Here is a 57,671-nt window from a genome sequence, read left to right as displayed (position 1 = left end):
TAGCATCTAGTCGTTGTCTCCCGCTAACGTTTCCATCGATTCCTAAACCAATGGAGAAGATACTTGGCGGGTTCTCTTGATACTTGTTTTTCATCCAATGATGATAAGCAACTGTGTTGATCGCAGATGACTTTTCTTGCGAAGTAGGACTGCCATTCGTATTGTTATTAGAAGAACCATCACCAACCCAGTGAGTCGCTTTATTATCTCCTTCTTTTACCTCTCCATAACGATAGTGTACATTTACTTCATCTTCTGGACGGTTAAAGTCAGATGCGTAGGTAACTGGATGAGTAAACCCTGCATTAGAAGTATTCCCAGAAAAGTCCTCAAAATTTCTGAACAAAACGCCATTATCTTCAGCAATCTTATCTTCCATCACAGTCCAGTTGCTCCAAGCTCCATTAGTGCTCGTACGATAACTTGACTGAATCGGTGCATAACTGAAGGTCGGTGTCCCATCTCCCACAACGATCAGGATTTTTTCTGGATTTCTATTTTCTCCGCCATTGTCTTTATACAATGTTTCATAGCCATTTTTAAGCCCTAGTGTAAGCGGAGTCCCTCCAATTGGTGTACGATTTAATGCTGTATTCTCACTTCCCGTCAAACGATTGATATCATTTGTCAATGGAAAGATGTCCGAACTGATTTGCTCATGGTTATTGATAGCTGTACTATTATGGTAAAAATTTACCATACCGATTCGAATATCCAGACTCGGGTCAGAGAGCAGATCTTTACTCATTTCGTTTACTGCCTCAATCAACGCAGCATTTTTAGTTTGACTATTGGTCCCAGCGGTTAATTCACTCATACTCGCTGACTTATCTAGAACAAAAACGATATCGATTGGACTGATTTCCTTTTTCTCGCCCCCGATGACATCTAGATAGACATTGTAAAGGGTTGTTGCATCTTCAGGATGTAGATCAGATGCTGTGCTGCTTGGCAGAACAGGTTCTACCCATTTTTTGATGTACGCCCCGTTATAATCCAAGTAACTGTTTTCAAAATTCCGTTCATTTCCCCAAAGCTGAACGGTTTGAGCTGGAACGTTTCTACCTTCTTCGCCTGCAGTTGATCCATTATTAGTAGCATAGTCGTAATTTCGCCAGTTCGCTCCCCCATTTGTATAATCACTATCATCGATCAAGTTCTCTCCGTCATATGGCGAGCCTTTGTCTCCTTGATAGCGTTCATTGCTTTGTGTCCAATTTCCTAACACTTTTACTTTTGTATAGTCATTCGTTGTAAATTTCGGGTAGCGATGCTGTTCGTTTTCAACTTCTCCACTAGGATAGATATATTCATAGGGGTCTTGCGTAGCTGTTGGCCCAAGACGCTCCAAAATACCGTTGAATAACTGGCGTTGAATGCGCTGGAGTGCTTGACCGCTGGGTACGATTGGTTCGTCCAGCTTTTCCATCTCATTTTCTTCGCTACGTTGAATTTCAGCGGAATCTTCTGTATCAGTTTCATTTTCTTGTAATTCTTGGTTATCTATTCTTTCATCAACCACCACTTGAAGAGGTAGTTCCCCTTCGTTCACATCGGGGATCTTTTCTGTTTCAAAAATCAATGTGCCGGTTTCTGCTTCTTTTGAATAAACTTTTCCGACATACCATTCTTGACCATCGATCGTCTCGACTTTTAGGTCTTCTCCATCTTCATCATAGGAGGATAGACCTGTTCCACGAACGTTTTTTACGGTACCAATCCCGGCGGCTGCCGCATCGATTGCTAAACGTATTCTACCTTCATTGGCACTTTCCTTTTTTTCAAAAGCCAGATGCCATTCAAGGGTTTCTTCTTTTTCAATATACTTCCCTTCAATTTTTGCATAGTCCTCATCTAAGAATACCTCATCCTCCTTTGTTTCTGTTGACTCAGCAGCTACATCCAGTGTCGTCATATGATAGACTGACTGGAAATATGGTCCAAATAGCAAACTGACAGTTACTAACTGCAAAAGCTTCAATTTTAACCCTTTCACATCCTTATACTCCTTTCAAAAATATTTGTCTTCTTTCACAACAATCAACAAAACAATACCCATCTAATTATAATTTAATTTAATTTTAATTTTAAATCAAATAATATCCTTTTCAGTTAAAAAACACCAATTATACAACATTTATTATTAAAATTTAATTATAAAATTTTATAACATTCTCATTTAATGAAACTTAAGTTATTAAGACAGATGAATAAACAACTACGCTTTCCTCGAAACAAAAAAATAAAGCACAAATGCGCATTTACGCACTCATGCTTTATTCGTACAATTAATTCAGATAACGGCAGCGCATAGGATGCCAATAACACTTCCTAAAATAGCTCCTCCTAAAATGTCAGTAGGATAATGTAAAAGTAAAAAAATCCTCGAATAAGCGATCAAACAAGCAAATAAAAAGGCTAATATTCCTGCAACTGGACTTAATTCGAACAACGCAGCTACTGATAAAAAGGCTAGCGCTGTATGTCCTGAAGGAAAAGAAGAAGTCTTCGGTTTACTTGTGTAAAGGACAAGCCGACGATTTTTTTCATAAGGTCTTTTCCGTCTTGTCGTTTTTTTGATAAAAAGCAAACCAACAAAAAAATAGATCAAACTGCCGATAAGAATGGCTAGACCATATTCTCTAGTATCAGGTATCAAGACTAAAACAGCAGCAAGGAGCAACCAAATAAAACCACCATTAGAGATATTACTGATAAATTTCAAAAAATTGATTTTTCGACTATCCGTTTTCCGTTGCTTGGCGAACTTGTTGATAATACTATCATCGATTTTAGCAATCAAACGCAACATGTTATTCCTCCTTTTTAAGAACCTTTTCTTGCGTACGATGGATAAAAAGCAGGACTTGAAAATAAAACAAGAAACTGAAACCTAATAAAGCAAAATAGATTGGTCCTGCAAACCAGAATGCGACAAGAAGGATCAACGTGCCTGCCAAATAGAAAAGCGCGCTTTTGAAATCATTAAAAAACAAGAAAAATGCAGTAATCCAAGAAGCTTCTTTTTGTTCCAGTTGAAGCAAGATTTTGTAACTAAAGAGAAGCGCGCTTAATAGAAGCAAAAACAACGTAGTATACATCAATGTATAGCCAATTCCCCCACCCCAATAGCGGAAAATCTGATAATCGATCAATAGAAGAAGAAAATAAACACTTGCTAAACTATCTTGCTTTCCATAAAGAGAGAAGTTCTCACGAAACTTTTTCCAGAATAGTGAACCGAGCTTTTTCTCTTCATTTTTTTTGTAATGATAAATCATATACAGAACTGTTCGACTTGCAGTTCCTAATGTGAAAACAGGCAAGACGCACAGGAACCATAGTAGCTGTAAATGGATAAGACGTGGAATCCATTCAATGATTTCTAAGAAATAATCATTGGCTTTTTTACCAATCGATCGATTCATCATCCTTTTGAACCTCCTGTCAAATCCATCCCTTCAATGAAATAACGTTGTGCAAAAAAGAACAGCAAAATCGTCGGGATCAAGACAAGTGTTGCTCCTGCCATCAGATAATTCCATTGTGTCGTTGCTTGGTTCTGAAAAACTTGCAAGCCAATCTGTAACGTGTATTTTTCTTGATCTTGGATATATAACAGAGGACCTAAGAAATCATTCCAAGCTGCGTTGAAGGAATTGATCGCAATGGTAATCAAGGCAGGTTTCGTCAATGGAAGCATCAAATGACTCCAAATGTACAAATGATTCGCTCCGTCGATTTCAGCAGCTTCGATCAATTCATTATTGATCGATAAGTAAAATTGACGCATCAGAAATATATTGAACGCATTGCCGAAGAACGATGGAACGATCAGGGGCAAATAAGTACCTACCCAGCCGATCTTGGAGAATAATACATATTGAGGGATCATCGTTACAAACCCCGGGATCATCATCGTAGAAAGAACCAAAGCAAACATCAGCTTTTTCCCAGGAAAATCAAGCTTCGCAAATCCATAAGCAATAAAAGAATTTGAAAGGACATTACCGATCACTACTAGCACAGTGATGAATAATGTATTTCTTGCATAGCGCCAAAAAGGAAAGGCGGCAATCGTATCCAGATAGTTTTCCCATACGATTTTTTCTGGGAAAAAGGTCGGAGGATAACGAACGATTTCTTCCATTGGTTTCAATGAAGTAAACACCATCCAAAGCAATGGAATGATCAAAATGATTCCTATTACTGTCATGAGGACATAACTTAGTATTTTTTTGTTTGCCGATTCACACTGGTCTTTTTGAAATAATCCATCATTTGCCGTCACCTCCAGAATAATAGACCCACTTAGGTGCAAGCTTCAAATTGACAAACGTCAGAACCAACACGATCAGAAACAGGATCATTGACATAGCCATCGCATAACCCATATCAAAAGCTACGAACGCCTTGTTCCACATATGCAGATTATAAAAAAGCAAAGAATTTGCAGGTCCGCCTGTTCCATTTTTCGTCATGACATAAGCTTCTTGAAAAATTTGGAAAGAACCGATCGTAGAGGTGATCACATCGTAAAAAATAATAGGAGTGATTAATGGCAAAGTAATACTTTTGAACTTTCCCCAAACGCCTGCTCCATCGATTTCTGCTGATTCATATAAAGATCTAGGAACATTTTGTAATGTAGCTAAGTAAAGTAGCATTGCTCCTCCAGAACTCCATATTTTCATCAAAATCAACGCAGGTTTCGTCCATTGTGGATCAAACAGCCAAGCTGGTCCAGGGATATGGAACCAGCCCAGAAATGTGTTGATCAATCCTGCAGATGGAGAAAGCAGCTGCATCCATAAGATGTAGACTGCTACTCCTGATAAGACTGCCGGTAAATAGAAAGCTGTACGGAATACACTGATTCCTTTGATTTTTTGATTGAGTACTGTGGCTAAAAACACACTGAAAATCGTCGTCAGCGGTACATTGAAGATGACGAAATAAACGGTGTTGTATAACGATTTCCAAAATAAATCATCGTGAACGAACATTCTTTTGAAATTTGCTAGACCAATGAAATTCATCTTGGATGTCAAATTATAATCGGTGAAACTACCAATAACTGAAAAAAGCATAGGCCCTAGCATAAATACCAAGAACCCGATAATAAAAGGCGAGATAAATAAATAGGCCCATCTTGCTTCTTTTTTCTTTCGGATAGATAAACGCTTCAAATTTTCTTGCCTCCTCTGTACCTAGACAGTCAAAAATGGATTATTGATTTTGCTTGACTAAGTTTTCTACTGCTTTTTGTGCATCTGCCAATCCTTCTTTTGGTGATTTTGTTCCTAAAAGAATCTGGTCAATCTGTTCATTCACTAATGTCGTGTAATCCGGAGCATCTAAAGGAACTGGTGTGATCACCGTATTTTTAAAGTTTTCGTCCGCCATTTGATAGATCATTTTTCCTTTATCCGTTAGGTTGTCATTATTCACTAAATTCTCATTGGCTGTCTTGCTCGCCATGATATCAAAACTTTTTTCGCCGAATTTTTCTTGTACTTCTGGAGAAGAAAGATATTTGATGAATTCATAAGAGGCCTCAGGATCTTTTGCTCCGTATGGTACTTCCAAGACGAATCCGCCACCCCACGACCAATGGCCTGAACCTTCTTCTTTTTCTGGGAGCTGCATCACGCCAAAATCAAAATCATCCGGTGCATTTTCCATCAAACTAGAGTAATAATTGATATTTTGGGCACGCATGGCTACTAATCCGGAAATAAATGGATCAGATACACCAGACCCAAATTCGGCTTCTAATTTATTGATCGTATTTTTCCCATAATAATCTTGCCAGTCTTGGATCCACTCCAAGGCTTCCACTTTATTTTTAGTATCAATCTTGAATTTTTCATCTTTGTCAAACCAACTAGTCCCGTTATCTGCGTTTAGCGCCCATACATCAGCCCCTAAATTCCATAATGGATAAAAACCGATGCGTGTAAATTCTTTTCCTTCTTTTTTATCTAGTTTACGTGCTGTTTCTTCTAATTCATCCCAAGTTGTCGGTAGATCTTGTTCACTGATTCCAGCTTCTTTAAATAACTTTTTATTATAAAAAATGACTTGTGTATCTGTATTGAATGGGATCGCATAAGGATCACCTTCATATTCTACTGTATCCCAAAGCTGCGGATAAAAATCCTTAGAAGTGTCTTTTTCTACATATTTGGAGAGATTAGTTGCTTGCTGTGCTTCTGCTCTTTGGGCAACGGAATTTATGTCCTGTACAATAACATCGGGTGCATTTCCAGCTGTTATTGCAGATAAAGATTTAGTCCAGATGTCACCCCATGGCTGATACTTATAATTTACATGGATCTCGTTTTATGATTGATTGAAATCCTCAATGATTTCTTCGATAGCTTCTTTTCGTGCACCGGATCCCCAAAAGGACCAGAAATCAATATTTTTTCTTCCATCACTTGTTTTTTCAGAAGAATTTGCTGCACTTGAACTGGCATCGCTTGCATTACTTGATCCGCATCCTCCTAATAAAAACAATGCTGAACTTGCCAGCAACCCTGTAAACAATAATTTTTTCATATTTTACCTCCAAATTTTAATGTAACCGATGTCGGTTTTAATATAACGATATCATTTTGTTCTGAAAATAACAATTTATAAGGTATGATTCTAAAAAAATTATTAATGATACCAATACTTTATATAATTAGCGAGCGTTTTCTTTGAATTTTTTAATCTTTCGTAGCAGAATGAGAATGTATTAAAAATAGATTAGGAGGAATTTTGATGTTTAGACACCAGAAAGAATTGCAGTTTGAAGCAAAACCAGATCGTCCGAATCCATTAATCGCGAAATATCTGCAGGAGCTGATCGGCGGCCAATATGGCGAGATGAGTGTAGCTATGCAGTACCTGTTCCAAGGCTGGAGCTGCCGAGGAGAAGAAAAATATAAAGATATGCTGATGGACATTGCAACAGAAGAAATCGGCCACGTGGAAATGTTGGCGACAATGGTTGCTCGTTTATTAGAGGGTGCGCCTGTTGAAGATCAAGAAGCAGCGATGCAAAAAGATCCAACAATCGGTGCCATTATCTCTGGAATGAATCCACAGCACGCGATCGTAGCTGGCTTAGGACCTCGTCCTGCTGACAGCGTGGGCAATCCATGGAGCGGTGCCTATATCATTGCGAGTGGCAACTTGTTAGCAGACTTTAGAGCTAATTTAAATGCCGAATCACAAGGAAGACTTCAAGTAGCACGTATTTACGAAATGATCGATGATCGTGGCGTAAAAGATATGCTGTCTGTTCTCCTTGCAAGAGATAGCTATCATCAAAATCTATGGGAATGTGCAGTGAAAGAATTAGAAGAAAAAGAAGGTTCAATCTTAGTCCCAAGTACTTTCCCGCGTGACAAAGAACGAAAAGACATTGCTTATGACTTCTATAACTTCTCAGAGGGAGACCAAAGTAGTGAAGGTTCTTGGGCTAGTGGCAAAGCACTGGATGGCGAAGGCGAATATCAATGGTTGAAAGAACCTAAGATCGAAGGCGCTGCACCAAAATTAGAACCAGTAACACCAAAAATGTATGGGACACCTCCATTCAAGAAATAAATATCTACCCGTAGAAACACCCGTTTTTTGTTCCACACGCTTTGTGAGCAAAACTGACTAAAGTCATTAGTAACCTATCCACCCGTGAAGACGGGTGGCTTTTTAATACCCCTAGAAGGGGTCGACACTCGCTGCCCCTTAAAAGGGGCTTTTTAAAAGACCGCCAACTGCTCATCTTCGCTCACTTACTTCTCTTTATTTTTAAAATGGTTCTACGTACTCTCTTTTACTTATACTATCTCGAATGCGATCATCAGCTTCTTGTTCACGGATGTATTTTTCAATTGTCTTTTGATTCAATCCGACTGTACTCACATAGTATCCCTTCGACCAAAAGGATTTTTTTCCGTATTTATATTTGAGATTTGTGTGCTGCTCGTGGATTAGTACCGCACTACGACCTTTCAGATACCCCGTAAAACTGGATATACTTATTTTTGGTGGTACTCGAACAAGCATGTGAATATGATCTGGCATTGCATGTGCTTCTTGATTTCCACATCTTTCATTTCGCACAACTTCCTAAGTATTTTTCCAAGATCTTTTCGTAATTGCCCATAGATTACTTTTCGTCGATATTTTGGTGTAAATACAATATGATACTTACAATTCCAACGAGTATGTGCTAAACTTTTATCGTCATTTGACATGAAAAAACTCCTTTCGATCTGATGAACGGTTGGTAGCCACTCACTAGTATATCGAAAGGATTTTTTTATCGCTAAAGCTACTTCTTCCACACGTAGAAACGCGCGGTTTTCTTGTTTCGCACGCTTTGCGCACGAAACTGACTGAAGTCATTAATAAATCTAAAAACCCGCTGCTTCACTGACAGAAACAACGGGTTTTCAGAAAAAAATGAAATGAAAAAGATCTCTTACGGCAATCTATTTTATTTTTTTGATTTTTTATAAATTGAAAATGCTTCAAGAAGTCCAAGAAATAAAGCCGTATAAAAACCAGAACCTATGAAATCTTTATTTATTAGATATTCAACAGAAATCCCGATAACACTAGCCAACAATATATTTATCAGAAGTGTAAAATAAGGATGCTTTTTATAGAATAGAACTAGTGTTGTTTTCATACACTCTCCTTTCTTCATATTTCCAATTAATCACAAATTCACGGCATTACTAGAAAAATTAAAGGGGCGCAGAAGTGGAAAAATACTCTTCGACTTTCCCTACAAACCAGGGCATCTGGTGTTTAATAACTATACCAAATCTAAGGTACCTCTAAATCTAAATTCCATTTGTGGCGGTGACCCCCAATTTTTAACTCTTCTATCTCCCATCCAGTATACATAACCTTGATACTTCGACCACTTATATATCGAACACACTAATACCTATCCATTGCAGGAGTACAACCTAACTTAGTTGCTACTTGCATCTAAATAACAGCTGAAAAGATAGGACTTACTCTTAGTAAAGTATCTGAACTATTAATTTTTAAACTATCATTTTTATCCTCAACTACATACATATCTGTTGCAACTTCACTTTCTGTCTCATCCAGATAAATGATTAAGGAATTGGGAGTTGCAATATCTTCAGCTGACGCTGGAATAGTTGAGCCAAATTAGTCATTATATCTTTATTATAAAATAACCAACAGCAAAAAATACAATGAAAAACAAACTTGGAACTAATGTATCATTAATAAATGTTGAAAAATTCAGCAACTCATTACTGTATGATTTTAGCAGCCCAACCAACATATACCCTATAAAAGCTAATAAGATGGTTAGGAATCCTTTAGAATTTTTACTCATTTATAAACACTTCCTTAAATAGCTTTTATTATAGAATGTATTGTAAATAATAATATTGACAAAAAGTGACTCCAAATAAAAAAACCTTACATTATACTGGAATGAACTGTATTGATAGTGTACCTAAAAGCTCTACTGACATAAGATCGTGTAATCGGCAAAGTAATTTTATTAATTATACGGGATGTAATCAATTAGAGAATAAACTAATCATAAAAGGTACTTTTACATTCATAATTGTCGCTTTGAGATTCTACTTTGGTTCACTATCTGACCCAATTGCACATTTTCGAGCATTACAAGTATTGGTGTCGTTAGAACAACTAAATAGAAACTAGCGGTAGATTTTTCAGAATCTATGCTAATTTCTGTACGGATGTTCCAGTGATGGCAAATTTCTCTTTTCATTGTTTTTCTTGTCGCATGATATGCCTTTTTGTGTTATTCAGTTAAACTATAGAAATTCTTTCCTAGACAGATCTTGATCCCAAATTTTACGTTTTTAAGCATCGATATAGTTTAAAATGACATTACTCATATCTAAAGAGTTTAGATTTTTTAGGACTAAAACTGTCAGTTGTTCTTTTTCTTCTTTCTGTTAAAGTATTGTCGCGACTTTTCGTATACGTTAAGATATGTCGTGAAAAAACAAGTTTTGTGACACAAAAAAACGAATGACTTGAGGAAATCACCTCAATCATTCGTTTAAAATGCTATATATTCTTTAGTTTAAGATACGGAAATTAATCCCATCGACCACACTAGTAGAATGAACGACATTTACTTGGCCTTTTTTTAATTTCGTTATGTTTAGCGTATAAAAATATTATAGAGTTTACTTACAATGCTTAAAACATATACTGTATAATCTGATCAATTTTAGCCATGTCTTGCAATGGTAAGTTTTCTATTTTTTTGAGTTTTCGTTCCTTAAAATCAAGAGATTTTAATTGCGAAATAATTACTTGTCCTTTTATATCTAGCTCTTCAGGTAATGAGTAACGTGTCGGTAAATTCTTTATAGTGGAAGTAATTGGACATATGACCGAAAACATTGTTTTACGGTTAAATTCATAACGAGAGACGACTAGTCCTGGTCGTCTTTTTTGAATTTCTTTTCCTACTGAGGGATCAAAATCAATCCATACAATATCACCTTTTTTAGGAATATAAATTCTTTCTCCTGACACTATAAAATTTCTCTCCCTTCAGGAGTTAAATCTTCCCATTCGTCTTTCTCATAATACTCGGCCTCTTCCCCACCACTAAATGGATCTTTAATTTTTGGAACTAACGTAATTGTACCATCATCAGAATACACAACGATATATTCTTGGTTTTCTGAAGGTTTCTTTCCGTTATCAGAAGGTAAAGTTACCACTACAGAACTTCCTTGTAATCTAGATTTTGTAACAAGCATTATCATCACTCCCTTAATAAAAGTATACTATATAACACTAAGTAACGCAAAATTCCCCTTTGTAAACTATCTAGAAAATTGTTTTGTTTAAAGTATATCTTATTGGATATAAATAGAAATAAATTGTAGCCAGTTCATTTTTTTTTAAATAAAAAAATAATCCAAGAAACATTGAACCTATGGATCCAAAAGCTACCCAAATACTATAGCTAACTCCCCGCTACCTTCAATCTTGCAGATAAAACGCTTTGGAAAAAAATCGAGAAAATCGCAAAGACGACAGGCCATCCTATCATGCCCGATTATAAACAAAAAGCTGGCTATTCCTTTTGCTCTGACAAATTTCAATTGGGAAAGTTCACGAAACTAGCAGGTGAAGAAGTTTCAACTGTTCGGATCAAAGAATGCCCGCTTCAAATAGAAACGTTGGTTCAACGAATTTCAACTAGAGAAGACTTTGCTATTGTAGAATGTGAGATCGTAGCTATTTTTGTAGAAGAAGGGATTTTACATGATCCAACTCATATCAATGTGGATAAATGGCAACCTCTTATCTATAAATTCAGAGAATATACAACTGCCAACCAGTCGTTAAGTTTGAATTTTAGGTTTCAAGAATTCAAAGAGTCATAATGATAAACATCGTTAGGTATAAACAAAAAAGACTCGCAGCACGAGTAAAAAAACAAATAGAAGCTATACCTTAGAAAGGTCGAATGTGACTCTATAGATGCAGTATATGCAACTTATGAGCATTTCTTCTGTTCTCTTTGTTTTTGGGATCTGTGCTGAAGTCTTTTTTGTTTTTTGCCGATCTTTCTTTGAAAAATCGATTATGTTATACCTTCTTCATTACTAATTCAGGCATCTGCTGAGTAATGATTTTTCGCGCAAAAGAAATATCTGTTACCCAAGGTTCAATTTGTTCTTCAGTCAAGACAAGCGGCATTCGGTCATGGATTGGTGCGACTGTGCGATTAGGTTCAGTAGTCATTATGATTGATTCTGCCATTTTTTCATCCTGATGGCTACGATAAAAACCGCCGATATACACTATTTTTTCCTTATTTGAAAACATAAATTTGTCTTTTTCTTCATTCCACTCATAAAAGCCACTCATTGGGAAAACACAACGATTTTGCAAAAATGGTTGATGAAAGGTCTTTTTTTCTTCTACTGTCTCTGCACGGGCATTGATCATCAATTGTCCTTTTTTAAATCCGGTAAATCCCCACTTCATGATTTCCGGAGTGAAGATGTTTTCTTCCTCTTTTCTTAACGTCACAACAAGATTTGACGGAAAAACTTCTCCAGCTGCTAATTCTGCTGCCTGCTCCGGTTGTTTCTTCTGGGCTTCTCGATAATAATTCTGAAGGAGCTCTGACTCTAGATCAAAAAAATAACGACCACACATCCTAATCCCTCCCAATCTTTTTTCTATCATACACTGCAACAAGAAGTTCGTACCAACAAAACGCTTTCAATTTGTGTAGAACTAAAAAAGTTGTGACAAGTGACAAACTCTCCAGTGAATGGTATTCTCCTGCCAACTCCTCGGTCACAAGTCACAATATTCAACAAACATGAGAAGCTGTTTTTTGAAATTGTTCCTTGTGACTCGGAATGAAACGGCAGGCTTACGACCTCTGGGTAAACGGTGTTCCAAAGCCAGTTTCTCGGTATTAAGCCAAATTTATGCAAAAATGTAGAAAGCCATTTTCACAAAATTTTTCTTACTACTCGAAACTAAGCGACTTTTTCACAACCTCTTCCTTAAACGGTGTTCCAAAGCTTGCATCTGCGGTAATAAGCCCAACCAAACGAAAAATATGAGCAGCTATTTTTATTTGGCTGTTCTTATTACTTGATGCAGGGCAGCTTTTTCACAACCTCTCCACTAAACGGTGTTCAATCAGCTAACCTTCGGTATTAGCTCAAAAAACGGCAAAATATGAGGAACTATTTTGCCGTTTGTTTCTCTAATACTCAGGTCAAAGCGCTGATTTCACAACCTCTAATACACGGTGTTCCAGAAGTAGCTTCTTCGAAAAATAAGCCGAAATTTCACAAAAATTTGAGAAGCAATTTTCGTAAATTCCTTCTTATTTCTTGAAGCTGACCACTTCTGTCACAACCTCTAATTATTAAAGAACCTTTTGCGAAGTTAACAATCTTTCTTTGATCAATTGAAAATTTTGTCTAAGTAGTGATAGATCCTGTGTGACTTTCAACAATAAGATACTTCCCTGGATTTCAGCAATCAACGCTTTGGCTTGACGGTCTGCTTCTTCATCGGACAGTTTTTCTTCAGAAAGTGCCAGGATATTTTGTTTCGTATACTTGACCCATTGATTGACTAATTCTAGTAGCAACAGACGGTATTCTTCATCCACTGTACTCAACTCAATAATCAAATTACCTACAGGACAGCCATGATAAGTGATCTGTGTCTCATGATCAGCAAAAATCCAGTCCAACATTTCTTCTAATGCTTCTTCTGGCTGTTTTCCAGCATTTAAGATGTCTTCGAACAATTCTGTCTGCCACACGACCATATGCGCATGGATCACCGCTAGACAAACTTCTTTTTTTGAAGAAAAGTAATAATAAAATTGCCCTTTCCCCGTCTCAGAAGCTGCTAGAATATCTCGGATTGACGTTTCATGATAGCCTTTTTTATAAATAAGATCTTTGGTCGCTTCCAAGATCTTTTCCTTTGTTTTCAATGATATTCTCCTTTTTCATTTCTCATAGTCCTATATTATACAATAAATTCATCATTTTTTCTTCTTAATCGTTTAAAAAAGACTGTGCCAAATTATCTGACACAGCCCTCACTATAAAACTGTTCTCATATAGCTAGATGTTCATTGATTCAAGAACTGCGAGGACAAAAGCAATTTCTATCTTATGATAGTTGCTCTAATACTTCCTCTGTTGTCATCACTTGATCTGCAATAAAGCCAAAGTTCGTCAACGCTGCATCCATTGCTTCTTGACCAGGAGCACCAATTGCATCTGTCGCTACCACACCATTGAATCCACTCTCTACCAATTCACGCATATGGGAATCGCTACACAAGTTTCCGTTCATTCCACCAAGAATCACTGTGTCGATTCCATTTTTTCTCAATTGGAGCGCCAAATCATTGCTTTCTGGTCCAAAGATTTTATGAGGAGAGCTGATAATCGTATTTTCATCCAAATATGGTTTCAATTCTTCGATGAAATCAGCTCCTGAACCTTCTTCAACTGATTCATATTGACTTTTTCTAGCAAACATCTGCTGTTCAAGCATCATGTGTTCTCCTGCACCGCCAAATTGCCATTTATGGTCATGTGGGTAAAAATAATGAGGAGAAATAAAGAGTTTGTATCCTTTTTCTTTTGCTTGTTTCACCATTTCGATCATGTTTTCGATCGTATTGTATTTTTCTAAGATATCTTTTGTCAAACCAAAGCCGCCGCCTGCTGGTTTCAAGAACTCGACTTGCGGGTCAGTGAGAACTACTGCTGTATTTTTATTATTGAACATGGTGGATTCTCCATTCGTTATTTATTTTAATACATCATTTAAAGCTTCACTCATTGTTGGATGAGAATAGATTTGATCTCTCAATAACGTATAAGGAAGTTTTCCATTCATAGCTAGCGAAATCAAGTTGATGACTTCATGAGAATCTTCCGCATAGATACTTGCCCCTAGAATCAAGTCAGTTTCAGGGTCGACTAAAACTTTGAATACACCTTTAGGATCTTCTAATACTTGTGCTTTAGGGACACCGCTTGTCATATACTTGAATAATTTGTAATTGACGCCTTGTGCTTTGGCTTGTTTTTCTGTTAAACCTACATTGGATAAAGTCGGAGTGATAAATACACTGTAAGGCACAGCTTTCCGGTTATTCGTTGTTCGTTTATTCTCGCCCTTCAACTGATCCATAATGATTCGATAATCATCTAGAGAGATATAAGTGAACTGCAATCCGCCTTTGACGTCTCCAATCGCCCAAATGTTGTCTGCATCTGTACGAAGGTATTCATCCACAGCGATTGCTCCGCGATCTGTTAGTTTAACATCTGTATTTTCTAATCCAAGTGATGCTGTACTTGGTTTTCTTCCAGTTGCAGCCAAAACTTTTGACGCTTGGATTGTTACTTCTTGGCCATCTTCTGTAAAGGTGACGGCAGCTGTTGATTCTTGGTCTGCTACTTGATCTACAGATACACCTAGATGGAATTCGATTCCCGCATTTGTCATGTCTTCTAAAATCATTTGCGCGATATCTTCATCTTCACGAGGAAGAAATTCAGGATGGGCATCAAGAACGACAACTTTAGATCCGTATTCATTGAACATTGATGCAAATTCCAAGCCAATATATCCAGCCCCGATGATCACTAATTTTTCCGGTAATTGTTCCTGATCCATCGCTTGAGTAGAATCAATCAAGTAGCGACTTGTATTCAATCCTTTAATTGGTAAAATGATTGGTTCAGAACCAGTATTGATGAAAATCCGTTCGCCTTCAACAATCACTTTTTCGCCATTATTCGTCACTTCGATTTGATGGTTAGAAAGAAAACGTGCTGTACCGTCCATCACTGTCCCAGTTGCCTCATCACTGATCATATGATAATTTTTGGCTCGAAGCATGCCCGTCAATTTTTCTTTCCGAGCAACAGCCTCTGTAAAGTCGATTCCTCTTTCTCCATTGAAAATCAATGATTTAGAAGGAATACAGCCGATGTTGATACATGTTCCGCCATACATACGTGTTGACTTTTCAACGACTAAAACCGATTCACCTTTTGAAGCTAACGCCTTCGCTAAAGTCTTACCGCCCTTTCCAAAACCGATCACAATATTTTGATATTTTTCCATCATTTTTCCCTCGCTTATTTTTTACCTACCGATTGGTACAAAAATATGATAACCGATAATCGTCTATTTTCCAAATCATCTGCTTTATTTGTCAAAAAAAACCAGACAAAAAGCGGTCCTTTCACGTTTTTAGTCTGGTTCGATTTCCTTTATTCTTCTAAACAATCGTTACTCCTACATCGATATTTCCTCTAGTTGCTTTGGAGTAAGGGCAGAATTCATGCGCATCTTCTGCAATTTTTTGGGCTTCTTCTTCGCTGATGCCATCGATATGCACTTCTAATACTACACCGATCTGATAGCCGCCATCATCTAAATTATAAAGAGAGACACGTGCTTTTACTGTGGACTCTGCTGTCATTCCTGCTTCTTTGATCATATGTTGTACCGCCCCATTGAAACAAGAAGCATAACCTGCTGCAAATAATTGTTCTGGATTTGTTCCTTCTGCATGGATTCCTGGAGGAGTGATTTTCATATGCATCGAGCCATTTGGTGCCTCGACTTCTCCATTGCGCCCGCCATGGTTGATCATTGCTGTTTCGTATGCTTTTTTCATTGTACTGCTCCTTTCGATTGACCATTTGCTACTTGGCTATAATTATAGTGTATGACAAGTAAGGCGCTTTCTACAAAAATTCTGCTTATTCGAATACCAGAATGCCGTCTTCTACTATTTTTCCAAAAAACAAAAAAATACTACTCGTGAACAACAGCGTCATATTTGTTCCAAAATAAATAGCAATCTTTTCTACATAATCTTTTATATGATTGATTTTAAGATACATATATACCAGAAAGTTGACCCCATAAACCAATACTGTTAAAAAAATAACCATATTCGTTACCATTTTTTCCTCCTTTTGCTGGTCTCCCTACCAGCACTCGATTTAACCATACCACTTTTTTTGCCGTCCAAGCAACTAGCCTTTCAAAAAGACTGGTTTATTCTGCTGTTAATGATTCAAGATCAGAAAAATGTCCGAATAATTTTGCTAATTTTACTAACGCCAACTTATTCTTTCCGAATTCATCATTTTCTATCTGTAATACTAGTAACGGCTCATGTAAGCTTAAACGGATCAAAAACCAGCCGTTTCCGTATGGCTCTTCTAGATCATATCGAATACCTTCTTCATTTTCCGGGTCGAAGTTCATCCCTTTTTCTTCTTCCAACAGTCGCTTCATTTCTTCTAATATCTTGTTTCCTTGTTCGCGTGGTTCATCGCTGAACAATTTTAATCGGATTTCTTGTACTTCTACGGGCTGTTTCAACTCTTTGATTTGTTCATCTAATGTGATACCTTTTCTTTTTAATTCTGGCAAAAGCATCAGGATCTTTGCGATGACATATGCACCATCATCCAGAAAATAGTTTTCCTTGAATGCAGCGTGTCCGCTTGTTTCGATGGCTAGCTGTGTATCTTTCCCAAGACGGTTAAGTTCTAATGCTTTATTGATTACATTTCGATAGCCGGAAATATAACGAACTTGGATGCCTCCTTTTTCTTCAATGAATCTTTGTAGATGAGAAGAAGTAGGGGAATTCGTCACGATTCTTGTTCCTGGATGCTCTTTTAATACGATTGTACTTAATACTGCGATCAAATTATTTCGATTGATCACTGTTCCAGAAGCACTGACAACTGCAGAACGATCCACATCTGTATCGAAAATGATCCCAAGATCTGCTTCATTTGCTAAAACAGCCTGCTTGATACTTTCCATCGCTTCTTTATTATCAGGATTTGGGATATGATTAGGAAATCGGCCATCTGGTTCCAAAAATTGGGAACCTGTTGAATCCGCACCTAAGCTATTCAATACTTTTTCAGCAAAGAATCCACCAGCACCATTTCCGGCATCAACAATGATTTTCCAACCATTTAGTGGTTTGCTTTCTAGTGTTCCAATCCCCTTTTTAATTTTTGTGACTAAATCTTGCGCATAAGGTGTCAAAAGGTCTGCTTTTTCTACGCTTCCAGTTTGTTCGCTTTTTATTTTTTGCTGCTGTGATAGGATAAAAGCAATATCTTCTTTTTCTGCTCCTCCTTCTGAGGTAAAGAATTTTATTCCATTATAATAATAGGGAAGATGGCTAGCAGTCAGCATAACCGCAGCATCGCACGAGAACTGTTCAAATTGAGTGGACATAAACATAGCAGGCGTAGTAGCTAATTCGAAATCGATGACATGTATCCCTTGTTCTTTCAGACTTTGGATCAACGCCTCTTTCAGTGCTGGTCCGCTTATCCTACTGTCATGACCAATCCCAATCGTCCATTTTTTATTTGGATTGGTTGACTTCTTCTTTTTCTTTATCCAGTTTGCTAGTCCCCAGCCGATCTTTTTTACCATGTCTGTCGTCAAGTTTACTTCATATCCTTCAACTGGTAATGCGATTCCTCGAATATCCGATCCATTTTGTAGCGCTTTCATATCTTTCATATAAAAGTCCTCCTCATTTATTCCCTCATTTTTTCCAGCTTTTCTGCAAATCGCTGTGCTTCTTCTTCTGAGCGGCAAATAATAATGAATGTATCTACACCGGCCATCGTTCCGACAACTTCAGGGTAAGCCACTTCATCTAGCCAATTCGTTACCACATCGGCACCATTTCGTTCAGTCAATACGATGACCATGAACTGAACAGACTGGATACGCAAAACCTCGCGTCTAATTGCTGTACGCAAACGTTCTTCATTTAAAGAAACAGATGGCTGGTTAAATAATGTATAGCGTACTATTTTGTTTTCATTTTGACTTTTTACTAACTTCATTTCTCGAATGTCTCGAGAAATCGTTGCTTGAGTCACATCGGCGCCTGCTTCATGCAGCCGCGCAAGCAGCTCTTCCTGTGTCCCAATAGGTTGTTCTGTAATGATCTGGCGGATCAGTGCTTGTCGCTGTTTCTTTTTCATATTAGACACCTCTCAATGTTGATTATAGCAAAAGATAAGTAATATTTCTTCATATTTTGGTATTTTTTACTTTTATTTTTTGTTTTCATTCAGGTTGCTAACCTTTTTCTATTTTAACACGCAAAATCGTCTTCATTTTTTCAGGTGCTGATTTTCTTGGATCGCTGATGTAAATCTCTTTGTGTTCTTTAGAAGCTCTTTCATAGCCTTCTTTTGCGATGAATGCTTCTAATTTCTCAAACGTTGCTGGTTCTTCGTCATAGGGCCCGACGTGTAAGATTTGGGCACAAAGACCTTCTTCCATCTTTTTGAATACTACTTGTTCTTTCAAGTCTTCCGGAAGTTTGCTAGAACGCTGAATGGCTTCTTGTGCTATCGCTTCTGTAACAAAGTCAGGCTGTCGGATCATCAATTGATAAGAAAAATGTTCTTTTTTCATCACTGGTTCATGCAAATACTTTTCTTGCAGTCCCCATTGTCCTTCCAGTGGATAGACAGTATACATCTGATAATCAGGAATCAGCCAATTTTTTTTAGGCGACATGCGTATTGCATAGCTGACTGCATATAGACAGGCTACTCTTCGTTTAAAGTCTTCCTGATTCGGGTCGCCGATCCCTCTGATTCTAAAGAATGGTTTTTTAGGAACCTCTAGTATTTGCGGGCTTTTTTTCATACTATAGCTCTTGTCTTTACGCCATTCAATTTTTTCCATTTTTCTTCCTCCGCGAAATTCCATTTAGTTATTTATTATCATACCTCTTTTTGAGTGACTTGGCTAATCGTGTTGACACTATTTTTCAGTTTGTGCTAGAATAAGTTAAGTAAATAAATCGTACAGATAACACGTTTCGGCGTGTCGAGAGAGAGGCGGTTTCTATTTTTATAATAGAAATCACTCTCTTTTTTTACGAAATTTTTTAGAGGTGATGTAAATGACAAAACAAAAACAGCTGCTTTTAGTACCTGCAGTAATTGCAACAGGGATGATGTCTTTTGCGGGCGTATTGATCGAGACGGCCATGAATGTAACTTTCCCAACTCTTATCAGACAGTTTGATTTAACGACTGCACAAGTCCAATGGGTAACAACGATTTATCTTTTGATGATTTCGATCATTGTTCCGCTGTCTACTTATTTGAATCGCAATTTTAGTCTCAAAAAACTCTTTTTAGCTTCAAATCTGCTTTTCTTGGCAGGTATAATGATCGATTTCTTCTCTCCTACCTTCATGGTCCTATTGTTTGGTCGATTGCTCCAAGGTGCAGCGACAGGTATCGCTCTTCCGTTGATGTTCCATATTATCTTGACATTTGCCCCCCTCAATCGACGAGGCGCGATGATGGGTGTCGGTACTTTGACAACGGCCATTGCTCCAGCAATTGGTCCCACTTATGGAGGCATTATGACTTCACATTTTACATGGAATCATATCTTCCTGTTTCTTGTGCCCGTTTTGATTCTTTCTTTGATTATCGGCTGGTTTGCTATTCCCGAGATGGCAGTACAAAAAAGTGGTTATTTGGATTGGATAAGCGTTTTAGGAATTTGTCTTTTTTTTAGTGGAAGTCTAACATTTTTGAGTACGTTGGGAACAGTTTCCAGCTGGATTGCTTTAATCATCGGCGGTATTGGCTGGTTCCTTTTTTACTATCGAAGTAAAAAAGTGGAGCATCCGCTGATCCGACTGTCTATTCTTTCAAATAAAACATTCCGCTTGTTTTTGATTGGCTTCTTAGTTTATCAGTTTTTATTACTTGGTGTATCTTTTGTCTTGCCGAATTTCCTTCAGATCGTTCAAGGAAGTAGTCCTTTTGTCGCTGGATTAGCGATGCTTCCCGGCGCAGCGGTTGGTGCTTTGCTTTCTCCTTTTTCCGGGAAAATGCTGGATCAATATGGTCCGAAGAAGCCAATTTTTGCTGGACTGATTCTTTCTTTGATTGGTTGGCTAGCATTATTCCTACTCATAGGACACGCTTCAGTGGGTGTATTGATTGCTTGTCATGTGTTTTATATGATCGGTATCGGATTATCTTACAGCAATATGATGACCACCGGAATGAATGCACTGAATGAAGAACTACAAGGAGACGGGAACGCAATGTTCAATACCTTGCAGCAGTTTTCTGGCGCTGTGGCTACTTCATTAGTAGCGGTCATTATCAATTACGTCCAGCATCATACTTCCCATAACTATGAAGTGTCTACTACATTAGGATCAAAAGCAGCATTAGGCGTCTTGTTGCTGTTGCTTCTCGTAAGCTTTGCTCGATTCGCCTATTATCTGTTCTTTGCTAAAAAAGCGTAGATTCCATATACGGCAGGTGTTGCATCTGCCGTTTTTTTGTGTGAAAATGGTTGTTTGTAAAAGGAGGCTTTTTTATGGAAAAAATTGCCATTATCGGTGGCGGGATCATTGGTATGACCCTAGCCAGTTACTTAGATACATCAAAATTCAATGTTGCTTTATTTGATGAAGGGACAGGACAGGCAACTAAAGCTAGCGCTGGGATTATCTCCCCTTGGTTGTCGAAACGCAGAAACAAACAATGGTATCGTCTGGCTAAAGACGGCGCTGCTTTTTTCCCTAAACTTATAAAAGATTTCCAACTTGATCAAACGATTTACGCACAATCAGGGACACTTTTGCTTCGACCTGAAAAAGATTTAGCTGAATTGGCTGTTCTTGCCGAGAAACGAAAAGAAGAAGCGCCAGAAATTGGAAACATCGAATGGCTTTCACCTGAACAAACATCTCAAGCACTTCCGTTATTGAAACCAGCAGTTTCACTGCGTATCAGTGGTGGTGGTCGTCTGGATGGAAAAGCATATTTAGAACATCTTGGTCAGCGTTTAGCACAAAAACAAATGGAGCAGATCCAGGCAAAAGTCACTTTGCATAAGAAGAGCGATTCTTGGCTCATCAAGGGACCGTTTGGAGAATACACAGCTGATCGTGTAATTTTGACACCTGGCCCGGCACTTAAGCCTTTATTACAAGAATTAGGCTATGCTGCAGATATACGTCCGCAAAAAGGGCAGCTCTTAGCATTTCAGACATCTTATAAGATGAGTCAAGACTGGCCTGTTGCTATGCTTGACGGAGAAGCTGATTTCATTCCTTTCATGGATGGAAAGATCCTTTTAGGTGCTACCCATGAAAACGATCAAGGCTGGGATTTGGCTCCTACTAGCGAAGCTTATAAGGGATTGACTAAGAGTACAGAACAGTTCTTGACTGATCCAGATCAGATAAAAAACTGGCCATACGAGTTCCGTGTAGGTACCCGTGCTTATACGTCAGATTTTTCCCCATTTTTCGGCGTACTGCCAGATGATCCAAGCTTACTGGCTGCTAGCGGTCTAGGCTCTTCTGGCTTGACCACAGGTCCTTATATCGGCTATCTATTAGCCAACTTCTTAAATACTGGTCATTGGCCTACGGAAGATTATCAAAAGGACATCTCCACCTATATTACGAAAAATCCATCATAGAAAAACAGCTTTTTCAAGTAAGGATCCCGAGCGATATTGCGCATGGATTACTTCTTGAAAAAGCTGTTATTTTAGTTCAATTTCTGAATCAAATTCTCCAAACTTTCTTTTGCTTCATCTGGCAAGAGATCTTTTCCTATCTGAGCTTCAATGAATCGTAAACGAATATCAAGTCGTTGTTTCACCAGATTTTTATAGGACGTATCCTCAAAAGAAACAGGAAAATCTGGTATAGGTAAATAGTGGATCTCTTCAAATGGACCAAACGACTTGAATTCTGCCGTTTGTTGCACGATTCTTTCAACGATTGACAATGTCGTTTCAGGTTTGATTTTTTTATCATCGAAATATCCAGTATTCAGGACATAGCAGGCTGTTTGCTGTTTCAAAAACAACTCTCGAAAAGCTTGATAGTCTTCCCTAAGAGGATAGACACGGAAAGGATTAGCAAATGGTTCAATGACTAGCTCATCTAGCTGTCTTTTTGTAGTGATATTTTCCGCGTCTGATCGTTTTGTTGCTAATGTTGCACCAAAAGACGCTGCTAAAACTGGGTCATTGATCTTGATAATTGGCGGAAGCGAATCATCTTTCATGATCCAAAAAACAGCATCGATCTTTTCGCTAAGATGATCGACTCGGTCGGGTGTCGCATAACGTGATTTGACTGTCCGCCATTTCCGTTTCGTATATCTCCTGTTACTAGGACTTTTTCTCCTTTACTTGTACATGTCACGCCCACATTCTGACAAGTAAGGAAAGAAGAAATGGCCGGATCATCAGACGGATAGTCTTGTGTTTTATCAAAGTAAGAAGGTTCCAAGGCAGTAGCAAAACCATTTTTTCGAGAAATAACGAAAGCATCGTCATGCAAGATCGTAACAGAGTGACCTTCCGTATGTTTTGCTAAGGTGATCGTTGATTTTCCAGAACCGGACAATCCAAATACAGCCATCGTATAGGTCTGGTCATTACTAGCATATTGTTTCATCCCACCGTGGCAGGCAATAAAGCCATTGCGATTTCCCAATGCCCAAGCAAGCGTCAAAGTCGCTTTTTTTAATTCTCCAAAGTAACGTAATCCTAGCACAGCCGCTGTATTATGGAGAGCATCAAACAAGATGAGTCCATTGGGAAATGTTTCATGTGTCCACTCGGGATCACAAAAGATATAAAGATCTCCCTCATCAAAGGAAACAGACTTTTGATAAGTCTCTAAGATCTTCGAATTCGCTGGCTGAAAATTCAGCAAATAAGAATACAGATTGTTCTCAAATCCTTCTGGAATCAGCAAATGACTTTGCACAGAAAATTCTTCAGATAGGCCAACGATTACTTTTGTATGGTAAAACTGGCGCTTGCGACTTTGATACACAGCTTCTCTTAAAATTTTCTCATATTTGCTTTGTTCCTTGTCTAAGTCCTCAAAGATCCGCCGAGCACTTGCTGTTCTTCCCACAATGCTTCCATCATTGAATACTAGTGTCCTGACATCAGCTGGTAAATCTAGTTCTTCAGCATGTGAGATTGTTAAATCTGTGATGATCGTTCCTGGACTCCCTTTTGCTAGTTGATAAGCTGTCTTCCTGTCAAAAACTTCTTGAACATTATTACCGTAAAATGCCGTTTCAACAATCGATCGAATACTGGATAACAGTGGATTTCCACTTGTGATTTCGTCTAATTCGAGACTCTCTTTTGTACTCATGGCTCCTCCTCATTCCCTAAACAAAAAAACGTTTCCTTTATTATACATTATTCGAGTTTTTATTTGTACTGCTGCGCTGTGGGAAGCAAACGAGTTATTTTTCACACAAAAAAAACCGAGAACTTGAATAAACAAGTTTCTCGGTTTCATCATTTTCCTTTTATCGGCTTAGTACCAGCCGTTTGCTAACCAGAATGTTTTAGCAGCATCCCATGAACCATAACGAGATGTTACATATTGTTCTGCTACACGTTCTTGATTGGCAGCTGAATAGTCGCCGTTTAAGTATGAAGCATCTAATTGATAACGGCCGATGTAACGTCCGTTAGTAGCTGTGTATGAACCGCCTGATTCTTTTTGTGCGATCCATTCTTTTGCAGAGCTTGAAGTTGGCGCTGTTGTAGCAGCTGGGGCAGCAGGAGCTACTTCAACTGTTTCAACAGGTGCAACGTATGTATGTTCTTGCGTTGCTGTTTCAGTTGTAGATGCTGTATTTTCTGTTGTTGCTGAAGAATCATTTGAAGTTGGGATTGTTAATTGTTCACCAACATAAATGCGGTTGATGTTTGCGATCGAATTTTTTTCAGCAATTGCATCGATCATTGAGTTGTCTCCTGCAAATTTTTGTGAGATCTTAGATAATGAATCACCTGATTTTACTGTATAAACTTCATCAGCGTGAGCATTTGTAGTTCCTACAAACATTGCAGTAGCACCAGCAGCAAAAGTTGTACCTAAAACAATTTTCTTAAATGAATTCATATTAAACTCCTTTTTTTCTCCGTTTTTTATTCTTTCGACGCTATTAACTTTATCATTTAGAAATATTTCATAGGTAAAAGAATCATGACATTTAATGACAAAATGACGAATTATTTAATATTTGTAACATTTAAACAAATATTTTTTTGATACAAAACCATAAAAGCCTTGTTGTATAAGCAAAGTAATCGTTTTTCTATGTTTTTTTATTTTTGAATGAAAAACGCAGATTCTGTAACATTCACTGCAATAATCCATAAAAAAAAGCAAAAAAATTTTTGATTTTTATCAAATTCTCTTAAAAAAATGTAAAAAATACAAAAAAACCAGTAATTGTTACAACAATTACTGGACAAAAACTTTGAATAATGTTAACTATTTTTTTATTTTAACTTTCTCCGCAATAATTTCTGGGCATGTTCCAATTCGTTTATAACGACTTCTTCTGTTTCTTTAGCTAATATTTCATCTAATACATCAAGCCATTTTTCCGGTTCTTTTGTTCCTAGACGTCCAATAGCCCAAGCTGCTGTTCCTCTGATGACAGGGCGGACATCTATTAAACATTCTGAAATCTCAGGCAATGCCGTTCGATCACCTAGATTAGCTAAAGCAATCAATGCGTTTCTCTGCAAAGGTTTCTTCCCACGCCATGAACCAGCTAAATGCCCAAATTGCTGTTTGAAGTCTTTATTAGACATCGAAAGCATCAGCTTTAATTTTGGATATACTTCGTCTACTTTTGGTTCCATCTCTTCATGAAAATGAAAATCTTTTCCTTGATTGTAAGGGCAGACTAACTGGCAGATATCACATCCATAAATGACATTTCGCATTTTTTTACGATATTCTTCCGGCATCATCCCTTTTGTCTGCGTTTGATAAGATAAACATCGCTGGGCATTCATTCTTCCATCACCAAGCAATGCTTTTGTCGGACAAGCAGTCACGCAGCGCATACAGTCACCGCAACCAAATTCTCCTGGTTTATCAGGCTCAAATACAATATTAGTAACGATCTCACCAAGATAGACAAATGAACCAAACTCTTCAGTGATCAACAATCCGTTTCGTCCAATAAATCCTAAACCAGCTCGCTGTGCTACAGCGACATCGATCAGTTCTCCAGTATCTACTTGCGGAGCTAGACGCCATTCCTCTTCTTTTTGCCATTTTTCTGCTCTTGTTTGGATGAATTCGATCAATCGGTTCAAACGGTCTCTGAGTATATCATGGTAATCGATCCCCCAAGAAGCACGAGCAAACTGTCCGCGTTTTTCATCCCTAGGCACTTCTTCATGGATCCTAGTAGGATACGCAAGTGCAATGGAAATGATCGATTTCGGCTGATCAAATGTCATTTCTGGATAAAGACGCTCATCGATATTTGGATGTTCAAAGCCAGAAGTATGGCCAGCTGCTTTTTGTTCTTCCAACGATTCTTTTAATGAATCAAAAGGCTCCGCCGTGGTGAACCCGATTTTGTCAATTCCTAATCGTTTGCTTTCTTGTATGATTTCTTCTTTTAATGTCATGGTCTTCCTCGCTTGCTGTTAACGGCTGTATAACCCATAATATAGTTTTTCTTTTTTCAGCTGGACAAACTGGATCTGCTGATCGGCAATCTTCTTTTCTTCCATCCATTTTTTTCTTGCAGCAAATACTTCCCAATAATTTGTTGAAATTAATTTTCTTTTGTTATCTAATGCATTAAAAAAATTCAATGAAACTGGTTTTGTACTTAACAGTTCATGGAGCCTTACCTCTTCCCATGGCGAAAACTCAGACAGATCGCGGGAATACAATACTTCTTCATAGAGATTTTTTTGCTGTGTGTACGTGAATGTTTGCGGGATTTTCCCAGGCCTGGCAATTTCTACTAGACGATTATAAAACATATTCATTAATTTGCTGTTGGCAATAAATTGACTTTTATAATAGGCCGACTGGATCTTTTTGATTACTCCTTCTGCTTTGATGACTGAAAATAATGCAGGCCATGCTTTGACGGTTATTTCGTCGTTTTGTTTAACTAATACGCCAGGTGTGAAGCCGACTGGAGAAAGGAACACAAAATAACCGATACCGGTATTTTCATCTAAAGGCTGAAATTCATCAAACAACCATTTGCCTATGTACAGCTCTTCATCTGGTTCTGTTGTCTCATTTTGATTTGCTATGAATAATTTAGCTAATTCTGCTTCAAGAAATTGAAGGTCTTGATCCTTGTCGGTATTTTCTTGCTGGCTGATCAATCGAAAGACTTCTTCTTTAATCGTATATTTATCTTTACGTGTAAAATTCATAGCCACACCTTCCTTACTCTAACTATAACGGAATTTCTTCAAAAAAGGTATCTGTACGCCGAAAAACAGCATAATTTTTTTCATATCTCTTATAAAAAATGCAAGGCCTGCTCCTCAAGCTAGACCTTGCACTTTTCAGCTTTCTTTTGTTTGTGACAAACCTTCATGGATCGTTTCAATATTCCATTTCATCATCTGATAGTAAGAATCTCCTTGTTCTCCTTCTTTTGCTATGGAATCAGTGAACAGTTTATCATAGATTTTCAAACCCGTTTCTTTTGCTACCCGTTCCATGCTTCTTGAGTCTACACTGGTTTCCACGAATAAAACCGGTACTTCTTTTGCTCTTATCTGATCAATGATCGCTTTCATTTGATCAGGCGTACCTTGACTTTCTGTATTGATCTCCCATATATAAGCTGCTGGCAAATCATAAGCTCGTGAGAAATACTTGAATGCCCCTTCACTTGTTACTAATAATTTTTTGTTCTCTTCGATAGAAGCAAAACTTTCCTTCGCTTGTGTATCTAATTCTTTTAGTTTTTCCACATATGCTTCTGCATTTTTTTTATAGAGTGTCGCATTTTCTGCATCTTTTTCAGAGAATATACGTGCGATTTCCTCCACATATTTTATTCCGTTAGATAGGTCTAGCCAAGCATGGGGATCTGCTTTTGTATTTTCTTCACCGCTAGTTAAATAAAGAGGTTCAACATTTTTGCTAACTGCAAAATAATCTTTTCCTTCTTCTTTTTTAGCCGTTTCCATCAAGTTATCGAACCAGCTGTTACCTGTTTCAAGATTCAAACCGTTGTATAAAATAACATCTGCATCGCTTGCCTTTTTGATGTCTTCTGGTAGTACTTCATATTCATGCGGATCTGTTCCGACTGGTACGATACTGTGGATATCTATTTGATCTCTTCCGACCTCTTTTGCCATGTCTGCCAAGATCGAATTGGTTGCCACGACTGACAACTTTTCTTTACTTCCTTCATGCGCTTGGTCAGAAGCCTGCTTTCCGCAACCGGCTAATACCAAGAAACTAACTGCCAAAATTAAAAAGAGTGATTTTTTTGTTTTCATCTATCTGCTTCCTTTCTGAAATAAAATTCCTTTTGTTGGAGAAAATAAAAAAGCAAGGATAAAAAATGCGGTACATGCTAACACGATCGTAGCTCCTGATGGCCAATTGTAACTATAACTGAAAAATACACCGACAACGGCACTTAGCATACCGATTCCTGCAGCTGTAATGATCATTTTCAGTAAATGGTTCGTTAGCAAGTAAGCCGTGGCGGCTGGTGTGATCAACATGGCAATCACCAAAATTGTTCCTACTGTCTGTAAACTGACTACAGCCACTAATGTCAAAAAGAACATCAAAAGATAATGGATCAGCGATGTGTTCAGCCCATAAGCTTTTGCCATTGTCGGATCGAACGATGTGATCTTCAATTCTTTATAAAAGAAAAAGACAAATATCAAGACGATTCCACTAACGAGTGCTGTCAGCAACAAATCGCTTTCCCTAACAGCTAAGACATTCCCAAATAAAATATGATACAAATCTGTCGCACTCTGGGCATATGAAATCAAAATGATCCCTAATGCAAAAAAGGAGCTAAAGACAATTCCAATCGCTGTATCATTTTTCAATCGGCTCCGCTGAGTCACGAAACCAATCACTGCTGCTGTTAGCATCCCAAAAGCAGTGGCTCCAAAGATGTAACTAAAACCAAACATATAAGAAATGGCTACACCTGGAAGAACTGCGTGAGAGATAGCGTCTCCCATCAAAGACATCCCTCGTAAAATAATAAAAGAACCGATGACTCCAGAAGCAAGTCCTACAAGCATGGAAGTGACCAAAGCGTATTGCAGGAATTGATAATTCATCAATCCATCAATAAAGGATTGGATCATTTTTTCTCTCCTCCTTTTACTAAATGTCTGATGATCTCACCATAGGCTAATTGAAGGTTCTTCGATGTAAAGACTTCTTGTACTGGACCGGTAGCGATCAGCTGTTTATTTAAAAGAATAACCTCATCGAAATATTCTTCTACTTTATGAAGATCATGATGGACGATCAAAATCGTTTTTCCTGAATTCTTCAATTCTTGCAAGATGTCAAAGATCTTTCGTTCACTTAACGCATCAATCCCTACGAATGGTTCATCTAAAAAGATCCATTCTGCTCCTTGGGCTAGAGCTCTTGCAATAAAAACTCTCTGAAGCTGTCCACCCGATAGTTCGCTAATCTGTCTTTTGGCATATTCTTCCATCCCTACTTTTTTCAAAGCTTGTCTTGCACGTTCTTTTTCTTTTTTCCCAGGTCTTTGTCCAATTCGTAAAGATGGATATGTTCCTAAAAGTACAACGCCTAATACATCAATTGGAAAGGAAAGATCCAATTCACTTCGCTGTTCCACGTAGGCTATTTTTTTACGGACTGAGTTTACCGGCTGTCCAGAAAAGGTGACTTTACCAGTAGTAGCTGGTATCAACTCTAGCAAAGATTTCATAAATGTTGATTTTCCTGCACCGTTTGGTCCGATAATACCGGTAATTTTTTGTGGATTTATCGTCAAGTTGATAGTTTTCAAAACAGTTTTCCCTTGATAAGCGGCTGAAAGGTCTTGAATTACAATGGCCGTACGTTCCAAATCTTACACTCCTTTTTAGGTTTACCTAACTTTTTATTTAAATATAGTTTAACTAAAATGGAAAGCATTTTCAAGTAGAATGATGAAAAAGTTTTTTTCGAATTTTCCTCGCATTTTATGAAAATTTTCTGTAGAATCACATCAAGAGTTCAATAAGGCTAACCTAATAATGAAAAACATGTGTTGAAACGTTTGATTATTTTTTCTTGTTGACTCAACAACGAAAGGAGTTTTTGTATGGAAGAAGAAAAGTTAACTCGAAGTCTTAGTGCCCGTCATATCCAAATGATCGCACTAGGTGGAACGATCGGTGTCGGTCTGTTTATGGGTGCCTCCTCAACCATACGCTGGACAGGGCCCTCAGTGATGGGAGCCTATGCGATTGCAGGATTCTTTTTGTATTTGATTATGCGTGCTTTAGGCGAAATGCTTTACGTTGATCCTTCGACTGGTTCTTTTGCAAATTACGCGAGCGAGTACATCCATCCTGTGGCTGGCTACTTGACCGCTTGGAGTAATATTTTTCAATATATTGTCGTAGGAATAAGTGAAGTGATTGCTGTAGGATCTTATATGAATTATTGGTGGCCTGATTTGCCGGCAATTATTCCCGGGATCATTGTCGTCTTGTTTCTTATGCTGGCAAATCTTATTTCTGTCAAGGCGTTTGGCGAATTAGAATTTTGGTTTTCGATCATCAAAGTCATAACGATCATTTTGATGATCATTGCAGGTCTTGGGGTAATCTTATTTGGATTTGGTAATCATGGTCAGGCAGTAGGGATTTCAAATCTTTGGAAAAATGGTGGATTCTTCACTGGAGGCGTCAAAGGATTTTTCTTTGCATTATCGATCGTTGTTGCTTCCTATCAAGGAATCGAACTGATCGGAATGACTGCTGGTGAAGCAGAGAATCCTAAAAAGACGATCATTGAAGCTGTCCAGTCCACTATCGGTCGAATCTTGATTTTTTATATTGGTGCTATTTTTATCATTGTGAGTATCTATCCGTGGAATCAATTGAGTGAGATTGGTTCACCTTTTGTACAAACTTTTTCTAAAGTCGGCATTACATTTGCTGCAGGACTGATTAATTTTGTCGTGATTACAGCGGCATTATCAGGTTGCAATTCAGGGATTTTCAGCGCAAGTCGTATGGTCTATACACTTGCCATGAATGGAAAGATGTCTAAAAAATTTCTGAAACTTTCTCGTCACGGCGCGCCTTTTTATCCTGTCGTAGCAATCTCAGGTGGAATCTTAATTGGTCTGATCTTAAATTATCTTCTACCAATGTTCATCAACCAGTCAGAAAATATTTTCGTTTTCGTATACAGCTCAAGTATTTTGCCTGGTATGGTTCCTTGGGTAGTGATTTTGATCAGCGAGATTCGCTTCAAAAAGAAGCACGCAGATAAAATGCATGATCATCCTTTTAAAATGCCACTATCTCCTTATACGAATTATGTGACACTTGCTTTTTTAGCTATCGTATTGATTTTCATGTTTATCAATCCTGAAACGAGAATCTCATTGATTATTGGACTCGTTTTCTTGCTTTACATGACGATCCATTACTTTGTACGCGAAAAAAGAACCGGAAAATAAAAAAAGAACGAAGCTTCACCTTAGTGGAAGCTTCGTTCTTTTTTATTGCTTTTATCAATTCAATTTTAGCGTCTCACCGGGAGTCAGGAAATAATTCTCCATGCTCATCCCATTCAGCGACAAGATCGTTTCTACTGGTACGCCAGTTCGTTCGGCTATTTGATTTGGACCTTCTCCTTCCAAAACTACGGTTGTCGCAGCCTGTGAAGTCGCGCTGTTGGTATTAGTTTCAGAGGAATCTGTTGTGTCTTGTGTTGTTCGAGCTTGCATTTCAGAAGCTTCTACCGACTCTGCCGTCTCAGAATCAGAAGATGTTGTGTCTTGTGTGCTTGTTGACTCTGCTTGAAGAGAGGCGCTAGTCTGCAAATAAATATCGGAAATCTTAGCTACATGATTCGTATAATTAGCCGATAATTGATTGATCAAAGTATCTAAGTCTACACCGTCTTTATTTTCTGCTGCCTGATACGCTGCACGTAATTTTCTGATCCCTTCGTCGGAGATTGCTTGAAGCTCACGTGCTTTTTGGTTAGCAACTGCTGATAAACCAGCTATGCCCTCTTGATTTCCCTGAATTTCTGTCTGGTATTCTTCAATCAATGCAGGCGTCTTTTCTTCGATCTTTTTCGAATAATCATTTACGATTGCTTGAAGTTGCTCTGGCAAACCATTTGCTGTTTTTTCTTCAGAAGTTTGTGTCTCTTTTGTTTTAGTTGATGACTCACTTGTTTGTTTCGTCTCTGTTTTCTTTGTCGTTGTTTCCGTTATGGTCGTACTTTTCGCTTCTGACGAATTTTTTCCATGAAAATATAGACCCGCAACTCCTCCTGCTATGATCAAAAAAACGGCAACTGCTGCCCCAATCATGATCATCCGCTTACGAGCTGCCTGTTTTTGCTGCCTTCTTCGGGTCATCCGAACATTTTCTCCCCACTCATTTTCATCATACATTTTTTTTCACCACCAATTTTTATGTATAATAGCGTTATCAAACGCTTCATATTCTTATTGTAGCAAATAATTGCCGCTGTGCACATTTTTATCTTTGTTATTTATAAGAAAATTTCACCAGTTGAGATGATTCCAAGATTGTCCGTCGATTTCTCCTTGCAGCTGCATTGTTCGTTCGTCTATCTCAGCCATCAGTTTCTTTATTTCATATAAGAGCGCACGGTCTTGATATTCTGATTTTTCACTTAATTCATCTAATTGTTGGATCAGCCAATCATTTGTCATAATGAAGTTCCTTTCATTTCTTGCAGTGTAAAGGTCAAGTCTTCGATCTGCTCTTTTGCCTCAGTCAGTGCTTCTACGATATATGCTTGTTTTTCAGATTCTTCTTCCTGCATTTTCTGATTTTCCTGTACTCTTTGAATAAACCAGTCAATCCGCTGAGTCAGCGATGGTTTGCCTTCCAATGATAGATACTGCTGATAAGCAATTAGCTTCTCCCAACGTTTTTCCTGGGATAAATACATAAATTGTGCTAAAACGAATGGCGGAAGATAGGTCATATGGAATTTATTTGCGATTCGCTGATACGGCCTCAAAAATTCGGAAATCGTATATTCTTCTTTTCTTCCAGCTTGGTATTCTTTTTCCGCCACACCTGTTGTCAATACGATTCCTAGTTCTTTCCCTTTTAATACATATGCTGCTTGTTCCAAGACATTATCTTGCCAAATTTTTAAATGAGCAGGAGAACTATACCAGTAAAACGGAAACTGGAAAATGATCCGGTCATGCTGGGCCAAGAGCTGTAGTTCAGTCTCTATATCTATTTTTCCGTCTGGATAACTTGATTCCAAATGATGCCAAGTAGCTGGTAAACCAGCAGAAGCTTCTTTGAAAAATTGCTGATTTAAAGATTCTTCGATCGTTGGATGGCTAATGATGATAAGTGTACGCATCCCTTTTCCTCCTTTTTAGTCTTCGCTTTACAGTGTAGCATAACCGCCACAAGTTTCTTTTGCCGATGCTTGTCATTTTAACCAGACTAATCAGGTTGTCCAAGAAACTGCGGTTTGTTTTTCCAACTGTTTTTTCAAGGTATCCAAAGCAATATTCTTAAAATTTTCGTTTTTCATACGTTTACGATAGTTCGTAGCCGTTTCCCCGGTACTCTTTTTGAACATTCGGCTAAATACGACTAGACTATTGAACCCTACTTGATAGGCAATACTTTCCACGGATTCATCCGTCAGAGAAAGAAGAAACGCCCCTCGATTGATCCGTACCCCTATCAAATATTCCTTGATACTGGTACCCATATGATTTTTGAATACTCGCGACAAATGGCTCCGATTGACCGCTAAATGCTGGGCGATTTCCTCAACAGACAATTTTTCAGCATAATGTGCCTCGATGTATTTGACTGTCTCAACAGCTAAAGAGGAATGAACCTTTTGTACACCACCGCTGACCTTTCCGCCATCTTTTAAAAGGACTGATAAAAAACGGTAGGTTAATGCTGTTAACTGTAATTCATTTTCCAAGGTTTCTTCCGTATCTTTCATGCATTCTAAAATAATGTCGATATATTTTTGTATGTCAGAAGAGACCATCGTGTATTGGTCTTCTCTGAAAAGCGACTGCCGAATGATTTCTTCTGCAGCACTCCCACCAAATGAAAGCCAGCAATACATCCACGGATCTTCTCCATCTGATAAGTAAAACGTCGAGTCTCCTGGACGAATCAAGAACAGATCACCTTTTTTCAATTGGAATTGTTGATTTTTCACATGATAAGATCCTTTGCCTTCCATCACGACATGCAGGATGTAATCATTGCGAATAGCAGGACCAAAAGAATGAAACGGCATCGTTTTAGAGAAACCACAAAAATCAAAATACAATTCTTTTTCTACTTGTTGATGTTCCTTTTTTAAAAAAATCGATTGCTCCACGTCTATCCCTCCTTACTCCTTTAGTATAATGCAACAAAAAGTTAAATAAAAGTCACAGAAATATATTAAAAAGGAAGCGATTTCTTGTTAAGTTTAAGTCATTAAAAGATCTTTGTTATTCGTTGTAACCGGTTTACTTAGTATTATATATTGAACAGGAGAGGAATACAGATTATGAAAAGCAAAATGATCCAACGTGTGTCCTACGCTTTAGGCGCTTTTGGACACGACACATTCTATGTTACATTAAGCACTTATTTTATGGTATTCGTGACAAGCCAGATGTTCGCAGGAACAGATAAGGCAACGAATGCAAAAATGATTGCTACAGTTACAAGCTTAGTTGTAGGTATCCGCTTAGTTGAAATTATTTTTGATCCTTTGATTGGTGGCATCATTGATAATACTCGTACAAAATACGGTAAATTCAAACCATGGTTAGTTATCGGCGGCGTTGTTAGTTCCGTACTCTTGGTAGCAATCTTTACCAATTTCTTTGGTTTAGCTACTCATAATACGACTTTATTTATCATATTATTTGCAATCGTTTTCATCTTGTTGGATAGTTTTTATTCATTCAAGGATATCGCTTTTTGGTCAATGATTCCTGCTTTGAGTACGGAAACAAAGGAACGTGAAAAATTTGCAACATTTGCTCGTTTTGGCTCTTCTCTAGGTGCCAACGGTACTACTTTAGTCGTTGTCCCTATCGTTACTTTCTTTACCTATCTTGTTACTCATAAACATATTGAAGGCGCTTCAGGCTGGTTCTGGTTCGGTGTGATTGCTGCTGTGATTTCAGGTGGTACTGCGATTATCACTGCCTTGGGCACAAAAGAAGTCGATACTGCGATCCGTCAGCAAAATGAAAAAGCTGGGATCAAAGATGTGTTCAAAGCAGTTGCTCAAAATGATCAGTTGATGTGGCTTGCCCTTGCTTATATCGCTTATGCGATTGCCAATGTAGCAACAACTGCCGTATTGTTCTACTTCTTCAAATATGTACTTGGCCAACCAACTGAATTTTGGATCGTTGGTCTAGTTGCTGCCTTACTTGGTTTAGTAGCTGTTCCATTATTTCCAATGCTTACACGCGTCATCTCTCGTCGCTACGTTTACCTTGGAGGGATCGCAATGATGATTTCTTCTTACTTTTTCTTTACGTTCGCAGGTTCAAGTTTGCCAATTGTTATCATCGGGCTAGTATTGTTCTACTTCCCTCAACAATTGATTTTCTTATCCGCTTTGATGACGATCACAGACTCTGTTGAATATGGTCAATGGAAAAATGGTATCCGTAATGAAGCTGTTACTCTATCAATTCGTCCTTTACTAGATAAAATCGCTGGTGCTTTGTCTAACGGGATCGTAGGGTTTGTCGCTATCGCTTCTGGGATGACTGGTAATGCTACTGCTGCTGATATTACTGCTCATGGCGTAACGACTTTCAAAGCTTATGCATTCTATGCTCCTGCTGCTTTGATGATTTTCTCCGCTATTATTTTTGCTTGGAAGATTACATTGACAGAGAAAAAACATGCACAAATCGTTGAGGAATTGGAAAACAAATTAGCTCCAGCTGATACAATGGAAGATGAACTTCACGATGCAGTAGTTCCTTCACATTAAGAAAGGATCTTGAAAATGAAGATTACAGAAAAAGATTTTGGCCAAGGCTATCACTTGATAACCTTGGAGAACAAAAACAAGCTAGCACTTTCTATCTCTGATTTAGGTGCTAGAATCGTCAGTTTAAAATCAAATGATCGAGAATTAGTTTTGGGATTTGATACCGCTGAAGAATATATCGAAAAAGATCCGTATATCGGTGCTTCTATCGGTCGCACCGCAGGGAGAATCGAAAATGGCCGCTTTTCTCTCAATGGAAAAACTTACCAATTAGCCACAGATTCAAAAACTGGACATAATCTGCATGGTGGTGCTCCTGGATTTGAATTAAAAAAATGGTCTTATGTCATTTTGAATGGCGAAAATGAAGCTTCTGTCATTTTTACTACTACAAGTCCCGACGGAGAACATGGTTTTCCAGGTACAATGGATGTGGAAATCCGCTATACTTTGACACAAGATAATATCTGGCGAGTGACCTCTCGCGGCACCAGTGACCAAGATACTTTATTCAATCCGACAAATCATGTTTACTTCAACTTGACGGGAGATGCTTCTCAATCAATCGATCAACATGAGCTTTGGCTCAATAGCGAAGCTTATGCTCCTTTGCGAACAGATAGTATTCCTATAGGGGTAAAAGAAAATACTGCAGGAAGTGCTTTCGATTTTCAAATACCTAAAAAATTAGCGTCCGTTTTTGCTAGTGATTTGGATCAAAAAAATCTTGTTGACGGAATCGATCATCCATTTTTCTTAAAAGAATCTGGCTTGGATAAAGAAGCCGCTCGCTTGACTAGTCCGGATAAAAAAATCCAAGTAGATATTGCTACAGATGCTTCTAGTATGGTTATTTTCACTGCAAATTTTGGCACAGAAACACCAGAAATGCGCAACCGAAAACTGGCACATCACGGTGGCATCACATTTGAGACTCAAACAGCTCCAGGTGCAGAGCGCTTCTCAGCATTTGGTTCGATTCATTTAAAAGCCGGATCAGTATTTGAAACAGTGACAGAATTCAAAATCAAAACAAGAAAGGAATAACTCATCATGGAAATCAAAAGAAGCTTAAACACAAAATTTGCCGAAACATTCGGACCTAAAAAAACTACACAATACTTCTCACCAGGACGCATCAATTTGATTGGTGAACACACAGATTACAATGGAGGCCATGTCTTCCCCGCTTCCATCACTTATGGAACGCAAGGTGTCGCCGCACCTCGAGACGATAATAAAATATTAGTTTATTCCACAAACTTTGACGATATCGGTGTCATTAGTTTTACTTTAGATGAGCTAGAATATGATAAAAAAGCAAACTGGGCAAATTACGTAAAAGGAATGGTCTTTAAATTAAAAGAAGCTGGACACTCAATCGATCATGGGTTTGAGTTGTTAGTGGAGGGAACAATCCCTAATGGTGCAGGACTTTCCAGTAGCGCTTCATTAGAATTATTGGTAGGTGTTGTATTAGAAGATCTGTTTGATTTAAAAACAGATCGCTTGGAACTAGTCCAAACAGGTAAAAAAGTAGAAAATGAATTCATCGGTGTCAATTCAGGTATCATGGATCAGTTTGCCATCGGCTTCGGTGAGCTAGATCATGCAATCTTGTTAGATACAAATACGCTGAAATACGAAATGGTCCCAGTGAAACTAGATGGTTATGCAATCGTCATCATGAATACGAATAAGCGGCGGGAATTGGCAGATTCAAAATACAATGAACGCCGCAGCGAATGCGAAGAAGCCTTGGCACGTTTGCAAAAAACTTTACCTATCTCTTCTTTAGGAGACTTAGATGAAGAAGAATTTGAATCAACTATTGACCAAATCGGCGATGATACATTGATACGCAGAGCTCGCCATGCCGTTTCTGAAAATCAGCGGACTTTGAAGGCAAAAGCTGAATTAGAAGCTGGGAACTTAGAAGCATTTGGTCAACTGTTAAATGATTCTCACCACTCTCTTCGCTATGATTATGAAGTAACTGGGATCGAATTAGATACACTAGTAGATGCTGCTCAAAAACAAGAAGGTGTCTTAGGTGCACGAATGACAGGAGCTGGATTTGGTGGCTGTGCGATTGCTCTTGTCAAAGAAGAAAATATACCTGCCTTCAAAAACAATGTCTATGATGAATACATGAAAGTTGTCGGCTATGCTCCGGAATTTTATGTTGCACACATTGGAAATGGGACAACAAAGATCGATCCAGAAGCTGTTCATGTTTGATAAAAAAATCAACGATCTCAGCTAAAAACAAATAGATAAAAATAACCTCTCAGCAATTTCCAAATGTGAGCCTTTTGCTCGTATTTGAAAATTGCTGTTTTTTATTGACACGGAAAGAGAACATGTGTTCTAATTGTGTTGAAGAGGTGATTGTTATGTGGGCGAATCAAAATCCGGTATTTGTTTATGAAAAAGAACCTTCAAGAGATATTTTATGTATTGACTGCAAATCTTTTTACGCCTCCGTAGAATGCGTTGAAAAGGATCTTGATCCCCTTACAACTAAATTAGTAGTCATGTCCTATCCGTCCGATTCGACAGAAACACGGGGTAGCGGATTAATCTTGGCTTCCAGTCCTGCAGCAAAAAAAGCTTACGGCATCACCAATATCAGCCGTGCCAGAGATCTTCCCTTCCCCTATCCAAGTGATTTATATATTGTTGCCCCAAGGATGGCCTATTATATGGAAAAGAACAGAGAAATCAATTCTATCTATAAAAAATATGCAGACGAAGCGAACCATCATGTCTATTCCGTCGATGAAAGCTTCCTTGATGTAACAAATAGCATGGCACTCTTTGGTAAAACAAATGCGTACGACATGGCTAAACTGATCCATAAAGATGTGTTTGAGCAGACCGGAATCTACACGACTATAGGAATTGGCGATAACCCGCTACTTGCTAAACTAGCCTTAGACAATGGCTCAAAAGACGGAAAACAAATGTTTGCTGAATGGCGTTATGAAGATGTACCAGAAAAGTTATGGAAAATCTCAGATATCACTGACTTTTGGGGAATCGGCAAACGAACAGCAAAACGTCTGAAACAAATGGGTATACATTCTGTTTATGATTTAGCTCACGCGGATTATTATCACTTGAAAAGCAAGCTAGGGGTCATCGGTACTCAGCTTTATGCCCATGCTTGGGGGATCGATCGAAGTTTTTTGGGACAAGAATATACACCAAAATCAAAAAGTATCGGAAATAGTCAAATCCTAGATAGAGATTATACAAGACGAGAAGAAATCGAGATCGTTATCAAAGAAATGGCCGATCAAGTCGGCACTCGCTTGAGACGATCTGCAGCAAAAACACAAGTAGTCAGCTTATGGGTAGGATACTCTTTAGGCTATCTTGATCCAAATGGCAAGACCGGGTTTCACCAGCAAATGAAAATCGAAGCGACAAATGCTAGCAGAGATCTAGCAAATGCTTTATTGACCATTTTCCACCAGCATTACCACTACCAGGATATTCGGCGTGTAGGCGTGAACTGTTCCGACCTCGTATACGCGACAGGTTTACAGCTTAACCTTTTTGAAGATCCTGAAAAGCAGATAAATGAAGCGAAAGTTGATTTTGTTGTCGATACGATTAGAAAAAAATACGGCTTTCAATCAATCATCCATGCCCATAGTCTCTTGCAAGGAGGACGCGCCATCGCACGTAGTTCTCTCGTTGGCGGGCATGCAGGTGGTATGAGTGGATTAGAAGGTGGAAAAGATGAGACGGACAGCAAAAAAATTCATTGACTATAACGAGTATCGAGATCGGCCATTTGGATTAAAATGGGGGACTGCTTTTGCGATGGAAGAACTAGTCAACGGTATCAAAAAAAATGAAGAAGAAGCACGCAAACAGCCTCTTCCTAAACAACAAATGACATTGCAAGAAATCGATAGTATACTGACAGAAGCCTTTTTATCTCGTAAAGCAGTAATCATTCAGCTCAATTTAAAAGATGAATTTGGAAGACTCTTGGATGAGATCGAAGGGCACTTCATTGGTGAAGCCTATGAAGATTACTTTATGATTGACCATCAGCCGATATTGTGGGAAGACGTACGGTATATTGAGTTAAAGGAAACAAAAAAATGGTTTGTGACATGAGAGGTTGTGACAGAAGTGATCAACTTCAAAAAATAAGAAAGGATTTTTCGAAAATTGCTTCTTAAATTTTTGTGGAATTTTGGCTTATTTTTCGAAGAAGCAACTTCTAGAACAACGTATATTAGATATCAGAGGTTGTGAAAAAGTCGCTTAGTTTTGAGTAACAAGCCAAGGCGCTGATTTCACAACCTCTGTCTATCTATCCATCTATTCGGTAAGATTCATGCATGACGTCTTCTTTATTTAGTATGTAGAGCCCTTTTTCTTCTGACCATTCAACATAAATCAGCTGTTTTACATCTGCATAGCCTTCTTTCTTCAAGTTCTCCATAAGCCATGATTCAGTCAATTGATTGGACTGAAGCACTTTATGTTGAATTTGCCCTTCATCTACAAGCAGGATCGATAAAGCTTTGTCTTCATCTGATTTTTTCAATACACTCATTTGACCGGCATTCTCTAGGATAACATGTTTGGCATTTTCAAGAGAAAAGCATTCCTGCTGTCTTAAGATTGCTCGCAACTGCTCCATCTCGATATGGTTATTTGTCAACTCTGTCATGTTGATGACGCCGTCTTTGATTAGAACAGATGGCTCGCCTTTGACCCAACGATTGACCTTTTCATTTTTTTGGACGATACGTTCGATACCATAAATCATTACTGCCCAAAGCGCAATGGCAAATAGGACATGCCCTACATGGACATTGTCATCATAGGTTGATTCTTCTAAGATCCCACCTAAAACAAGCGTATAGACTAAATCAAACGGTGTGATTTCTGACATGGATTTCTTCCCAAGCAAACGTACCACTAATAATAAACCGATCAACCCGAATACCAGTTTCATTGTAATTGAAAAAATCATTTTTTCTCCCCCTAACTATCTGTTAATTAAATTATATATGCTTTCTCACGAACACGCATAGAATATACAAGGAAGAAATGTATCCTTTTACTAAAACACTGTAGTGACCCCCAAAAGTTAGATTTTTTTGGAGTGGAGAAATCCACTCCTTTTTTCATGCTCTAAAATGATATTTTTACACAACCGTTACGGTTGTTTTACGAAATTGGACGGGACTTTACCAGTTTGATTTCTGTTTTATCCGTTCATTATTGTAGTAATAGATATAGCTATCGATGGCTGATTTTAATTCCACGAAACAGTTATAAACTTTCCCGTGAAAAATCTCTTGTTTTAATAAGCCAAAAAAATTCTCCATAAGTGAATTATCTAAGCAGTTCCCTTTCCGAGACATGCTTTGAAAGATTTTGTACTCCTTCAATTTGTTTCTATAAGCTTTCATTTGATACGCCCAACCTTGATCTGAGTGAAACATACGACGATAGGGACAATCGTTAGTGGTCTGGATAGCTTCCTCCAAACCTTCCATTACCGCTAATGCATTGGGCTTTTCAGAGATACGATAGGATAAAATCTCACTATTGAACATATCCATAAAAGGATCTAGATACAATTTCTTTTGACGGATAATGCCTTTGGCATCCACTTCATGGTATTTAAATTCAGTTGTATCCGTCGTGATTTTCTGATGGCAGATACTGGTGTAGAAACGACGATGGATCCGATTTTTGGCTACTGCTCCGACTTGTCCTCGATAAGAATTGTAGCGCCGTGATTTACGTGTGTATGCCGTTACTTTTATTCCTAGCTTCTTGATCAGGCGCTGAACTTTCTTTTTATTGATAGAGAAACCGCGGTTTCTTAGTTCATTGGTCATCCGTAAACAGCCATAATCCTTGTGCTTCTCCCGAATTTTAAGCATTTCCGCTTCAATCTCTTGATCTGGATTTTTACGGTCCAATCGCCTTTGCCATCCAAATAATCATGAACGATCTTTAATTTAAGTTCAAAAGTATATTTAACCATAAAAAATACCGACCTCCAAAAGTTAGATTTTTTGGTCTAACTTTTGGGGGTCGGTACACAAATCGTGTCACAGTCCCTTTTTTGCAAATAAACGGTGTTCAAAAGCTTGCATCTGCGGTAATAAGTCCAGCCAAGTTAAAAACATTAGGAGCTGTTTTTACTTGGCTGTTCTTATTACTTGATGCAAGGCAGCTTTTTCACAACCTCTCCAATAAACGGTGTTCAATCAGCTGTCCCTCGATATTAGCTCAAAAAACGGTAAAATATGAGGAACTATTTTTCCGTTTGTTTCTCTAATACTCAGGTCAAACCGCTGATTTCACAACCTCTGATTCACGGTGTTCCAGAAGTAGCTTCTTCGAAAAATAAGCCGAAATTTCACAAAAATTTGAGAAACAAATTTCGTGAATTCCTTCTTATTTCTTGAAGCTGACCACTTCTGTCACAACCTCTTTTCAAATATTTCGTTTTCTTATTCTACAAATGGTTCTTCTCCTAACGCTTGTTGAGCGGCTAGATTCAACATACTCCATTGTCGGTCAAAGCCTGGCTGGAAGAAGAAGTCAGCTTCTGCTAGTTCTTCTAAAGTCAGTTTGTTTTGGATCGCTAGTGCCAATACATTTCCTTGACCTGTAACATCATAGGTAGATAATACTGCTCCTCCTAGCAATTGATGGGTCATTGGATCCGAGAATAATTGGATGGACACTTTTGGATTTCCTTGTTCTTCTGGTACATATTTTGGTCTTAACGTATCTTCATAATAAGACACTCGTACATCTACTCCTGCTTTTGCTGCTGTAAAGCTATTCAATCCGCTTGCTGCAAAATGATAGTCAAAGACACTTAATGCAGAGGAACCTACGACTCCGCCGAACGGTTTGTTTGGTACTTCTTCAAAAAGATGTTTTACTACATAACGTGCTTCTCTACGTGCAACAGTCGCTAAAGCGATCGGCATTTTTTTGCGTGCTGGGATAGAATAAGCAAGTGTAGCATCTCCTACTGCATACACATCTGGAAGATTCGTTTGCAAGTATTCATTCGTTTGGATCCAGCCACGTTCATCTAAGTCGACGATCCCTTTTAACCATTCTGTATTTGCCTTCACACCGGCAGCTTGAATGACTAGATCTGCTGGGATTTCCTTTTCACTTGTTTTGATTGCCTCAACTTTTCCGTTACCGGTAAAAGCTTCGATTTTTGCATTTGTCAAAACTTCAATACCGTTTTCATTTAGGTGTTGTTCTAAAATATCTGTCATCTCAGCATCTAAATAAGTGCCTAAGGGTCTATCGATCACATCAAGCAATACGACTTCTTTCCCAGCTTTTCGGCTTGCTTCTGCTGCTTCGATCCCAATGTAACCCGCACCTACGACAGCGATTTTTTTAATAGCTGGATCATTTAATTTTTCTTTGATTTTGGTTGCCCAATTGTATCCACGCATCAAGTAGACATTTTCTAGATCTGCTCCTGGTACTGGCAGATTGTTTGGTTTGACACCAGAACTCAAAATCAATTTGTCATAAGGATATTCTTTTGTTTCGTTTTCTGATGCGTTAGTAACCGTTACTGTTTTTTTATCGGCATCGATCGTTTTTACTTCGTGATTATTTAAAATATGAACATTGGATTGCGGAAAGTTTTCTGGTCTGAAATTACGTACATCATTTACATCTGTTACCTTGTCTTCTAAATACAGCTCCATACCACATGACATGAAGGAAATATAGTCTCCTGCTTCAAATAGCGTGATATCTACATTTTCACCGTATCGTGTCAATAGTTCCAAGATTGATTGATGCCCTCCATGAGATGCACCTACAATGACAACTTTGATTTTTTCCATTGATGAAACCTCCTTGAATATTCTTTTAAAATCATTCTAAACAATTTAAACTTAACATTACATTAGTTATGAATCAAAAGAAACGCGTTCATTTGAACTAAATTTAAAAAACAATCGTCTCCTTGCAGAATATACCGCAAAATTAACGATTGTTTTTTTGATAAAATCTATGAATCACTGTTCTGTTAAAAAGTCTTTGATCCGTTTGCAGGCCTCATGTAATTTTTCCATGCTGCTAGCATAAGAAATCCGGATATAACCTTCTCCTTCTGGGCCAAATGCAATTCCTGGGATACACGCAACTTTTGCCTGTTCCGCTAATTCTACACAAAACTGCCAAGAGTCAGTTTGAATGGCAGCTGGGAGTTTGCAAAACAAGTAAAATGCACCGTTTGGCTGGGTCACTTCAAATCCTAAAGGCGCCAATTGCTGGACCAGATAGTCTCTTCGTGTTTGATATTGCTCTTTCATATTCTCGCTATCTTTCACCCCATTTATTAGCGCTTCAGCTGCAGCTTTTTGCGACATCGTTGTAGCGGCAGTCACCAGATATTGATGGACTTTAATTAGTTCGTCAATAAGGGCTTTTTGAGCAAAAATAAAGCCCACTCGCCAACCAGTCATCGCATGTGACTTGGATAACCCGCTTATCACGATTGTTTGTTCTGGAAGATAAGTAGCTATGGACATATGCGTTCCACTATAAGTCAATTCAGCATATACTTCATCACTTATAACAAATACCGGATATTTTTTTAAAACCTCAGCGATTGCTTTCAATTGTTTTGCAGACAATGTCGTCCCAGTAGGATTGTTAGGATAGTTTAAAATAACTGCTTTGACAGCTGATCCATATTTTTCAAAGGCTTTTTCAAATTGTTCTGGCTGGCAAACAAACCCTGTATCAGAAGTATCTATCGGGATCAATTCAGCACCAGCTAGCTCAACTAATGGCTGATATCCTGAATAAGCAGGCGCTGGAATAAGAACCTTGTCTCCTTCTTCCAAAACAGATAACAACGCAGAGGCAATCGCTTCCGTTGCACCAACTGTCGTCAAAACTTCCGTTTGCGGATCATAAGTTAATCCATAACGCTGTTGCTGAAACATACAAGCCGCTTCCCGCAGTTCCTCTAATCCTCTCATTCCGGTATAGTGAGAAAAGTCTTCTTCGATCGCTGCTATTCCTGCTTGCTTGACATGTTCAGGAGTTGGAAAATCCGGTTCTCCCAGGGTGAGTTTGATCACATCTGGTATCGACGATATTTGCTGATCGAATTGTCGTATTTTTGATACTTCTATTCTAGAAAGCCTGGGACTAAATCGATTGGATAAATTCATCATTATTTACTCGCTCCTCTTTTGAACTGCTATCGATTTTTACAAGAAGATTATCTGTAAAAAGAATCGTTTTGTACCATTCTACACCATTTTCTAAAACATCCATATCAAAATCGAACGTCGGATCATGTAAAGCAGGGGTATCACCGACACCTAAAAAGAAAAATACACATGGATATTGTTGCGTATATATGCCAAAATCTTCGGCTTGAAGAACTGGAGCATCTAATTCATGTAGTTTGTTTGAATCTAACAGTGCTGCATATAAGCCTCTATGGTTGATTACAGCTGGATAGCCGTCATTATAGCGAAAAGAAATAGTAGCTGTAGAGTGAAACTGTTCTGCTAAATGGTCTAATCCCCTCTTCAAATAATTTTGCATATCTGAACTGTAAGAACGGATACTTCCGGATACAATAACTTCTCCAGCTAAAACATTTCGGATCGTTCCACCTTGGATTTGGCCAAATTTCATTAGATGATTCCACTCTGCCGGTAATTGTCGGTCAAAATCATAAACATTCTTCAAAAATCGTACAGCTGCCTCCAGACTATCGATTCCTTTTTCACTAGAAGCAATATGTGCAGACTGGCCTTTAATGATAATGTCTGTTTCACTGCTTTGTGCCATCAAAGGTCCTGGTCGAGAGAAAACTTCTCCCTTAGCTAGTCCAGGCCATAGATGAAAGCCGAATATTGCTTGTACTTCATATTTATCCAACAATCCTGACTGAATAACGCTTTGTGCGCCACCGGAAATTTCTTCTGATGGCTGATAGATCAGTACTACATTATAAATAAGATCCTCAATGTGTTTAGTTATAAAGTCAGTCAACCCTAAAAGCATCGCCATATGTCCGTCATGACCACATGCATGCATATAACCTTCATGCTTAGAAGCAAAAGAGAGATTCGTTTCTTCTTTGACTGGCAGTGCATCGATATCTGTTCGAAAAGCAATCGTTTCTTCTTGCTGATTATCAAAATAAAGGAGTAGTCCTGTTTCGCCGATTTCATGGATAACGGCCCCGCTGTTTTTTACTTGTTCATATAAATATTTTTTTGTCTTGAATTCATGAAATCCGATTTCAGGAATTTGATGGAGTGCCATTCGATATTCTTTCAGCATCCGTATTCACCATCCCTTCATAGATACCCTTCACTACTGTTTCATATTGATTATTCGGTACACCGATGATCAGATTCAACTCCTGTGCTCCTTGTGATAAGATCGATGTGCGAATTTCTAATTTGTTCAATATCGATAACACTTTCCCAGATAATCCAATCAATTCTTTATGCGGACCCCCAACGACAGAGATCAAAGCTAAGTCTTCGATCACGACGATTTCTTCCACGCCAAGTGTTTCTTTTAATTCTTTCGTGATGAGAAATAATTTATCGGCAATCGCTTCTGCTGAGACGATCACTCCGATATTGTCGATCCCTGAAGGAATATGTTCGATTGATATCTCATGTTTAGCAAAAATGCTCATTGCTTTCCAGATAAACCCGATTTCATCGGACATATGACGTTTGAATAAAGTGATGGAAAGAAAATCCTTGCGTCCAGCTATTCCTGTCAGTCCATTTTCCTTTTCTATTTCGTGATTCGATATTTTTGTCCCTTGAGCGAAAGGATCATTGGTATTTTTTATTTGGATGGGGATATCAGCCTCTTGAACTGGGAAAACAGCTGCTTCATGAAGAACGTTAGCCCCCATATAAGCCATCTCTCTCAGTTCTCTAAAAGAGATTTCCTCGATGATTTTAGGATGATCGATGATTCGCGGATCAGCCATCATGATTCCTGAAACATCCGTCCAATTCTCATAACTTTCCGCTTGCAACATCTTCGCCAGTATCGCGCCGGTAATGTCGCTTCCCCCACGGCCCAATAATTTTTCTTTTCCTGCAGGGTTCGCCCCGTAAAACCCTGGAACAACCATTTTCGGGTATCTTTTAAATGCTTTTGTGATTTCCTGTGCTGTTTTTTCCTGATCGATTTTCCCATCATAGTCAAAGAAAATCAGGTCTTTTGCGTCAATAAACTGGTAACCAAGATACTCAGCCATCAGTTGAGCAGTCAGATATTCACCTCTACTTACTAAATAATCTTCAGTTATCTTTTCGTCTTCCAGTTGTTTCTGTATGCGTGCTAGTTCATCTTCAATAGGTAACTGCAGGGCAAGAACATCTCTTACTTGAATGAAACGATCACAAATCCTTTTCCAAAGGGGTGTCCAATCAACATGATGCTGAAGGTAAGCATAAATCAAATAAAGTAAGTCTGTTACTTTGTCATCATCTGACGTACGTTTGCCTAAAGCAGAAACAACGATCACTTGGCGATTGGGATCTGAAAGAACAATTGTACGGACTTTTTTGAATTGCTCTTCATGAGACATCGATGTTCCGCCGAATTTCGCTACTTTCAGCGTATTACTCATCTTGCCACCTCCGCTATTTTCTGCATTAAAGCTGCAGCAATCTGTACGGCATTCGCAGCGGCTCCTTTGCGTATGTTATCGGCAGTCGTATAGAACAACAATCCGTTCTCTAAAGAAGTGTCTTTTCTGATCCTCCCAACATAAACCATATCTGTTCCTCTAGCAAGAATGCTCGTCGGATATTTATGTGCTGCTAGATCATCTTCTAATTGAATCCCTGGAAACTGGCTGAGACACTCTCTAATTTCTTCCGTCGTAAACTCTTTTTGCAGTTGAACTGCCACAGAGACTCCATGTCCATTTTCGATTGGCACACGTACGCAGGTTGCTGATACTGGCAAAGCAGGCTGATGCAGAATCTTACGGGTCTCATTTATCATTTTCTGTTCTTCTTTTGTATACCCATTTTCCAAAGGCTGATCGATTTCCGGAATCACCGTTTGGCTAATATTATAAGGATACAAAACTGGTTCCTCGTCATTTTGCGTACGATGAAGATCTTCAATGCCTTTTTGCCCGGAACCAGAAACTGCTTGATAGGTCGAATAATTGACTCGCTGGATACCAAAGGCTTCTTGTAAAGCTTTAAGCGGAAGTACCGCTTGAATGGTTGAACAATTTGGATTTGCAATCAGCCGATTCAATGTATAGTCTTCCAGATTGACCTCTGGAACGATTAATGGAATATCCGAATCTTCCCGCCATGCTGAGGAATTATCTATGACAAATAGTCCCTGACTTCGTGCGATTGGCGCAAACTCTTTGGATACAGAAGCACCTGCAGAAAATAGCGCTAAATCATATCCTTCAAATGAAGTTTCTGTCAATTCCTGTACAGTGTGTTTCTTTTTCTTGAATACACAAACTTTGCCAGCTGAACGTTTTGAAGCTAATAATTTCAATCGTCCTACTGGAAAATCATATTCTTCTAACACTTTGAGCATCGTTTGTCCGACTAATCCGGTTGCCCCCACAATACAGGTATCTATTTCGCGCATTTTTCTCCATCTCCTCTATAATTCGCGTAACGCAGCAATCAATGCTGTATTTTCTTTTGTCTGATCATCACTTATTTTTAATACACGTGCAGGTATTCCACCGACAACAGTGCCTGCTGCCACATCTTCTAAAACCACTGCTCCTGCTGCCACGACTGCATCTTTTCCGATATGGACACCTTCAACAATCACTGCATTCGCACCTACCAGTACGCCGTCTTCTACGATAACCGGTTTGGCCGATGCTGGTTCGATCACACCTGCTAAGACAGCTCCTGCACCAATATGGCAGTTTTTGCCCACTGTCGCTCGTCCACCTAAGACAGCACCCATATCAATCATCGTGTTTTCACCGATTACTGCACCAATATTGATAATCGCTCCCATCATGATCACGGCATTGTTGCCGATGGACACTTGATCTCTGATAATAGCACCTGGTTCGATACGAGCATTAATTTTTTTAATATCTAGCAAAGGAACTGCGCTGTATCTTGCAGCAGTTTCGATTTCGATTTCAATGATTTTTTCTGATTCAGCTTCTAAAACCGGAGCAATCGTCTCATAGTCACCAAAAACAACGAAGCTGCTTCCTTCACCAAAAACTTTACTTTCTTTAAATTCGATTGGCTCGGTTACATTCAGATAGACTTTCACAGGCGTCTTTTTAGATGCCGTTTGAATGTAGCGGATGATTTCTTGAGCTTCCACGTTTTTTACACCCCTTTGTCCATTAATAAATCTTTTAATTTGTAATAACCTGGTGACTGATCTTTCAACCAGTCCGCTGCTTCTACTGCGCCTGCAGCAAAGATTCGATTAGAAAAAGATTCATGTTTGATCGTAAATATTTCATCAGTAGCAGCAAACAATACATCATGTTCACCAGGTAAAGAACCTGCACGAATACTGTGTACACCAATTTGGTTTTCTTCTCTTTTTTTCCCTTGCCAGTTGTATACGGGCTGCAGCTTTTGCACTTCTTGGATTGTTTGAAGCAGCATATTTGCAGTACCAGATGGTGCATCTTTTTTACGACTATGATGTTTTTCAATCAGTTCGATCTGCCAGCCTTGCAACATTGCAGCTGCTTGCTTGATTAGTTGATTCATCACCATGATGCCGAACGAAAAATTAGCACTATACATCACAGGTACATGTTTGGCATGTTCTTTTATTTCTTGGAACTGTGATTGTGTATAACCTGTCGTGCCAATGACTAACGGAAGTTGATAAGACAAGCTATACGAAAGGATCATCTCTAAATTATCTGGATGAGAAAAATCAATAAGCAGTTCTGGCAGTTCCGTAAAAGCAAGCGTAGTTGCTTCTTTAGGTGCCGTCCGTAAAAGAAGGACCGTATCTCCTCTTTCTTGTGCAACTTCTTCGACTCTATTTCCCATCTGTCCACTGCCAATCAGTCCGATTTTCATTTTTCAACCGTCCTTTCTTTTAACAAAAGCTGAGCTAATTGTTTCTTTTTCTCTTTTGAAAGAGAAACTAAAGGCAGGCGTAGTGGTCCGGAAGGTAAGTCTAATAATGACATGGCTGCTTTGACAGGAATAGGATTGGTCTCACTGAACAAGGCATGGATCAGTTCAAGTGCATTTAATTGCTTTTCTTTTGCTTGCTGCCATCTTCCGTCCTGCGTATCTTTTACTAATTCATGGACTATTTTAGGTTGGATATTCGCCCATACACTTATTACACCGCTTCCTCCTACACTCATTACTGGTAGGATCAAATCATCATTTCCACTGTAAAGGAAGAATTCTTCTCCAATCAACCGAGCGGCATCCATCACATAAGCCATATCTCCTGAGGCTTCTTTCAAACCAATGATATTAGGATGTTCTGCTAAATTTACTAATACATGAATTGGAATCGACATGCCTGTTCTAGAAGGAACATTATACAAAATAAGCGGAATCGGTGAGGCTTCTGCAATTGCTGTAAAATGAGCAGCTAGTCCTGCATCACTTGTTTTGTTGTAGTAAGGGGTGATGACCAAAAGTGCGTCTGCCCCCAAAGAAGCAAAATGCTTCGCTTTTTCAATCGTTTCTTTCGTATTATTCGTTCCAGCTCCTGCAATCACCGGCACACGGCCAGCCACTTTCTTTACTGTCAGTTGAAGGATCTGCTCCTCCTCAGATTGTGTGAGCGTAGAAGATTCTCCTGTTGTACCTAAAACTAATAATCCGTCTGTTTGTTCATCTAAATGGAATTGGATCAATTTTTCCAAACCAGCATAATCTACTGATCCCTCTTCATTCATCGGCGTGATCAGCGCCACGATCGAACCTTTTATCATCTTCATTCCTCCAATATTCTTGTCCATTCATGAACTGCTGGGCCAGCCATTTGTATCGCATCCTCACCAGAGATCATCAAGTCTCCTTGTTCCAAGTGAACAACTACCTGATCTGCTGAAATTTTCCCAGTTTCCTTAGCAACCACATAAGAGGCACAGCAACCTGTACCGCAAGCAAGTGTCCAACCTACTCCTCTTTCATAGGTACGGACGATCAATTCTTGTTCATTGACTACTTCTACAAAGTTGACATTGGTTTTTTCTTTGAACAAAGAATGATGACAGATCAGTTCACCTCTTTTTCTCCAGACTTCCTCACGCGCATTTCCAACAAAAACAACGGTATGAATCGTTCCTAAAAATAAACTAGTGATCGTTACTTTTTCACCATTGATCTCTATTTCCTGGTTTTTTATTGGATAAGTTTGATTAGCTTTGATTTTTTCCGGAGAATCATCTGGCACTCCCATATCTACGCTGCAATAAAAAGGTGAGGGATCCAACACCGTAATTTTTCTTGTGCCTGCTAATGTCTCTACGTTGAATTCCTGTTCATTCATCATGTTCTGATCATTTACGTATCGAGCAAAACAGCGAATGCCATTTCCGCACATCGGCGCGCGGCTGCCATCTTTGTTGTAATAGATCATTTCCAACGGATCGATTTTTACGGCGATCAATCCGTCTGTATCATATTTTTCTTTTGTGCATAAAGAAGCGGCTAATTGACTATAATCTGTGTCTTCTGCGTAATCTAATAAGATAAAATCATTTCCGCAGCCATTATATTTATGAAGGATCATAGGAAACTTCCCCCCTTAGTAGATCAGAAAATGCTTGTCTGCGAACAATCAGTCTTGATTGGCCATTATTGACAAAAACAACTGCTGGTCGTGTCGCTCGATTGTAGTTGCTGCTCATCGAGTATCCATAAGCTCCCGTGGAATAAACAGCTAAAAGATCACCCGATTCTGCTTTCGGCAAATAAGCTTCTTTAATTACCACATCGCCTGATTCACACATTTTTCCTGCAATCGTCACTTTCTCTGTTTTTTCTTCCGACAGTTTTGCTGCTAAATCACAATCGTATTCTGCCTGATACAGAGCTGGACGGATATTATCTGTCATCCCGCCATCTACAAAGTAATATTTTTTATGTGGTGTCTTTTTGATGAAACCAATCGTGTATAGTGTTGTACCAGCTTCTCCAACAATACTTCTACCCGGTTCGATCAGTAATTGACGAATGGTCAGTTTTCGTTTTTCCAAAGCTTCTTCCGTATATTCAATCAGTTTTTTTAGTGCCTCTTCGACTGGGATCGGCTGATCATTTTGTGTATAACGAATCCCAAACCCTCCGCCAAGATTCAAGGAAAGAGGTTGGTCAAAATCGGTTAAGTAATTCGTCAATTTGTCGATTTCAGCTAACCAAGCAGTAACATCAAAAATTTGTGACCCGATATGAGCATGAAATCCTTCTAACTCTAGATAGCTGCTTTCTTTTATCAACTGAAGGGCTTGTTGGCACTCTTTACTTTCATAGCTCATGCCGAATTTTGAATCAATATGCGCAGTGACGATATATTCATGAGTATGTGCTTCTACTCCGACATTCAACCGAAGCATGATACAGATTTTTTTTAAATAGCGTTGGCTTAATTCTGCTAATAATTCAACTTCCATCAAATTATCGGCAACAATATGCAACAAATCATTTTCAAGTGCATAGATCAGTTCCTCTGGCGTCTTGTTGTTACCATGGAAGTAGATAGTATCTCTAGGAAAATCAGCTTGCAAAGCGGTATAGATTTCCCCACCACTGACAACATCTAGCCCGAATCCATATTCACGAACTAAATGCAGCATCTCAATCGTTTGGAATGCTTTAGAGGCGTAAAGCACTTTTGTATCAAAACGTTTCGATACAAAGCCTCGCTTGAATGACAGCATCGTTTGTCTCATCTTTTCTTCATCATACACATACAGAGGTGTCTTATACTTTTCTGCCAATGTGCTTGCTGTGACTCCGCCAATTATCAATTCTGTCATTTTTTCATTCCTCTTTTCACTTTTTTTCCGTTTTTATTGGAATTTCATTTGATAAAGATTTGAATTTTATTGGAATAATATTAAACAAAATTTTCTGAATTGTCTAGTATATTTCGAAATATTTTTTTAAAAATAAGAATAAAAATAGTTATAAAAACAAAATACCCGAACTATTAGAAGCTGTTTATACACAAAAACATAAATTCAACACTATTTAGTGATGAAAAAATATTTTCGCTTCAATATAGTTCGGAATAGTTCGGATATTTTCAATTTTATGAATCATTTCAATTTCTTCATAAATAAGTACAGTTTCTTCTTTCTCTAGCTTTTGCCATTCATCTTTCAAAATATAAATAAAATCAAATACTTTTTTATTTTTCAATTTGCTGATTCCACAAAAAACCTCTTGAAAGGCAGATCCGATGATCTGCCTTTCAAGAGGTCAAGCTCTGTTTTCAAATTCTTATCAATCCGTTAGCGAATTATTTTGACGCACGTTTTACATAAGAACCTTCTGCTGTATTGATTTCCAACAATTCATCTGTTTCGATGAAGTCAGGAACATTGACTACTAAGCCAGTTTCCATTGTCGCTGGTTTACCTGAACCAGTGACTGTTGCACCTTTGATGGAAGGTTGTGTTTCCACAACACGTAATACGACAGTTGTTGGTAATTGAACACCGATGACTTCGCTACCGAAGAATTGGATTTTTACTTCCATGTTTTCTAGGATATATTTCATTTCTTCTTCTACTGTTTCTACAGGAATTTCATATTGCTCATATGTTTCCAAATCCATGAAGAAAGCTGTATCATCCATCGTGTACAAATATTGTACAGGTTTTGTGTCGATATGTGCTTTTTCAAATTTTTCTTCTGGTCTGAACGTTGTGTCGTATGTTGCACCTGAACGGACATCTTTCAGTTTCATACGCATAACTGTATTTCCTTTACCAGGTTTATGGTGGCTTGCATCCAGAACTTTAATCAGTTTGCCGTCTTGTACGAAAGTCATACCGGCTCTTAAATCACTTGCTGAGATCATTATTTTTGCTCCTTCTTTTCTTTATCATAATCAACTTTATTGTATCAGACAACCGGCCAGAAAACTAGAGTATTCTCTATCTTTTAAGGTCTCATGCCTATTTGTCAGAAAAATAAACACGGGTAAACGATGCTATCGAAATATTTTTTTCTTTCAAGCCTTTGACTTTTATTTTTTTTCATGCTATCGTTAATAAAAATTTTACTTGGAGGGATACACATGACAGTCAGCAACCAAAAACAATTGAATCGTTGCTGTTGTATGGTGCATAAAAGCAGCATACTATTTGTCATGTCTATTAATTGCCCTTCATAGAATGAGTACCAGGTAACTTATCTTTTTATCTACTCAATTTTTCTCTATGTCTTTCAAGGAGCTGATTTAATAGTCAGCTCCTTTTTTTATTATCTTTTTTTAGGAGGCCCATATGATTATCTCGACAATTACAGAAGCTATTGGTTCCACACCGCTTTATCGCTTTGACAATCAGCACTATTCTATGCCTAAAGGTTCTGCTATTTATGCAAAACTAGAATATTTAAATCCTGGAGGAAGTATCAAAGATAGATTGGGCAGTTATTTGATCAAAGAAGGATTTGCCCAAGGAAAAATCAATGAAAAAACGACGATCATCGAACCAACTGCCGGAAATACAGGAATTGGGATCGCTCTGGCCGCACTCACATACAAATTAAGAACGGTTTTTGTTGTTCCAGAGAAGTTTAGCTTAGAAAAACAACAATTGATGAAAGCATTGGGAGCAAAGATCATCCATTCTCCTAGTGAGCAAGGAATCATCGGTGCCATCAGCAAAAGTAAAAAACTTGCAGAGGAGATATCAAACAGCTATCTGCCTCTTCAATTTGAAAATAAAGATAATCCTGCTGCTTACTATCATACGTTAGGGCCAGAAATCTTTCATGAAATCAAAGAAAATATCCATAGTTTTGTAGCAGGAATTGGGAGTGGTGGAACCTTTGCTGGAACTTCTACCTTTTTGAAAGAAAAATATCCCGACATTCGAATAATCGGTGTAGAACCAGAGGGCTCTGTGTTAAATGGTGGTGATCCAGCCCCTCACGAAATTGAGGGTATCGGTGTAGAATTCATTCCGCCGTTTCTTTCTCCCCTTTCAATCAATCAGATCGAGACAATCTCTGATGTAGAAGGGTTTAACTATACTAGGCAGTTAGCACGAGAACAAGGACTATTAGTTGGAAGTTCGAGTGGTGCGGCTTTTGCAGCAGCATTAAGAGAAATTCGTCGTTTACCACCTGGTCATCGTGTCGTTACGATTTTTCCAGACGCAGCAGACCGCTATTTATCAAAAAACATTTACTTATAGGAGGAAAGAAACATGCACATTCAAACAAAATTGATCCACGGAGGCATCAGTGAAGATCCCACAACAGGAGCTGTCAGTGTACCTATTTATCAAACATCCACTTATCGGCAAGATGGCGTCGGCCAGCCTAAACAATATGAATATTCAAGATCTGGTAATCCTACTCGTTTTGCATTGGAAGAACTGATTGCTGATTTGGAAGGCGGTGTTCGAGGATTCGCTTTTTCTTCTGGTCTTTCTGGGATTCATGCCGTTTTTTCTCTTTTTCAAGCTGGCGATCATATCTTATTAGGAGATGATGTCTATGGAGGAACATTCCGTCTATTTGACAAAGTTCTTACTAAAAATGGTCTCGAGTACACGATCATAGATACGAGTAGTCTTGATAAAATAGAACAATCCATCAAACCCAATACAAAAGCACTTTATCTTGAAACACCTAGCAATCCGCTTCTAAAGATTACTGATTTAGAAAAAAGTGCCACTCTGGCTCATCAACATGGATTGATAGTTATTGCTGACAATACATTTGCTACTCCTTATTTTCAAAGACCTTTAGATCTCGGTTCTGATATCGTTGTCCATAGCGGTACCAAATATCTAGGCGGACACAGCGATGTAGTAGCTGGTTTAGTGACTTCTAACCATAAAGATCTAGCCGATCAGATCGGATTTTACCAAAATGCTATCGGAGCCGTACTTGGTCCCCAAGATAGCTGGTTACTTCAGCGCGGAATCAAGACACTAAGTGTTCGTATGGAGGAACATCAAAAAAATGCTTTTGTGGTAGCTGATTTTCTATTTTCTCATCCAGCAGTAGAAAAGGTCTACTATCCAGGATTACCCGATCATGAACTCCATGGAGTTGCTAAGCAGCAGATGAGCGGCTTTAGCGGAATGATTTCTTTTACTTTAAAAAATGAAGAATCTGCTATTCCATTTGTTGAATCACTCCAACTATTTACTTTAGCAGAAAGTTTAGGTGGCGTAGAAAGTTTAGTGGAAATTCCTTCTGTCATGACTCATGCGTCTATTCCAAAAGAAAAACGAGAAGAGGCTGGCATAAAGGACGGCTTGATCCGTCTTTCTGTAGGAATTGAGTATGGTCAGGATCTCATAAACGATTTAGCTCAGGCATTTGACAGAATCAAGAACTAGAAGTCCCAATAAACGACTTAGCAGAAAAATCTAAAAAATATTTCAGATTGCTACACCTTGGAAACGATAAGTGTTAGAATCAAGTAGAAAGACGTTTTTGATGCTTTTCACTAAATAATTCTTTAGTGAAAAGCATCAAAACGAATGAACAAACAGATAGGAGTCTTACAAATGAGAATGAATGTCGAAAGTTTTAATCTTGACCATACAAAAGTCAAAGCACCTTATGTACGTGTAGCTGATCGAAAAACGGGTGCGCATGGCGATGTCATCATTAAATACGACGTCCGCTTTAAACAACCAAATAAAGAACACATGGACATGCCAAGTCTACATTCACTTGAGCACTTGACTGCCGAACTAATCCGCAATCACGCAGATTACATCGTAGACTGGTCTCCAATGGGATGCCAAACAGGCTTTTACTTGACTGTATTGAATCATGAAAGCTACGAAGACATTTTAGATGTTCTTGAAGCAACAATGAAAGATGTTCTTGAAGCTACTGAAGTACCTGCAAGCAATGAAACACAATGTGGCTGGGCTGCCAGCCATACACTAGAAGGTGCACAAGCTTTGGCTCGTGAATTTTTAGCAAAACGCGATGAATGGTCTGAAGTAGAAGCATAGTTTCTAAAAGAACGTAAAGATGAGAAGCAATATAGCTATCTTATCTTCGTATTTTATTAAATGTTTATTGTCTGAAAAGAGTTCTAAACGGGAAAACAAATAGCTAGTTTTCAGTTTAGCGCTCTTTTTATTATATAAAATAGAAAGGAGAAAACTTTATGTCTATTTATAATTTTGAAACTACTTTAGAAGACGGCACTGTCTATTCATTGAAAAAATATGCAGGCAAACCGATAATCATTGTTAACACTGCAACAAAATGCGGTCTAGCACCTCAATTTAAGCAATTAGAAGAACTTTACCAAGCTTATCAGACACAAGGTCTGGTTATCTTAGGCTTTCCTTCCAATCAATTTAAACAAGAGCTAGATTCAGCGACTGAAGCAGCAGAAGCTTGTAAAACCACTTATGGCGTTACCTTCCCTATGCATCAATTGATTGACGTAAATGGAGAAAATACAGATCCTCTTTTTACTTATCTTAAAAATGAAGCTCCTGGTACTGTCACTAAAGCAATAAAATGGAATTTTACTAAATTTTTGATTGATAGAAATGGCAAAGTAATCGAACGATTTGCACCACAAACTTCTCCATTGAAAATGACCGCTGCAATTGAATCCGTTCTTTAACTTAATAAAAATAAAAAAAGATGAACTATTTCTAGTTCATCTTTTTGCCTTTGCGTGGCGACGTCCTACTCTCACAAGGGGCAACCCCTCACTACAATCGGCGCTAAGAAGCTTAACTTCTGTGTTCGGCATGGTTACA

General features: G+C 38.4%; 55 protein-coding genes, 1 rRNA gene and 4 pseudogenes (1 of these 60 running past the window's edge). 14 read left to right on the top strand and 46 right to left on the bottom strand.

All coding sequences use genetic code 11. The annotated features are described in order from the left end of the window. From OS138_RS09455 to OS138_RS09430, 6 genes and pseudogenes are all read right to left on the bottom strand, one after another. Positions 1-1,996: the 5' end (the start) of a SpaA isopeptide-forming pilin-related protein gene (locus OS138_RS09455; protein ID WP_325070060.1), read on the bottom strand. 2,519 nt of this gene lie to the left of the window's left edge; 1,996 of the gene's 4,515 nt are visible here — the first part of the coding sequence; it begins with the start codon at positions 1,994-1,996; the stop codon falls past the left edge of the window. A 297-nt stretch (positions 1,997-2,293) separates the two neighbouring features. Beyond that, positions 2,294-2,812: a phosphatase PAP2 family protein gene (locus tag OS138_RS09450; protein ID WP_002286782.1), complete on the bottom strand. Its 519-nt coding sequence runs from the start codon at positions 2,810-2,812 to the stop codon at positions 2,294-2,296. A 1-nt stretch (position 2,813) separates the two neighbouring features. Next, on the bottom strand, positions 2,814-3,431 hold the full coding sequence (locus OS138_RS09445; protein ID WP_002286784.1) for a YesL family protein: 618 nt from the start codon (positions 3,429-3,431) through the stop codon (positions 2,814-2,816). Continuing rightward, positions 3,428-4,216 (bottom strand): carbohydrate ABC transporter permease, encoded by a 789-nt coding sequence (locus tag OS138_RS09440; protein ID WP_223315397.1) that lies wholly within the window; start codon positions 4,214-4,216, stop codon positions 3,428-3,430. The genes OS138_RS09445 and OS138_RS09440 overlap by 4 nt, the downstream gene beginning before the upstream one ends. Before the next feature lie 61 nt (positions 4,217-4,277). Then, positions 4,278-5,189 carry a carbohydrate ABC transporter permease gene (locus OS138_RS09435; protein ID WP_002286787.1) on the bottom strand — a complete coding sequence of 304 codons (912 nt, stop codon included), beginning with the start codon at positions 5,187-5,189 and terminating at the stop codon, positions 4,278-4,280. Between the two features lie 40 nt (positions 5,190-5,229). Next, a pseudogene (locus tag OS138_RS09430) lies at positions 5,230-6,564 on the bottom strand (ABC transporter substrate-binding protein). 207 nt (positions 6,565-6,771) lie between these two features. On the opposite strand from OS138_RS09430, the gene OS138_RS09425 reads away from it, so the two are divergent. After that, a complete protein-coding gene (locus OS138_RS09425; protein ID WP_002286789.1) occupies positions 6,772-7,602 on the top strand; it encodes a manganese catalase family protein in 831 nt (276 codons plus the stop codon). A 201-nt stretch (positions 7,603-7,803) separates the two neighbouring features. Here OS138_RS09425 and tnpA read toward each other — a convergent pair. The 5 genes and pseudogenes from tnpA to mazE all read right to left on the bottom strand — a co-directional run bounded on the left by tnpA (position 7,804) and on the right by mazE (position 10,799). Continuing rightward, positions 7,804-8,252 (bottom strand): annotated as a pseudogene (gene tnpA / locus OS138_RS09420) (IS200/IS605 family transposase). A gap of 242 nt (positions 8,253-8,494) precedes the next feature. Beyond that, positions 8,495-8,689, bottom strand: a complete 195-nt coding sequence (locus OS138_RS09415) for a hypothetical protein (RefSeq protein WP_002295146.1) — start codon at positions 8,687-8,689, stop codon at positions 8,495-8,497. Between the two features lie 504 nt (positions 8,690-9,193). Beyond that, positions 9,194-9,379: a hypothetical protein gene (locus OS138_RS09410; protein WP_002304207.1), complete on the bottom strand. Its 186-nt coding sequence runs from the start codon at positions 9,377-9,379 to the stop codon at positions 9,194-9,196. An 848-nt stretch (positions 9,380-10,227) separates the two neighbouring features. Further along, entirely contained in the window at positions 10,228-10,569 is a 342-nt protein-coding gene (locus OS138_RS09405; RefSeq protein WP_002349927.1) for a type II toxin-antitoxin system PemK/MazF family toxin, read from the bottom strand. Continuing rightward, positions 10,569-10,799: a type II toxin-antitoxin system PemI/MazE family antitoxin gene (gene mazE / locus OS138_RS09400; protein ID WP_010728130.1), complete on the bottom strand. Its 231-nt coding sequence runs from the start codon at positions 10,797-10,799 to the stop codon at positions 10,569-10,571. Before mazE ends, OS138_RS09405 begins: the two co-directional genes overlap by 1 nt. 294 nt (positions 10,800-11,093) lie before the next feature. Between mazE and OS138_RS09395 the strand changes: the two genes are divergently transcribed. Continuing rightward, on the top strand, positions 11,094-11,432 hold the full coding sequence (locus tag OS138_RS09395; protein ID WP_325070057.1) for a hypothetical protein: 339 nt from the start codon (positions 11,094-11,096) through the stop codon (positions 11,430-11,432). Between the two features lie 205 nt (positions 11,433-11,637). On the opposite strand, the gene OS138_RS09390 is transcribed toward OS138_RS09395, so the two are convergent. The 9 genes from OS138_RS09390 to OS138_RS09350 form a co-directional block, all read right to left on the bottom strand. Next, on the bottom strand, positions 11,638-12,213 hold the full coding sequence (locus OS138_RS09390) for an SOS response-associated peptidase (RefSeq protein WP_325070056.1): 576 nt from the start codon (positions 12,211-12,213) through the stop codon (positions 11,638-11,640). A gap of 730 nt (positions 12,214-12,943) precedes the next feature. Continuing rightward, the gene (locus tag OS138_RS09385; RefSeq protein ID WP_325070055.1) at positions 12,944-13,525 is read right to left on the bottom strand and encodes a TetR/AcrR family transcriptional regulator; all 582 of its coding nucleotides are present in this window, start codon (positions 13,523-13,525) and stop codon (positions 12,944-12,946) included. 182 nt (positions 13,526-13,707) lie between these two features. Continuing rightward, positions 13,708-14,334 (bottom strand): cysteine hydrolase, encoded by a 627-nt coding sequence (locus tag OS138_RS09380; RefSeq protein ID WP_325070054.1) that lies wholly within the window; start codon positions 14,332-14,334, stop codon positions 13,708-13,710. A 21-nt stretch (positions 14,335-14,355) separates the two neighbouring features. Continuing rightward, entirely contained in the window at positions 14,356-15,687 is a 1,332-nt protein-coding gene (locus OS138_RS09375) for an FAD-containing oxidoreductase (protein ID WP_010727422.1), read from the bottom strand. Between the two features lie 154 nt (positions 15,688-15,841). Continuing rightward, complete coding sequence (locus tag OS138_RS09370; protein ID WP_325070052.1) at positions 15,842-16,243, bottom strand: organic hydroperoxide resistance protein; 402 nt, start codon at positions 16,241-16,243, stop codon at positions 15,842-15,844. Positions 16,244-16,328: 85 nt separating this feature from the next. Further along, positions 16,329-16,535, bottom strand: coding sequence for a hypothetical protein (locus tag OS138_RS09365; protein ID WP_002293677.1), 207 nt, complete (start codon positions 16,533-16,535; stop codon positions 16,329-16,331). A 94-nt stretch (positions 16,536-16,629) separates the two neighbouring features. Beyond that, a complete protein-coding gene (locus tag OS138_RS09360; protein WP_325070051.1) occupies positions 16,630-18,132 on the bottom strand; it encodes a phosphomannomutase/phosphoglucomutase in 1,503 nt (500 codons plus the stop codon). Between the two features lie 17 nt (positions 18,133-18,149). Then, positions 18,150-18,605 carry an arginine repressor gene (gene argR, locus OS138_RS09355; protein WP_002286829.1) on the bottom strand — a complete coding sequence of 152 codons (456 nt, stop codon included), beginning with the start codon at positions 18,603-18,605 and terminating at the stop codon, positions 18,150-18,152. Between the two features lie 97 nt (positions 18,606-18,702). Further along, positions 18,703-19,320 (bottom strand): GyrI-like domain-containing protein, encoded by a 618-nt coding sequence (locus OS138_RS09350; protein WP_325070050.1) that lies wholly within the window; start codon positions 19,318-19,320, stop codon positions 18,703-18,705. Positions 19,321-19,540: 220 nt separating this feature from the next. Here OS138_RS09350 and OS138_RS09345 point away from each other — a divergent pair, with 220 nt between their 5' ends. Then, positions 19,541-20,914 carry an MFS transporter gene (locus OS138_RS09345; RefSeq protein WP_086324487.1) on the top strand — a complete coding sequence of 458 codons (1,374 nt, stop codon included), beginning with the start codon at positions 19,541-19,543 and terminating at the stop codon, positions 20,912-20,914. Between the two features lie 74 nt (positions 20,915-20,988). Next, positions 20,989-22,101 carry an NAD(P)/FAD-dependent oxidoreductase gene (locus tag OS138_RS09340; protein ID WP_002286834.1) on the top strand — a complete coding sequence of 371 codons (1,113 nt, stop codon included), beginning with the start codon at positions 20,989-20,991 and terminating at the stop codon, positions 22,099-22,101. Positions 22,102-22,172: 71 nt separating this feature from the next. On the opposite strand, the pseudogene OS138_RS09335 reads toward OS138_RS09340, so the two are convergent. The 7 genes and pseudogenes from OS138_RS09335 to OS138_RS09305 form a co-directional block, all read right to left on the bottom strand. Continuing rightward, a pseudogene (locus OS138_RS09335) lies at positions 22,173-23,809 on the bottom strand (phosphoenolpyruvate carboxykinase (ATP)). Positions 23,810-23,977: 168 nt separating this feature from the next. Further along, positions 23,978-24,571: a LysM peptidoglycan-binding domain-containing protein gene (locus tag OS138_RS09330; RefSeq protein WP_325070047.1), complete on the bottom strand. Its 594-nt coding sequence runs from the start codon at positions 24,569-24,571 to the stop codon at positions 23,978-23,980. Positions 24,572-24,954: 383 nt separating this feature from the next. Continuing rightward, a complete protein-coding gene (queG, locus tag OS138_RS09325; RefSeq protein ID WP_325070046.1) occupies positions 24,955-26,106 on the bottom strand; it encodes a tRNA epoxyqueuosine(34) reductase QueG in 1,152 nt (383 codons plus the stop codon). Between the two features lie 18 nt (positions 26,107-26,124). Continuing rightward, positions 26,125-26,877: a hypothetical protein gene (locus tag OS138_RS09320; protein ID WP_002286840.1), complete on the bottom strand. Its 753-nt coding sequence runs from the start codon at positions 26,875-26,877 to the stop codon at positions 26,125-26,127. A gap of 135 nt (positions 26,878-27,012) precedes the next feature. After that, positions 27,013-27,963, bottom strand: a complete 951-nt coding sequence (locus tag OS138_RS09315) for a metal ABC transporter substrate-binding protein (protein WP_325070045.1) — start codon at positions 27,961-27,963, stop codon at positions 27,013-27,015. Next, positions 27,964-28,803 carry a metal ABC transporter permease gene (locus tag OS138_RS09310; RefSeq protein ID WP_002286845.1) on the bottom strand — a complete coding sequence of 280 codons (840 nt, stop codon included), beginning with the start codon at positions 28,801-28,803 and terminating at the stop codon, positions 27,964-27,966. Further along, positions 28,800-29,546, bottom strand: coding sequence for a metal ABC transporter ATP-binding protein (locus OS138_RS09305; RefSeq protein WP_325070044.1), 747 nt, complete (start codon positions 29,544-29,546; stop codon positions 28,800-28,802). Before OS138_RS09305 ends, OS138_RS09310 begins: the two co-directional genes overlap by 4 nt. Positions 29,547-29,783: 237 nt before the next feature. Between OS138_RS09305 and OS138_RS09300 the strand changes: the two genes are divergently transcribed. Continuing rightward, the gene (locus OS138_RS09300; RefSeq protein ID WP_002318348.1) at positions 29,784-31,154 is read left to right on the top strand and encodes an amino acid permease; all 1,371 of its coding nucleotides are present in this window, start codon (positions 29,784-29,786) and stop codon (positions 31,152-31,154) included. Between the two features lie 54 nt (positions 31,155-31,208). Here the strand turns inward: OS138_RS09300 and OS138_RS09295 are convergent, their stop codons facing one another. The 4 genes from OS138_RS09295 to OS138_RS09280 form a co-directional block, all read right to left on the bottom strand. Beyond that, positions 31,209-32,105: a LysM peptidoglycan-binding domain-containing protein gene (locus OS138_RS09295; protein ID WP_002286848.1), complete on the bottom strand. Its 897-nt coding sequence runs from the start codon at positions 32,103-32,105 to the stop codon at positions 31,209-31,211. A 114-nt stretch (positions 32,106-32,219) separates the two neighbouring features. After that, positions 32,220-32,390 carry a hypothetical protein gene (locus tag OS138_RS09290; protein WP_002286849.1) on the bottom strand — a complete coding sequence of 57 codons (171 nt, stop codon included), beginning with the start codon at positions 32,388-32,390 and terminating at the stop codon, positions 32,220-32,222. Further along, positions 32,387-33,064, bottom strand: a complete 678-nt coding sequence (locus OS138_RS09285) for an NAD(P)H-dependent oxidoreductase (RefSeq protein ID WP_325070043.1) — start codon at positions 33,062-33,064, stop codon at positions 32,387-32,389. Before OS138_RS09285 ends, OS138_RS09290 begins: the two co-directional genes overlap by 4 nt. A gap of 90 nt (positions 33,065-33,154) precedes the next feature. Then, positions 33,155-34,060, bottom strand: a complete 906-nt coding sequence (locus OS138_RS09280) for an AraC family transcriptional regulator (protein WP_002286852.1) — start codon at positions 34,058-34,060, stop codon at positions 33,155-33,157. A gap of 174 nt (positions 34,061-34,234) precedes the next feature. Here OS138_RS09280 and OS138_RS09275 point away from each other — a divergent pair, with 174 nt between their 5' ends. The 5 genes from OS138_RS09275 to OS138_RS09255 all read left to right on the top strand — a co-directional run bounded on the left by OS138_RS09275 (position 34,235) and on the right by OS138_RS09255 (position 39,826). Then, positions 34,235-35,689 carry a glycoside-pentoside-hexuronide (GPH):cation symporter gene (locus OS138_RS09275; RefSeq protein WP_086324481.1) on the top strand — a complete coding sequence of 485 codons (1,455 nt, stop codon included), beginning with the start codon at positions 34,235-34,237 and terminating at the stop codon, positions 35,687-35,689. A 15-nt stretch (positions 35,690-35,704) separates the two neighbouring features. Next, positions 35,705-36,736 carry an aldose epimerase family protein gene (locus OS138_RS09270; protein ID WP_325070042.1) on the top strand — a complete coding sequence of 344 codons (1,032 nt, stop codon included), beginning with the start codon at positions 35,705-35,707 and terminating at the stop codon, positions 36,734-36,736. 6 nt (positions 36,737-36,742) lie between these two features. Then, positions 36,743-37,930 (top strand): galactokinase, encoded by a 1,188-nt coding sequence (locus OS138_RS09265; RefSeq protein ID WP_325070041.1) that lies wholly within the window; start codon positions 36,743-36,745, stop codon positions 37,928-37,930. 155 nt (positions 37,931-38,085) lie between these two features. Further along, positions 38,086-39,468: a Y-family DNA polymerase gene (locus tag OS138_RS09260; protein ID WP_104888440.1), complete on the top strand. Its 1,383-nt coding sequence runs from the start codon at positions 38,086-38,088 to the stop codon at positions 39,466-39,468. Beyond that, positions 39,440-39,826 (top strand): hypothetical protein, encoded by a 387-nt coding sequence (locus OS138_RS09255; protein ID WP_325070039.1) that lies wholly within the window; start codon positions 39,440-39,442, stop codon positions 39,824-39,826. Before OS138_RS09260 ends, OS138_RS09255 begins: the two co-directional genes overlap by 29 nt. A gap of 199 nt (positions 39,827-40,025) precedes the next feature. Here the strand turns inward: OS138_RS09255 and OS138_RS09250 are convergent, their stop codons facing one another. From OS138_RS09250 to efp, 14 genes and pseudogenes are all read right to left on the bottom strand, one after another. Then, on the bottom strand, positions 40,026-40,694 hold the full coding sequence (locus tag OS138_RS09250; protein WP_002300355.1) for a DUF421 domain-containing protein: 669 nt from the start codon (positions 40,692-40,694) through the stop codon (positions 40,026-40,028). A 217-nt stretch (positions 40,695-40,911) separates the two neighbouring features. Further along, positions 40,912-41,667, bottom strand: a pseudogene (locus tag OS138_RS09245) (IS3 family transposase); the annotation flags it as partial. A 525-nt stretch (positions 41,668-42,192) separates the two neighbouring features. Further along, positions 42,193-43,572, bottom strand: coding sequence for an FAD-dependent oxidoreductase (locus OS138_RS09240; RefSeq protein WP_325070038.1), 1,380 nt, complete (start codon positions 43,570-43,572; stop codon positions 42,193-42,195). A gap of 174 nt (positions 43,573-43,746) precedes the next feature. Continuing rightward, complete coding sequence (locus OS138_RS09235; RefSeq protein ID WP_325070036.1) at positions 43,747-44,916, bottom strand: pyridoxal phosphate-dependent aminotransferase; 1,170 nt, start codon at positions 44,914-44,916, stop codon at positions 43,747-43,749. Continuing rightward, positions 44,891-46,042 carry a M20 family metallopeptidase gene (locus OS138_RS09230; protein WP_325070035.1) on the bottom strand — a complete coding sequence of 384 codons (1,152 nt, stop codon included), beginning with the start codon at positions 46,040-46,042 and terminating at the stop codon, positions 44,891-44,893. Before OS138_RS09230 ends, OS138_RS09235 begins: the two co-directional genes overlap by 26 nt. Further along, positions 46,002-47,351 (bottom strand): aspartate kinase, encoded by a 1,350-nt coding sequence (locus OS138_RS09225; protein ID WP_002304192.1) that lies wholly within the window; start codon positions 47,349-47,351, stop codon positions 46,002-46,004. The genes OS138_RS09230 and OS138_RS09225 overlap by 41 nt, the downstream gene beginning before the upstream one ends. An 8-nt stretch (positions 47,352-47,359) precedes the next feature. Next, on the bottom strand, positions 47,360-48,361 hold the full coding sequence (locus OS138_RS09220) for an aspartate-semialdehyde dehydrogenase (protein WP_002286873.1): 1,002 nt from the start codon (positions 48,359-48,361) through the stop codon (positions 47,360-47,362). 15 nt (positions 48,362-48,376) lie between these two features. Further along, the gene (dapD, locus tag OS138_RS09215; RefSeq protein ID WP_002301230.1) at positions 48,377-49,072 is read right to left on the bottom strand and encodes a 2,3,4,5-tetrahydropyridine-2,6-dicarboxylate N-acetyltransferase; all 696 of its coding nucleotides are present in this window, start codon (positions 49,070-49,072) and stop codon (positions 48,377-48,379) included. Positions 49,073-49,077: 5 nt separating this feature from the next. Beyond that, on the bottom strand, positions 49,078-49,794 hold the full coding sequence (gene dapB, locus OS138_RS09210; RefSeq protein WP_325070034.1) for a 4-hydroxy-tetrahydrodipicolinate reductase: 717 nt from the start codon (positions 49,792-49,794) through the stop codon (positions 49,078-49,080). Beyond that, positions 49,791-50,672, bottom strand: coding sequence for a 4-hydroxy-tetrahydrodipicolinate synthase (dapA, locus tag OS138_RS09205; protein ID WP_002286879.1), 882 nt, complete (start codon positions 50,670-50,672; stop codon positions 49,791-49,793). The genes dapB and dapA overlap by 4 nt, the downstream gene beginning before the upstream one ends. Positions 50,673-50,674: 2 nt before the next feature. After that, a complete protein-coding gene (gene dapF / locus OS138_RS09200; protein WP_325070033.1) occupies positions 50,675-51,475 on the bottom strand; it encodes a diaminopimelate epimerase in 801 nt (266 codons plus the stop codon). Then, on the bottom strand, positions 51,462-52,721 hold the full coding sequence (gene lysA, locus OS138_RS09195) for a diaminopimelate decarboxylase (RefSeq protein WP_002286883.1): 1,260 nt from the start codon (positions 52,719-52,721) through the stop codon (positions 51,462-51,464). Before lysA ends, dapF begins: the two co-directional genes overlap by 14 nt. 214 nt (positions 52,722-52,935) lie before the next feature. Beyond that, positions 52,936-53,106 (bottom strand): hypothetical protein, encoded by a 171-nt coding sequence (locus tag OS138_RS09190; RefSeq protein ID WP_205216956.1) that lies wholly within the window; start codon positions 53,104-53,106, stop codon positions 52,936-52,938. A 100-nt stretch (positions 53,107-53,206) separates the two neighbouring features. Next, entirely contained in the window at positions 53,207-53,770 is a 564-nt protein-coding gene (efp, locus tag OS138_RS09185) for an elongation factor P (protein WP_002289434.1), read from the bottom strand. Positions 53,771-54,197: 427 nt separating this feature from the next. Between efp and OS138_RS09180 the strand changes: the two genes are divergently transcribed. The 4 genes from OS138_RS09180 (at position 54,198) to OS138_RS09165 (ending at position 57,532) form a co-directional block, all read left to right on the top strand. After that, on the top strand, positions 54,198-55,115 hold the full coding sequence (locus OS138_RS09180; protein WP_002289436.1) for a PLP-dependent cysteine synthase family protein: 918 nt from the start codon (positions 54,198-54,200) through the stop codon (positions 55,113-55,115). Between the two features lie 12 nt (positions 55,116-55,127). Next, positions 55,128-56,273 carry a cystathionine gamma-synthase gene (locus OS138_RS09175; RefSeq protein WP_325070032.1) on the top strand — a complete coding sequence of 382 codons (1,146 nt, stop codon included), beginning with the start codon at positions 55,128-55,130 and terminating at the stop codon, positions 56,271-56,273. Positions 56,274-56,444: 171 nt separating this feature from the next. Then, a complete protein-coding gene (locus OS138_RS09170; RefSeq protein ID WP_002289439.1) occupies positions 56,445-56,903 on the top strand; it encodes an S-ribosylhomocysteine lyase in 459 nt (152 codons plus the stop codon). Between the two features lie 158 nt (positions 56,904-57,061). After that, the gene (locus tag OS138_RS09165; protein ID WP_002289440.1) at positions 57,062-57,532 is read left to right on the top strand and encodes a glutathione peroxidase; all 471 of its coding nucleotides are present in this window, start codon (positions 57,062-57,064) and stop codon (positions 57,530-57,532) included. Positions 57,533-57,584: 52 nt separating this feature from the next. Here the strand turns inward: OS138_RS09165 and rrf are convergent. Then, positions 57,585-57,671, bottom strand: a 5S ribosomal RNA gene (gene rrf, locus OS138_RS12765); the annotation flags it as partial.

This window comes from Enterococcus sp. E5-37 (assembly GCF_035726925.1).
GTDB classification, from domain to species: domain Bacteria; phylum Bacillota; class Bacilli; order Lactobacillales; family Enterococcaceae; genus Enterococcus_B; species Enterococcus_B faecium.
This window is presented reverse-complemented; position numbering and strand designations above follow the sequence as displayed.

Bases quoted from the DNA above. Each gene is read 5' to 3' on its own strand.
- OS138_RS09340 (WP_002286834.1), top strand. From the start codon at position 20,989: ATGGAAAAAATTGCCATTATCGGTGGCGGGATCATTGGTATGACCCTA.
- OS138_RS09395 (WP_325070057.1), top strand. From the start codon at position 11,094: ATGCCCGATTATAAACAAAAAGCTGGCTATTCCTTTTGCTCTGACAAA.
- dapF (WP_325070033.1), bottom strand. From the start codon at position 51,475: ATGATCCTTCATAAATATAATGGCTGCGGAAATGATTTTATCTTATTA.
- efp (WP_002289434.1), bottom strand. From the start codon at position 53,770: ATGATCTCAGCAAGTGATTTAAGAGCCGGTATGACTTTCGTACAAGAC.
- OS138_RS09270 (WP_325070042.1), top strand. From the start codon at position 35,705: ATGAAGATTACAGAAAAAGATTTTGGCCAAGGCTATCACTTGATAACC.
- OS138_RS09260 (WP_104888440.1), top strand. From the start codon at position 38,086: ATGTGGGCGAATCAAAATCCGGTATTTGTTTATGAAAAAGAACCTTCA.
- OS138_RS09230 (WP_325070035.1), bottom strand. From the start codon at position 46,042: ATGCTGAAAGAATATCGAATGGCACTCCATCAAATTCCTGAAATCGGA.
- dapB (WP_325070034.1), bottom strand. From the start codon at position 49,794: ATGAAAATCGGACTGATTGGCAGTGGACAGATGGGAAATAGAGTCGAA.
- dapA (WP_002286879.1), bottom strand. From the start codon at position 50,672: ATGATAAAAGGTTCGATCGTGGCGCTGATCACGCCGATGAATGAAGAG.
- OS138_RS09250 (WP_002300355.1), bottom strand. From the start codon at position 40,694: ATGATTTTTTCAATTACAATGAAACTGGTATTCGGGTTGATCGGTTTA.
- lysA (WP_002286883.1), bottom strand. From the start codon at position 52,721: ATGACAGAATTGATAATTGGCGGAGTCACAGCAAGCACATTGGCAGAA.
- OS138_RS09380 (WP_325070054.1), bottom strand. From the start codon at position 14,334: ATGTTCAATAATAAAAATACAGCAGTAGTTCTCACTGACCCGCAAGTC.
- OS138_RS09345 (WP_086324487.1), top strand. From the start codon at position 19,541: ATGACAAAACAAAAACAGCTGCTTTTAGTACCTGCAGTAATTGCAACA.
- OS138_RS09275 (WP_086324481.1), top strand. From the start codon at position 34,235: ATGAAAAGCAAAATGATCCAACGTGTGTCCTACGCTTTAGGCGCTTTT.
- OS138_RS09390 (WP_325070056.1), bottom strand. From the start codon at position 12,213: ATGTGTGGTCGTTATTTTTTTGATCTAGAGTCAGAGCTCCTTCAGAAT.
- queG (WP_325070046.1), bottom strand. From the start codon at position 26,106: ATGACATTAAAAGAAGAAATCATACAAGAAAGCAAACGATTAGGAATT.
- OS138_RS09235 (WP_325070036.1), bottom strand. From the start codon at position 44,916: ATGATGAATTTATCCAATCGATTTAGTCCCAGGCTTTCTAGAATAGAA.
- OS138_RS09300 (WP_002318348.1), top strand. From the start codon at position 29,784: ATGGAAGAAGAAAAGTTAACTCGAAGTCTTAGTGCCCGTCATATCCAA.
- OS138_RS09320 (WP_002286840.1), bottom strand. From the start codon at position 26,877: ATGAATTTTACACGTAAAGATAAATATACGATTAAAGAAGAAGTCTTT.
- OS138_RS09240 (WP_325070038.1), bottom strand. From the start codon at position 43,572: ATGGAAAAAATCAAAGTTGTCATTGTAGGTGCATCTCATGGAGGGCAT.
- OS138_RS09440 (WP_223315397.1), bottom strand. From the start codon at position 4,216: ATGACAGTAATAGGAATCATTTTGATCATTCCATTGCTTTGGATGGTG.
- OS138_RS09365 (WP_002293677.1), bottom strand. From the start codon at position 16,535: ATGGTAACGAATATGGTTATTTTTTTAACAGTATTGGTTTATGGGGTC.
- OS138_RS09350 (WP_325070050.1), bottom strand. From the start codon at position 19,320: ATGGAAAAAATTGAATGGCGTAAAGACAAGAGCTATAGTATGAAAAAA.
- OS138_RS09410 (WP_002304207.1), bottom strand. From the start codon at position 9,379: ATGAGTAAAAATTCTAAAGGATTCCTAACCATCTTATTAGCTTTTATA.
- OS138_RS09295 (WP_002286848.1), bottom strand. From the start codon at position 32,105: ATGTATGATGAAAATGAGTGGGGAGAAAATGTTCGGATGACCCGAAGA.
- OS138_RS09265 (WP_325070041.1), top strand. From the start codon at position 36,743: ATGGAAATCAAAAGAAGCTTAAACACAAAATTTGCCGAAACATTCGGA.
- OS138_RS09425 (WP_002286789.1), top strand. From the start codon at position 6,772: ATGTTTAGACACCAGAAAGAATTGCAGTTTGAAGCAAAACCAGATCGT.
- OS138_RS09445 (WP_002286784.1), bottom strand. From the start codon at position 3,431: ATGATGAATCGATCGATTGGTAAAAAAGCCAATGATTATTTCTTAGAA.
- argR (WP_002286829.1), bottom strand. From the start codon at position 18,605: ATGAAAAAGAAACAGCGACAAGCACTGATCCGCCAGATCATTACAGAA.
- OS138_RS09290 (WP_002286849.1), bottom strand. From the start codon at position 32,390: ATGACAAATGATTGGCTGATCCAACAATTAGATGAATTAAGTGAAAAA.
- mazE (WP_010728130.1), bottom strand. From the start codon at position 10,799: ATGCTTGTTACAAAATCTAGATTACAAGGAAGTTCTGTAGTGGTAACT.
- OS138_RS09180 (WP_002289436.1), top strand. From the start codon at position 54,198: ATGATTATCTCGACAATTACAGAAGCTATTGGTTCCACACCGCTTTAT.
- OS138_RS09415 (WP_002295146.1), bottom strand. From the start codon at position 8,689: ATGAAAACAACACTAGTTCTATTCTATAAAAAGCATCCTTATTTTACA.
- OS138_RS09175 (WP_325070032.1), top strand. From the start codon at position 55,128: ATGCACATTCAAACAAAATTGATCCACGGAGGCATCAGTGAAGATCCC.
- OS138_RS09255 (WP_325070039.1), top strand. From the start codon at position 39,440: ATGAGACGGACAGCAAAAAAATTCATTGACTATAACGAGTATCGAGAT.
- OS138_RS09285 (WP_325070043.1), bottom strand. From the start codon at position 33,064: ATGCGTACACTTATCATCATTAGCCATCCAACGATCGAAGAATCTTTA.
- OS138_RS09165 (WP_002289440.1), top strand. From the start codon at position 57,062: ATGTCTATTTATAATTTTGAAACTACTTTAGAAGACGGCACTGTCTAT.
- OS138_RS09310 (WP_002286845.1), bottom strand. From the start codon at position 28,803: ATGATCCAATCCTTTATTGATGGATTGATGAATTATCAATTCCTGCAA.
- OS138_RS09330 (WP_325070047.1), bottom strand. From the start codon at position 24,571: ATGAATTCATTTAAGAAAATTGTTTTAGGTACAACTTTTGCTGCTGGT.
- OS138_RS09170 (WP_002289439.1), top strand. From the start codon at position 56,445: ATGAGAATGAATGTCGAAAGTTTTAATCTTGACCATACAAAAGTCAAA.
- OS138_RS09450 (WP_002286782.1), bottom strand. From the start codon at position 2,812: ATGTTGCGTTTGATTGCTAAAATCGATGATAGTATTATCAACAAGTTC.
- OS138_RS09220 (WP_002286873.1), bottom strand. From the start codon at position 48,361: ATGCGCGAAATAGATACCTGTATTGTGGGGGCAACCGGATTAGTCGGA.
- OS138_RS09375 (WP_010727422.1), bottom strand. From the start codon at position 15,687: ATGATGGAAAAATATCAAAATATTGTGATCGGTTTTGGAAAGGGCGGT.
- OS138_RS09360 (WP_325070051.1), bottom strand. From the start codon at position 18,132: ATGAAAGATATGAAAGCGCTACAAAATGGATCGGATATTCGAGGAATC.
- OS138_RS09370 (WP_325070052.1), bottom strand. From the start codon at position 16,243: ATGAAAAAAGCATACGAAACAGCAATGATCAACCATGGCGGGCGCAAT.
- OS138_RS09315 (WP_325070045.1), bottom strand. From the start codon at position 27,963: ATGAAAACAAAAAAATCACTCTTTTTAATTTTGGCAGTTAGTTTCTTG.